50 protein-coding genes and 1 pseudogene (1 of these 51 cut by a window edge) are annotated in these 56056 nt (G+C 71.6%); 27 read left to right on the top strand and 24 right to left on the bottom strand.

The genetic code is table 11. From position 1 onward, the window contains the following. The 4 genes from IPV10_RS11945 to IPV10_RS11930 all read left to right on the top strand — a co-directional run. Window positions 1–4552 carry the 3' portion of an ATP-dependent helicase gene (locus IPV10_RS11945; RefSeq protein ID WP_207484137.1) on the top strand. Its footprint begins 158 nt before the window's first position, so 4552 of the gene's 4710 nt are visible here — the last part of the coding sequence; its start codon lies off the left edge, out of view; it ends in the stop codon at window positions 4550–4552. Between the two features lie 22 nt (window positions 4553–4574). Further along, a complete protein-coding gene (locus IPV10_RS11940) occupies window positions 4575–5369 on the top strand; it encodes an EI24 domain-containing protein (RefSeq protein ID WP_207484135.1) in 795 nt (264 codons plus the stop codon). Beyond that, entirely contained in the window at window positions 5369–6142 is a 774-nt protein-coding gene (locus IPV10_RS11935) for an Fpg/Nei family DNA glycosylase (protein ID WP_207484133.1), read from the top strand. The genes IPV10_RS11940 and IPV10_RS11935 overlap by 1 nt, the downstream gene beginning before the upstream one ends. 80 nt (window positions 6143–6222) lie before the next feature. Next, window positions 6223–6630, top strand: coding sequence for a transferase (locus IPV10_RS11930; protein WP_207484131.1), 408 nt, complete (start codon window positions 6223–6225; stop codon window positions 6628–6630). A 142-nt stretch (window positions 6631–6772) separates the two neighbouring features. Here the strand turns inward: IPV10_RS11930 and IPV10_RS11925 are convergent, their stop codons facing one another. Continuing rightward, the gene (locus IPV10_RS11925) at window positions 6773–7183 is read right to left on the bottom strand and encodes a hypothetical protein (RefSeq protein WP_207484129.1); all 411 of its coding nucleotides are present in this window, start codon (window positions 7181–7183) and stop codon (window positions 6773–6775) included. A gap of 78 nt (window positions 7184–7261) precedes the next feature. On the opposite strand from IPV10_RS11925, the gene IPV10_RS11920 reads away from it, so the two are divergent. The 3 genes from IPV10_RS11920 to IPV10_RS11910 are packed head-to-tail and all read left to right on the top strand — an operon-like array spanning window position 7262 to window position 9472. Beyond that, window positions 7262–7960, top strand: a complete 699-nt coding sequence (locus IPV10_RS11920) for a metalloregulator ArsR/SmtB family transcription factor (protein WP_207484127.1) — start codon at window positions 7262–7264, stop codon at window positions 7958–7960. Window positions 7961–7979: 19 nt separating this feature from the next. Further along, window positions 7980–8711 (top strand): LysR family transcriptional regulator substrate-binding protein, encoded by a 732-nt coding sequence (locus IPV10_RS11915; protein WP_207484125.1) that lies wholly within the window; start codon window positions 7980–7982, stop codon window positions 8709–8711. A 44-nt stretch (window positions 8712–8755) separates the two neighbouring features. After that, window positions 8756–9472: a GMP synthase gene (locus IPV10_RS11910; RefSeq protein WP_207484114.1), complete on the top strand. Its 717-nt coding sequence runs from the start codon at window positions 8756–8758 to the stop codon at window positions 9470–9472. A gap of 23 nt (window positions 9473–9495) precedes the next feature. Here IPV10_RS11910 and IPV10_RS11905 read toward each other — a convergent pair whose 3' ends face one another. Further along, the gene (locus IPV10_RS11905; protein WP_207484112.1) at window positions 9496–9954 is read right to left on the bottom strand and encodes a glutaminase; all 459 of its coding nucleotides are present in this window, start codon (window positions 9952–9954) and stop codon (window positions 9496–9498) included. Between the two features lie 74 nt (window positions 9955–10028). Between IPV10_RS11905 and purU the strand changes: the two genes are divergently transcribed. Continuing rightward, complete coding sequence (gene purU / locus IPV10_RS11900; protein ID WP_207484110.1) at window positions 10029–10880, top strand: formyltetrahydrofolate deformylase; 852 nt, start codon at window positions 10029–10031, stop codon at window positions 10878–10880. Window positions 10881–10904: 24 nt separating this feature from the next. Here purU and IPV10_RS11895 read toward each other — a convergent pair whose 3' ends face one another. Genes IPV10_RS11895 through IPV10_RS11885 form a run of 3 tightly spaced genes read right to left on the bottom strand, consistent with a single transcriptional unit; the run spans window position 10905 to window position 12632 of the window. Next, entirely contained in the window at window positions 10905–11300 is a 396-nt protein-coding gene (locus tag IPV10_RS11895; protein ID WP_207484108.1) for a PIN domain-containing protein, read from the bottom strand. Then, window positions 11297–11554, bottom strand: a complete 258-nt coding sequence (locus IPV10_RS11890) for a type II toxin-antitoxin system Phd/YefM family antitoxin (RefSeq protein ID WP_207484106.1) — start codon at window positions 11552–11554, stop codon at window positions 11297–11299. Before IPV10_RS11890 ends, IPV10_RS11895 begins: the two co-directional genes overlap by 4 nt. A gap of 31 nt (window positions 11555–11585) precedes the next feature. Next, entirely contained in the window at window positions 11586–12632 is a 1047-nt protein-coding gene (locus IPV10_RS11885; RefSeq protein ID WP_207484104.1) for a nitronate monooxygenase family protein, read from the bottom strand. Window positions 12633–12721: 89 nt separating this feature from the next. Between IPV10_RS11885 and IPV10_RS11880 the strand changes: the two genes are divergently transcribed. From IPV10_RS11880 to IPV10_RS17385, 3 genes and pseudogenes are all read left to right on the top strand, one after another. After that, window positions 12722–12994 carry a DUF6412 domain-containing protein gene (locus IPV10_RS11880; RefSeq protein WP_207484102.1) on the top strand — a complete coding sequence of 91 codons (273 nt, stop codon included), beginning with the start codon at window positions 12722–12724 and terminating at the stop codon, window positions 12992–12994. Window positions 12995–13053: 59 nt separating this feature from the next. Beyond that, window positions 13054–13368: pseudogene (locus IPV10_RS17390) on the top strand (YidC/Oxa1 family membrane protein insertase); the annotation flags it as partial. Window positions 13369–13486: 118 nt separating this feature from the next. Beyond that, a complete protein-coding gene (locus tag IPV10_RS17385) occupies window positions 13487–13639 on the top strand; it encodes a hypothetical protein (protein ID WP_374192233.1) in 153 nt (50 codons plus the stop codon). 7 nt (window positions 13640–13646) lie between these two features. On the opposite strand, the gene IPV10_RS17345 is transcribed toward IPV10_RS17385, so the two are convergent. From IPV10_RS17345 to IPV10_RS11850, 5 genes are read right to left on the bottom strand one after another with little or no spacing between them, the layout of a single operon-like run. After that, window positions 13647–14573 (bottom strand): DMT family transporter, encoded by a 927-nt coding sequence (locus IPV10_RS17345; protein ID WP_207484100.1) that lies wholly within the window; start codon window positions 14571–14573, stop codon window positions 13647–13649. A gap of 29 nt (window positions 14574–14602) precedes the next feature. Next, window positions 14603–15487, bottom strand: coding sequence for an SDR family oxidoreductase (locus IPV10_RS11865; protein ID WP_207484098.1), 885 nt, complete (start codon window positions 15485–15487; stop codon window positions 14603–14605). Then, window positions 15484–17130, bottom strand: coding sequence for an alpha-amylase family protein (locus IPV10_RS11860; RefSeq protein WP_207484096.1), 1647 nt, complete (start codon window positions 17128–17130; stop codon window positions 15484–15486). The genes IPV10_RS11865 and IPV10_RS11860 overlap by 4 nt, the downstream gene beginning before the upstream one ends. Further along, on the bottom strand, window positions 17127–18086 hold the full coding sequence (locus IPV10_RS11855; protein ID WP_207484094.1) for a TIGR03885 family FMN-dependent LLM class oxidoreductase: 960 nt from the start codon (window positions 18084–18086) through the stop codon (window positions 17127–17129). Before IPV10_RS11855 ends, IPV10_RS11860 begins: the two co-directional genes overlap by 4 nt. Next, window positions 18083–19594, bottom strand: a complete 1512-nt coding sequence (locus tag IPV10_RS11850; protein WP_207484092.1) for an FAD-dependent oxidoreductase — start codon at window positions 19592–19594, stop codon at window positions 18083–18085. Before IPV10_RS11850 ends, IPV10_RS11855 begins: the two co-directional genes overlap by 4 nt. 197 nt (window positions 19595–19791) lie before the next feature. On the opposite strand from IPV10_RS11850, the gene IPV10_RS11845 reads away from it, so the two are divergent. Both IPV10_RS11845 and surE read left to right on the top strand, forming a co-directional pair. Then, window positions 19792–20895, top strand: coding sequence for a PfkB family carbohydrate kinase (locus IPV10_RS11845; RefSeq protein ID WP_207484090.1), 1104 nt, complete (start codon window positions 19792–19794; stop codon window positions 20893–20895). Then, on the top strand, window positions 20892–21734 hold the full coding sequence (surE, locus tag IPV10_RS11840; protein ID WP_207484088.1) for a 5'/3'-nucleotidase SurE: 843 nt from the start codon (window positions 20892–20894) through the stop codon (window positions 21732–21734). Before IPV10_RS11845 ends, surE begins: the two co-directional genes overlap by 4 nt. On the opposite strand, the gene IPV10_RS11835 is transcribed toward surE, so the two are convergent. Continuing rightward, complete coding sequence (locus tag IPV10_RS11835; protein ID WP_207484086.1) at window positions 21659–22006, bottom strand: ATP-dependent DNA ligase; 348 nt, start codon at window positions 22004–22006, stop codon at window positions 21659–21661. The genes surE and IPV10_RS11835 overlap by 76 nt on opposite strands. 77 nt (window positions 22007–22083) lie before the next feature. Between IPV10_RS11835 and IPV10_RS11830 the strand changes: the two genes are divergently transcribed. Then, entirely contained in the window at window positions 22084–22410 is a 327-nt protein-coding gene (locus IPV10_RS11830) for a hypothetical protein (protein WP_207484085.1), read from the top strand. A 69-nt stretch (window positions 22411–22479) separates the two neighbouring features. Further along, the gene (locus IPV10_RS11825) at window positions 22480–23031 is read left to right on the top strand and encodes an FHA domain-containing protein (RefSeq protein ID WP_242684912.1); all 552 of its coding nucleotides are present in this window, start codon (window positions 22480–22482) and stop codon (window positions 23029–23031) included. On the opposite strand, the gene IPV10_RS11820 is transcribed toward IPV10_RS11825, so the two are convergent. After that, entirely contained in the window at window positions 23004–23681 is a 678-nt protein-coding gene (locus tag IPV10_RS11820; protein ID WP_207484083.1) for a DUF6766 family protein, read from the bottom strand. The two genes, IPV10_RS11825 and IPV10_RS11820, sit on opposite strands and share 28 nt — an antisense overlap. 280 nt (window positions 23682–23961) lie before the next feature. Here IPV10_RS11820 and IPV10_RS11815 point away from each other — a divergent pair, with 280 nt between their 5' ends. Together IPV10_RS11815 and IPV10_RS11810 are read left to right on the top strand one after the other, a co-directional pair. Then, complete coding sequence (locus IPV10_RS11815) at window positions 23962–24375, top strand: CBS domain-containing protein (protein WP_207484081.1); 414 nt, start codon at window positions 23962–23964, stop codon at window positions 24373–24375. Between the two features lie 25 nt (window positions 24376–24400). Beyond that, a complete protein-coding gene (locus IPV10_RS11810) occupies window positions 24401–24964 on the top strand; it encodes a CinA family protein (RefSeq protein ID WP_307861119.1) in 564 nt (187 codons plus the stop codon). On the opposite strand, the gene IPV10_RS11805 is transcribed toward IPV10_RS11810, so the two are convergent. From IPV10_RS11805 to phnD, 6 genes are all read right to left on the bottom strand, one after another. Further along, window positions 24880–25968 carry an alcohol dehydrogenase catalytic domain-containing protein gene (locus IPV10_RS11805; protein WP_207484077.1) on the bottom strand — a complete coding sequence of 363 codons (1089 nt, stop codon included), beginning with the start codon at window positions 25966–25968 and terminating at the stop codon, window positions 24880–24882. The two genes, IPV10_RS11810 and IPV10_RS11805, sit on opposite strands and share 85 nt — an antisense overlap. A 9-nt stretch (window positions 25969–25977) precedes the next feature. Further along, entirely contained in the window at window positions 25978–26685 is a 708-nt protein-coding gene (locus tag IPV10_RS11800; protein WP_207484075.1) for an HAD family hydrolase, read from the bottom strand. Further along, a complete protein-coding gene (locus IPV10_RS11795; protein WP_207484073.1) occupies window positions 26682–27812 on the bottom strand; it encodes a TIGR03364 family FAD-dependent oxidoreductase in 1131 nt (376 codons plus the stop codon). Before IPV10_RS11795 ends, IPV10_RS11800 begins: the two co-directional genes overlap by 4 nt. Further along, on the bottom strand, window positions 27809–29548 hold the full coding sequence (locus IPV10_RS11790; RefSeq protein ID WP_307861118.1) for an ABC transporter permease subunit: 1740 nt from the start codon (window positions 29546–29548) through the stop codon (window positions 27809–27811). Before IPV10_RS11790 ends, IPV10_RS11795 begins: the two co-directional genes overlap by 4 nt. Further along, window positions 29545–30393: a phosphonate ABC transporter ATP-binding protein gene (phnC, locus tag IPV10_RS11785; RefSeq protein WP_207484071.1), complete on the bottom strand. Its 849-nt coding sequence runs from the start codon at window positions 30391–30393 to the stop codon at window positions 29545–29547. Before phnC ends, IPV10_RS11790 begins: the two co-directional genes overlap by 4 nt. 145 nt (window positions 30394–30538) lie before the next feature. Continuing rightward, on the bottom strand, window positions 30539–31468 hold the full coding sequence (phnD, locus tag IPV10_RS11780; RefSeq protein WP_207484069.1) for a phosphate/phosphite/phosphonate ABC transporter substrate-binding protein: 930 nt from the start codon (window positions 31466–31468) through the stop codon (window positions 30539–30541). Between the two features lie 172 nt (window positions 31469–31640). Here phnD and IPV10_RS11775 point away from each other — a divergent pair, with 172 nt between their 5' ends. Beyond that, window positions 31641–32384, top strand: a complete 744-nt coding sequence (locus IPV10_RS11775; RefSeq protein WP_307861117.1) for a GntR family transcriptional regulator — start codon at window positions 31641–31643, stop codon at window positions 32382–32384. A 242-nt stretch (window positions 32385–32626) separates the two neighbouring features. Here IPV10_RS11775 and IPV10_RS11770 read toward each other — a convergent pair whose 3' ends face one another. Continuing rightward, window positions 32627–33784 (bottom strand): sensor histidine kinase, encoded by a 1158-nt coding sequence (locus IPV10_RS11770; protein ID WP_207484067.1) that lies wholly within the window; start codon window positions 33782–33784, stop codon window positions 32627–32629. A gap of 227 nt (window positions 33785–34011) precedes the next feature. On the opposite strand from IPV10_RS11770, the gene IPV10_RS11765 reads away from it, so the two are divergent. Next, complete coding sequence (locus IPV10_RS11765) at window positions 34012–34671, top strand: response regulator transcription factor (protein ID WP_207484066.1); 660 nt, start codon at window positions 34012–34014, stop codon at window positions 34669–34671. Window positions 34672–34692: 21 nt separating this feature from the next. On the opposite strand, the gene IPV10_RS11760 is transcribed toward IPV10_RS11765, so the two are convergent. Next, a complete protein-coding gene (locus IPV10_RS11760) occupies window positions 34693–37893 on the bottom strand; it encodes an MFS transporter (protein ID WP_207484064.1) in 3201 nt (1066 codons plus the stop codon). A 112-nt stretch (window positions 37894–38005) separates the two neighbouring features. On the opposite strand from IPV10_RS11760, the gene IPV10_RS11755 reads away from it, so the two are divergent. Further along, window positions 38006–38974, top strand: a complete 969-nt coding sequence (locus IPV10_RS11755; RefSeq protein WP_207484062.1) for a hypothetical protein — start codon at window positions 38006–38008, stop codon at window positions 38972–38974. 44 nt (window positions 38975–39018) lie between these two features. Here IPV10_RS11755 and IPV10_RS11750 read toward each other — a convergent pair whose 3' ends face one another. Beyond that, window positions 39019–42819, bottom strand: a complete 3801-nt coding sequence (locus IPV10_RS11750; RefSeq protein WP_207484060.1) for an AAA family ATPase — start codon at window positions 42817–42819, stop codon at window positions 39019–39021. A 61-nt stretch (window positions 42820–42880) separates the two neighbouring features. Between IPV10_RS11750 and IPV10_RS11745 the strand changes: the two genes are divergently transcribed. Together IPV10_RS11745 and IPV10_RS11740 are read left to right on the top strand one after the other, a co-directional pair. Next, on the top strand, window positions 42881–45763 hold the full coding sequence (locus IPV10_RS11745) for an AAA family ATPase (protein WP_207484058.1): 2883 nt from the start codon (window positions 42881–42883) through the stop codon (window positions 45761–45763). A gap of 173 nt (window positions 45764–45936) precedes the next feature. Next, the gene (locus IPV10_RS11740; protein ID WP_207484056.1) at window positions 45937–47238 is read left to right on the top strand and encodes a M18 family aminopeptidase; all 1302 of its coding nucleotides are present in this window, start codon (window positions 45937–45939) and stop codon (window positions 47236–47238) included. A 41-nt stretch (window positions 47239–47279) separates the two neighbouring features. On the opposite strand, the gene IPV10_RS11735 is transcribed toward IPV10_RS11740, so the two are convergent. Beyond that, the gene (locus tag IPV10_RS11735) at window positions 47280–47672 is read right to left on the bottom strand and encodes a GreA/GreB family elongation factor (RefSeq protein WP_207484054.1); all 393 of its coding nucleotides are present in this window, start codon (window positions 47670–47672) and stop codon (window positions 47280–47282) included. A gap of 331 nt (window positions 47673–48003) precedes the next feature. Here IPV10_RS11735 and IPV10_RS11730 point away from each other — a divergent pair, with 331 nt between their 5' ends. Genes IPV10_RS11730 through IPV10_RS11720 form a run of 3 tightly spaced genes read left to right on the top strand, consistent with a single transcriptional unit; the run spans window position 48004 to window position 51123 of the window. Next, window positions 48004–49455, top strand: coding sequence for a cytosine permease (locus IPV10_RS11730; protein WP_207484052.1), 1452 nt, complete (start codon window positions 48004–48006; stop codon window positions 49453–49455). Then, window positions 49452–50036 carry a cysteine hydrolase family protein gene (locus IPV10_RS11725; RefSeq protein ID WP_207484050.1) on the top strand — a complete coding sequence of 195 codons (585 nt, stop codon included), beginning with the start codon at window positions 49452–49454 and terminating at the stop codon, window positions 50034–50036. The genes IPV10_RS11730 and IPV10_RS11725 overlap by 4 nt, the downstream gene beginning before the upstream one ends. A gap of 19 nt (window positions 50037–50055) precedes the next feature. Continuing rightward, a complete protein-coding gene (locus tag IPV10_RS11720) occupies window positions 50056–51123 on the top strand; it encodes an alpha/beta hydrolase (RefSeq protein ID WP_207484048.1) in 1068 nt (355 codons plus the stop codon). A gap of 81 nt (window positions 51124–51204) precedes the next feature. Here IPV10_RS11720 and IPV10_RS11715 read toward each other — a convergent pair whose 3' ends face one another. Beyond that, window positions 51205–52581, bottom strand: coding sequence for a pyridoxal-dependent decarboxylase (locus tag IPV10_RS11715; protein WP_207484046.1), 1377 nt, complete (start codon window positions 52579–52581; stop codon window positions 51205–51207). Window positions 52582–52590: 9 nt separating this feature from the next. Next, entirely contained in the window at window positions 52591–53220 is a 630-nt protein-coding gene (locus IPV10_RS11710) for a TetR/AcrR family transcriptional regulator (protein WP_207484044.1), read from the bottom strand. 71 nt (window positions 53221–53291) lie between these two features. Between IPV10_RS11710 and IPV10_RS11705 the strand changes: the two genes are divergently transcribed. Further along, the gene (locus IPV10_RS11705; RefSeq protein ID WP_207484042.1) at window positions 53292–54314 is read left to right on the top strand and encodes an agmatine/peptidylarginine deiminase; all 1023 of its coding nucleotides are present in this window, start codon (window positions 53292–53294) and stop codon (window positions 54312–54314) included. A 91-nt stretch (window positions 54315–54405) separates the two neighbouring features. Then, on the top strand, window positions 54406–56056 hold a 1651-nt coding region (locus IPV10_RS11700), incomplete at its 3' end, for an amidase (RefSeq protein ID WP_207484040.1).

The following is a 56056-nucleotide window of genomic DNA, read 5'->3' as shown; positions in this document are numbered from 1 at the left end:
GGCCTTCCTCTGGGCGATCGACAGCGTGTTCCGCGAGCGGACAGCGGGCGATGCCCGCGAGCGGACGGCGATGGCGGATCCCGCCCCGAAGAAGGACACGTCGCGCACGCGCATCCTCTACATCTCCCCGCTGAAGGCGCTGGGCGTCGACGTGGAGCGGAACCTCCGCTCGCCCCTCATCGGCATCGGCCAGTCCGCCCGGCGGCTCGGTGTCCCCGCCCCGACAGTGACCGTCGGCGTGCGCTCGGGTGACACGACCTCGAGCGACCGGCGCAAGCTCGTCGCCGATCCGCCCGACATCCTCATCACGACCCCCGAATCCCTCTACCTGATGCTCACCAGCCGCGCCGGCGAGACGCTGCGCGACGTGCACACCGTGATCATCGACGAGGTGCACGCGGTCGCGGCGACCAAGCGCGGTGCGCACCTCGCGGTGAGCCTCGAACGCCTCGACGCGCTGCGCCGCACGCATGCCCTTCGACTGGCTCAGGAACCCAGCGAGTTCAAGGCTGCTCAGAGGATCGGCCTCTCCGCCACCGTCCGCCCGATCGACGAGGTCGCCCGCTTCCTCGGCGGTTCGGCACCTGTCGAGATCGTCGCCCCTCCCGCCTCGAAGACGTTCGAGCTCGCAGTCGTCGTCCCGATGGAGGACATGACCAATCCGCCCCCGCCGCCCGGCCCTTCGACCGGCTCAGGGACCCAGGCTCCGACGACTGATGCGGAATACACCGAGGTCACCGGCTCCGTCTGGCCGCACGTCGAGGAGGCGATCGTCGATCGCATCCTGCAGAACAACTCCACGATCGTGTTCGCGAACTCCCGGCGTCTGGCCGAGCGGCTCACGGGGCGATTGAACGAGATCTACGCGGAGCGCAACGGCATCCCGCTCCCGGAGACGACGGTCCCCGCCGCCATGATGGCGCAGGCCGGCGCGACGGCAGGTGCCGACCCCGTGCTCGCCAAGGCGCACCACGGATCGGTCTCCAAGGAGCAGCGCGCGCAGGTCGAGGAGGAGCTGAAGTCGGGCGTCCTGCGCTGCGTCGTCGCGACCAGCAGCCTCGAGCTGGGCATCGACATGGGCGCCGTCGACCTCGTCATCCAGGTCGAGGCGCCGCCGTCAGCGGCATCCGGCCTGCAGCGCGTCGGCCGCGCCGGCCACCAGGTCGGCGAGATCAGCCGCGCGGCCCTGTTCCCGAAGCACCGTGGCGACGTGCTGCACACCGCGATCGTCACCGAGCGGATGCTCGCGGGCAGGATCGAGGCGATCCAGGTGCCGCGGAACCCGCTCGACATCCTCGCCCAGCAGACGGTGGCGGCGAGCGCCCTCGGCGAGATCGGCGTCGAGGAGTGGTTCGAGACGGTCCGCCGCTCCGCACCGTTCCAGTCGCTGCCGCGCTCGGCGTACGAGGCGACGCTCGACCTGCTCGCCGGGCGGTTCCCGTCCGACGAGTTCGCCGAGCTCCGGCCCCGCCTCGTCTGGGATCGCGACGCCGGCACCCTCACCGGCCGCCCCGGCGCGCAGCGCATCGCGGTGACCAGCGGCGGCACGATCCCCGACCGCGGACTCTTCGGTGTCTTCGTCGCCGGCGAAGGGGCCGGACGCCGCGTCGGCGAGCTCGACGAGGAGATGGTCTACGAGTCGCGAGTCGGTGACGTCTTCACCCTCGGCACCACGAGCTGGCGGATCGCCGAGATCACGCACGACCGGGTCAACGTGATCCCGGCGTACGGACAGCCGGGCAAGGTGCCGTTCTGGCACGGCGACGGCATCGGCCGCCCGTACGAGCTCGGCGAGGCGCTCGGCCGGTTCTCGCGCGAGGTCGCCGCCGCGACGCCGGAGAAGGCGGCGCAGCGTCTGATCGAGGCCGGGCTCGACGAGCAGGCGAGGGCGAACCTGATCGCGCATCTCACGGAGCAGCGCGAGGCGACAGGGACGCTCCCCACCGACCGCACGCTGACCGTCGAGCGCGGGCGTGACGAGGTCGGCGACTGGCGGGTCATCCTGCATTCCCCATACGGCATGAAGGTGCACGCGCCATGGGCGCTGGCGATCAACGCGAGGATCCGCGAGCGCCTGGGCGTCGAGGGATCGGCGGTCGCCAGCGACGACGGGATCATCGTTCGGATCCCGGATGCCGAGGCGGAGCCGCCCGGCGCCGAGCTGTTCGTGTTCGAGCCCGAGGAGCTCGAGCACATCGTGACCGAGGAGGTCGGCGGGTCCGCGCTGTTCGCCTCCCGCTTCCGCGAGTGCGCTGCGCGCGCGCTGCTGATGCCGCGGACCAACCCGAACCGGCGCTCCCCGCTCTGGCAGCAGCGGCAGCGCTCGGCGCAGCTGCTCGAGGTGGCCCGCCGGCATCCGACCTTCCCGGTGATCCTGGAGACGCTGCGCGAGGTGCTGCAGGACGTCTACGACCTCCCGTCGCTGCGCACGCTCGCCACCTCGATCGCCGACCGCCGCGTCCGCCTCGTCGAGACCGAGCCGTCTCAGCCCTCTCCGTACGCGCGGGATCTCCTGTTCGGGTACGTGGGCGCCTTCATGTACGAGGGCGACTCGCCGCTCGCCGAACGGCGGGCCGCCGCACTGTCGGTCGACCCTGCGCTGCTCGGAGAGCTGCTCGGCACTGTCGAGCTGCGCGAGCTCCTCGACCCCGACGTGATCGCCCAGTTCGAGCGCGAGGCCCAGCGCCTCGACCCCGAGCGCCACGCCCGAGGCCTGGAGGGGGTCGCCGACCTGCTGCGGATGCTCGGGCCGCTCGACGCGACAGAGGTCGCCGCGCGCCTGGAAACGGCCGAATCACCGGTTCCCGCGGCAGGCGCACGCGCCGCACAGGCCCACCTCGACACCCTGATCACCTCTCGCCGCGCCATCCCGGTGACCATCGCCGGCGTGCAACGCGTCGCCGCGATCGAAGACGCCGGGCGCCTGCGAGACGCGCTGGGAGTCGCCCTGCCCACCGGCATCCCCGTGGCGTTCCTCGAGCCGGTGGCCGACCCGCTCGGCGACCTCGTCGCCCGCCATGCACGAACGCACGGTCCCTTCACGACGGATGCCGTCGCCATCCGCTTCGGCATCGGCGGCGCCGTCGCGCGGCACACTCTCCAGCGGCTCGAGACCGCCGGACGGATCACCAGCGGATACTTCCTGCCGACCGCCGCCGGCCCTTCGACAGGCTCAGGGACCCAGGATCAGAGCGAATGGTGCGACACCGAGGTGCTGCGCCGGCTGCGGATGCGGTCGCTCGCCGCGATCCGCGGCAGCGTCGAGCCCGTCTCGCCCGAGGCCTACGCACGATTCCTGCCCGACTGGCAGCACTTGAACCGGCCTCTCGAGGGGCTCGACGGAGTGCTCACCGTCATCGAGCAGTTCGCGGGCGTGCCGATCCCCGCGAGCGCGTGGGAGTCGCTTGTGCTGCCCGCGCGCGTGCACGACTACACCCCGGCCATGCTCGACGAGCTCACCACGGCAGGCGAGGTCGTGTGGGCCGGCAACGGCACGCTCCCCGGCCGCGACGGCTGGGTGTCGCTGTATCCGGCCGACCTCGCCCCGTTCACGCTCCCTGACGCCGTGCTCGCCGATTCCCTGCAGGACGACACCGAGACCGAGATCGCGGCGGACTCGCTGGAGGCGCGCGTGCTCGCCGCCCTCGGCGCAGGAGGCGCCTACTTCGCCGCGCAGCTCAAGGACATGGCCGGCGCCGAGAACGAGCAGTCGGTGCTCGAGGCGCTGTGGGCGCTCACGTGGTCCGGGCGCGTCACGAACGACACCTTCGCGCCGATCCGGTCGCTGCTGGCCGGCGGATCCCAGGCGCACAAGACCACCCGGCGTGCACCGCGTGCACGCACCTATCGCGGCATGTCGCTGGCGCGCACGACGCCGAGGCCGACCTCGGTCGGGGGCCGCTGGTCGCTGCTCCCGGCCGTCGAGACCGATCCGGCTCGGCGGGCGACGGTCACCGCCGGGCTGCTCCTCGACCGCTACGGCGTGGTCACCCGCGGCGCCGTGCAGGCCGAGGGCGTGCCAGGCGGCTTCGCCCAGGCCTACCGCGTCCTCGCCGGGTTCGAAGAGGCAGGGCACTGCCGTCGCGGGTATGTGATCGAGCAGCTCGGCGCCGCGCAGTTCGCGGCATCCGCGACGGTCGACCGCCTGCGCACCTTCGCCGGGCTCGCCGATCCTCCGCCGCGGAAGGCGGTGACGCTCGCCGCGACCGACCCGGCGAACCCCTACGGGGCTGCGCTCGGCTGGCCGCGTCGCGAGGGGGTCTCGCACCGGCCGGGCCGCAAGGCGGGAGGGCTGGTCGTCCTGGTCGACGGAGCCCTGGCCCTCTACCTCGAGCGCGGGGGCCGCACCGTGCTGTCCTTCGCAGACGACGCCGAGACGCTGCGGGCCGCCGCCGCCGACCTCGCGGCGACGTCCCGCGCCCGGCGCCTCGAGACCCTCACCGTCGAGAAGGTCAACGGCGAGGGCGTCTACGGCACCGATTTCGCCCTCGCGCTGCAGGAGGCCGGCTTCGTCGTGACGCCTCGCGGCTACACCCTCCGCAAGGCCGTCTGAGCGACCGTTTACGCTGAGACGCATGATCAAGGAGTTCAGCACCGGCGTCCGGATCCTGCTCCGCGGGTTCGGGCTCTGGCGCACGCGTCCCGGGCTGATGAACCTGGGCCTCATCCCCGCGCTGATCGCGTTCGCGCTCCTCGCCGCAGCGCTCCTCCCGCTCTTCTTCGGGCTCTCCGCCCTCACCGCGTGGATGACCCCGTTCGCCGAGGAATGGCCGGCGCCGTGGCAGGGCCTGCTGCGCGGCGCGGTCGGGTTCGTGCTCGTCGCCGCCGCCGTCGCCCTCGCCGGAACCGTGTTCAGCGCGCTGACTCTGACCATCGGCGACCCGTTCTACCAGCGGATCTGGCGAGCCGTGGAGGCCGACCTCGGCGACGCACCGCCGGCGGACGGCGGCGGCTTCTGGTCGGCCATGGCGGAGGGGCTCCGGCTCGTCGTGCTCGGCATCCTGATCGCCCTGCTCGTGCTGCTGGTCGGCCTCATCCCGCTGGTCGGTGGATTCCTCGGACCGATCGCGGGCGTGGTGCTGTCGGGGCGGCTGCTGGCACGCGAGCTCACCGGCCGGGCCTTCGACGCCCGCGATCTCAGCCCTGCCGAGCGGGCGACGCTGTTCTCCGGCAGCAGGGCGAGGGTGCTCGGCTTCGGCGTCGCGACCCAGCTGTGCTTCCTGATCCCCGGCGGCGCCGTCGTCGTGATGCCGGCGGCGGTCGCCGCCTCCACGATGCTGGCGCGGGACATGATGACCCGCACCCCGCTCACGCCCGCGGCACAGTCCCCGGCGGCGCCGCCGCCTCCAGCCGCTCCCGGACTCGCCTGATGCCGGAGGGCGACACCGTCTTCCGCACGGCCAGGCGCCTCGATGAGGCCCTCGCCGGCGCCGACGTCACGCGGTTCGACATCCGCGTGCCGCGAGCCGCGACTCTCGATCTGACCGGCCGGCCGGTGCACGCGGCCGTCTCCCGCGGCAAGCATCTGCTGCTGCGGATCGGCGACAGCACGCTCCATTCGCATCTGCGCATGGAGGGCGCGTGGTTCGTGTACCGGCCGGGCGAGAGGTGGCGGCATCCGGCCTTCAAGGTGCGCGCGATCGTCGGGACAGCGCATCACGAGGCAGTGGGCGTCGATCTCGCCGAGGTGGAGGTCGTGCCGACTCGCGAGGAGTCGCGGCTGGTCGGTCATCTCGGCCCCGATCCGCTCGCCGACGACTGGGATGCCGCCGAGGCGGCGCGGCGTCTCGGCGCCGACACGCGCAGCATCCATGTCGCCCTCCTCGACCAGCGCAACGTCGCGGGCTTCGGCAACGAGTACGCGGCGGAGCTCCTCTTCCTGCGCGGAATCCTGCCGACGACGCCGACCCCCGAGGCCGACGTCGCGGCGCTCATCGATCTCGGCGTCCGCACGATCCGCGCCAACCGCGACCGGGCCGACCGCACCTTCACCGGCGTCAACCGGCCGGGCAGCACCACCTGGGTGTACGGTCGCGCCGGACGACCCTGCCGGCGATGCGGAACCCTCATCCGCCGGGGCGAGCAGGGCGCGGATCCCACCCGCGAGCGCGTCACGTTCTGGTGCCCCTCGTGCCAGCGATGAGGGACATCCCCGGGCGGGAATGAATCATGACCTTCCGTGGTTGTTGCTATATCCGGAGAACTCCGGGCACGGGAGGAATCGTGGGCAAGAACTACGTCGACATCGAGAACGACCAGGGAGCGACGCTGCGTTACCGCAAGCACGCCAACGGCCGTGGTCTCGTCGCGCATGGCGCGAAGGTGCATCCGAAGGCGCACATCGAAGCAGGCGCCTACATCGAACCCGGCGCGCGCGTCGGCGCCGGGGCGACTGTCGCCCGCGGCGCATGGGTCGACGCGGATGCCGTGATCGGCGAGGGAGCGCACATCGACGCGCATGCGCACATCGGCCAGGGCGCTGCGATCGGCGACGGCGCGCACATCGGCGTCCGCACCGAGGTCGGACCCGGCGCGCGCATCGTCCGCGGAGCACGCATCGGCGACGACGAGACGGTGGCTGCCGGGCTGACCGTGGCCACCGACCGGAAGGGCCTCTGGCTGGCCGCCTGAGCGCAGACCCCCGGCAGAGACGACCTTCTGCGGCCCTGGCCCCCAGCGGAGCCGCAGAAGCGGTCCGGCCGCAGAGTCGCAGGCCGGCCACCGGCGGCGCGTCGCATCCCCGGCGGCGCGCCGTCATCGCGTGCGCCTGGCGTCAGCGCCTCGGCTGCGCCGACGCCAGCCGCGCGAGCGCCAGCGCTCCCACCAGCAGACCGAAGTCGCGGAGCGCGACGTCGAGGTACCCCCCGACGCTCACCAGGCTGATGATGATGCCGAAGAGCCACGCGGCGACCAGGTAGCCGCCGAATCGCGGCAGGAACGCCACGACGATGCCTGCGACGATCTCGACGCCACCGACGATGAGCATCGCGGTGCGCGCATCTCCCGGGATGATGGCGTCCATCCACGGGGCGAGGTAGCGCTCCCAGTCGGGCGTGAGGAGCCGCAGGAACTTGTCCAGTCCGAACAGGATCGGCGCGACGGTGAACACGCCGCGCAGCAGCAGGAATGCCTGCCGGCTCCCGTCCTGCATCAGCGGAAGGCGGGTCTCGGTTCGAGTGCTCATGACTCTTCCTTTCTAAAAGAGGTTTTTATATACGCTAGAAGCGCTTGACTCTAAAAACAAGAGGATTATCATTTAGACGTGACTGCTGACATCACGACGGATGCCTCCCGCATCGGCGCCCTCGCGGATCCGACCCGCGAGGCCCTGTACGCCTGCGTCTCGGCGCAGGACGACGCGATCGGCCGGGACGACGCGGCCTCCGCGATCGGAGTGCCGGCGCACGTCGCGAAGTTCCACCTCGACAAGCTCGTCGACGCCGGCCTGCTCGACGTCGAGTTCCGCCGTCTCAGCGGACGCAGCGGCCCAGGCGCAGGACGCCCCTCGAAGCTCTACCGCCGCGCGAGCGGCACCGTCTCGGTGTCCCTGCCCCCGCGGCGATACGATCTGGCCGGCCACCTCCTCGCCCGCGCGATCGAGCGGTCGGGCACCGGGCTTCCGCTCGATGAGGCGATCGAGCAGGTCGCGCGCGAGGAGGGCGACCGCGTCGGAGCCGCGGGGGCCGCAGACCACGACGCCCCCGAGCTCGACCGGCTCGGCGGCGTCCTGGCGGTGCACGGATACGAGCCGAGGATCGCGGACGAGCGGATGCTGCTCGCGAACTGCCCCTTCGACACCCTCGCCCGGGAGCACACCGGGCTCGTCTGCTCGATGAACCACGCCTACGTGAAGGGGGTCGCCGAGGGTCTCGGCTGCGCGCACCTGCAGGCCGACCTCGACCCCGGCGAGAACCGCTGCTGCGTGACGGTGCGGCGCTCGGACACCGCGCAGGAGCGCTAGCGCCCGATACTCTGGGCCTATGGCAGGACAGGGACGCAAGCCGCTGCGCGGCAAGGGCCGCGGCACGCCCGTGCGCCGGAACAGGGCCGAGCGCGTCCCGGCGCCGCGATCCGCGAAGAAGACCGCGAAGGTCGTCTTCGATGCGCCGGCAGAGTCGCCCGACGAGCCGCGCACCTTCCGGCTCGGAGCAGTCCCCGGCGCCACGCCGGGCAAGTGGATCGACGCCTGGAAGCAGCGCATGCCGGGAGTGCCGCTGGAACTCGTCCCGATCGAGGTCGCCGCGCAGCGCGCGGCGATCGACGGCGTCGACGCCGCGCTCATCCGCCTGCCGCTGGACGACGCCGGCCTGAACGTCATCGCGCTCTACGATGAGACCCCCGTGGTCGTCGCGGCGATCGAGTCCCATCTCCTCGCCGTCGACGAGCTGACTGTCGCCGATCTGGCTGGTGAGGTGGTGATCCCGCTGTCGGACGATGCACTCGGCGCGATCGAGGTCCCTGGCGCCGTGCCGGCGAAGTTCGCCCCGCTCCCCGCCTCCGACGCGATCGAGACCGCGGCATCCGGAGCGGGAATCGTGATCGTGCCGATGTCGCTCGCGCGCCTGCACCACCGCAAGGACGTCGATCACCGCCCGCTCGTCGACGGGCCGTCCTCGACCGTGGCGCTGGCCTGGCCGCGGGAGCGCACCACGACGGACGTCGAGACGTTCGTCGGCATCGTGCGCGGACGCACCGCGAATTCCTCCCGATGACCCCGGCGGCATCGCCGTCGCCCGGCGCTCGTTAGAATTTCCGGATGGCCTCGCTTCTGTACGTCTGCGTGCGCCCGGAGACCGGGGCGGCGGATGCCGAGCACGACTCGTTCCGGCGGGCGCTCGGCGTGGACGTCGTCGACCGCCTGGACCTGCTCGAGGAGCGGGTCGACCCCGCGCGGCTGGCGCGCTACCGCGGCGTGGTCGTCGGCGGGTCCCCGTACAACGTGAGCGACGCGAGCAAGTCGGCTCTGCAGCAGCACGTGGAGACCGACCTGCAGCGCATCGCCCGGCACGCGATCGACGGCGGGATCGCCGCCTTCTTCACGTGCTTCAGCATCGGAGTCGTGACGAGGATGCTCGGCGGCGAGGTCACGCTCGACACTCCGGAGTCCGCCAGCGCGACGGTCATCGAGACCACCGCCGATGGCGCGGCCGATCCGGTCTTCGGGCCCAGCGCCCCGGCGCTCACGGTCTTCACGGCCCACAAGGAGAGCTCGATCGCCGTTCCGGACGGCGGCGTGCTGCTCGCCACGAACCCGATCTGCCCCGTGCAGGCGTACCGGGTGGGCACGCACCTGTACGCGGCGCAGTTCCACCCCGAGCCGACCCCGCGCGACTTCGCCGACCGGATGACGTTCTACCGCACCACCGGCTACTTCGATCCGGACGAGTTCGACGTCGTGCAGGGGCAGGTGCTCTCGGCATCCGTCACCGAGGGAGCGGCCCTGCTCCGCCGCTTCGCCGAGCACTTCGCCTGACCTCCGCCGCGCGCGTCGATCGTTCAGCCGCGCAGCAGCTCCACCCGCTCCCGCAGGTAGCCGGCCAGCGGCATGTACCCGCCCGCCGCGCTCCAGCGGACAGACGGAACCCCGTCGATCCTCGCCAGCGGCCCGGACGAGCCGCCGGCATCCACTGCGTACGCGTCGATGACGCTCCAGCCGACGTGGACGACCTCGCCCTCGCGGAATCCGCCGCGCAGCGCCTCGGCCCGCCGCGCCGCTCGCTCCCGCGCCGACTCCGCGGTGTAGCCCCGGCGGCCCGGCTCCGCCGCACGGAGCACTTCGGCCGTCGCGAGCACGTGGTCGTCGGTGAGCAGCAGCACGCCGAGATGCCAGGCTTCCCCGACCCGCACGATCCGACGCCCGCGCCAGCGGGAGTCGCGGTCCTCGCCGAGCCCCTCCTTCGGAGCGCCGGCCAGCGCCTCACGCGCGGAGGCGAGGAGCTGCACGACTGTGTCCACGACTCCAGGGTAGGAGCCGATTCGCCCGGTCGCCGCATCCACGGCAGAATCGATGCACACCCCGAGGAGCTTCCATGTCTCAGCCAGACACCGCCCGCCTGCTCATCGCCTGCGACGATCAGCCCGGCATCGTCGCCGCCGTCGCGGGCGTGCTCGCCGAGCACGGAGCGAACATCATCTCGCTCGACCAGCACTCCACCGACTCGGAGGGCGGCCGGTTCTTCCAGCGCACCGTCATCCACCTCCCCGGTCTGTCGGCTGCGCGCCCCGCGCTCGAGGCCGACCTGGCGGCGGTCGCGGAGCGCTTCGGCATGGAGTGGTCGCTGCACGACACCGCGCGACGCAAGCGCGTCGCGATCTTCGTCTCGAAGTACGACCACTGCCTGATGGAGCTGCTCTGGCGCACGCAGCGCGGTCAGCTCGACATCGACGTCACGATGGTCGTCTCCAACCACCCCGACCTCGCCGAGGCCGTGCGCGGATTCGGCGTGCCGTTCGTGCACATCCCCTCGGGCGACAAGGAGTCGATGGAGGCGCGGCAGCTCGAGCTGCTGCAGGGCAACGTCGACCTGGTCGTGCTCGCCCGCTACATGCAGATCCTCACGGACGACTTCATCGAGCGGGTCGGTGCGCCGGTGATCAACATCCACCACTCGTTCCTCCCCGCGTTCATCGGCGCGAACCCCTACGCGCGGGCGAAGGATCGCGGCGTGAAGCTGATCGGCGCGACCGCGCACTACGCGACGGCCGACCTCGACGAGGGCCCGATCATCGAGCAGGACGTCACCCGCGTCACGCACTCCGAGTCGGCTGCGGAGCTGCAGCGCCGAGGCGCCGACGTCGAGCGCCTGGTGCTCGCTCGCGCCGTGCAGTGGCATGCGGAGGACCGCGTGATCGTGCACGGCCGGTCCACCGTCATCCTCTAGGCGCTTCGGACGCGCGCGCCGGAATCAGACGTCCTCGCCGATCACGTCGACCGCAAGCCCGCGGGATGCTGCGGCAAGCCGCCTGTCATTCGTCCAGAGCTCCTCGCAACCCGCCAGCTGAGCCGCCGCCAGGTGCAGTGCGTCCGGAGTCCTCAACCCGAATTCGGCACGTAACTCGGCGGCGCGCACGAAGACCTCCGGTCCGAGGTCGATGTGCTCCACCCGCTCGTAGAGCGCCAGGTGGCGGTCCCGCAATTCCATATCCCCCGCGCGGAGCGGACCGACCAGGCACTCCGGGAGTACCAGCGGGCTGGTCGCGACCAGCGAGCGCACCGATGCCAGCGCCCGCCGCACGCGATCGCCTCTGATTCCGCGATCCTCGAGTGCGTAGATGAGGATGCAGGCGTCGAGGTAGATCACTCCCAGCCCTCTCGCGCCTCGGCGATCTGCGCGTCGATCTCGGCGGCGGAGCGCACGAGCCGCGCCGGAAGCGGATGAGCTTCGATCCACTCGGCGAGCGCCGCGCCTGTCAGAGGCGCATCGACCGAGGCGACGGACGTGATCTGCGCCACGGGTACTCCTCTGTTCGTGATGACCACCTCGAGCCCGGACTGCGCGTCGGCGATCAGGCGGGACAGATTGTTCCGCGCATCGAGCACGCTGTAGGTCGACATGACGCCATGTTAGCCAGAGATCTGGCTAACATCAATGCTCGGCCGGCACCCCCGCGAGCAGTTCGGCGAAAACCTCGGCCGCAGCCTCCCTGGTCGCGAGCGGCGCGGCCTGCCCCATCCACAGGGACTGCAGCTCGCCGAGGTTCTGCTCCCCGGCGGCGGCGCGGAACCTCCCGGTGAGCCAGTTCTGCATCGGGAACGGCGCGACCGTGCCGCCGGCCTCGATCGCGCGCACGGCGCGGTTGCGCGCGCCGCGGGCCAGTCGTCCGCTCATGGCCCTGGTGAGCACGGTGTCGTCGGCCGAGGTCGCGCGGATCGCGTCGCGGTGCGCCTGCGTCGCGGCGGACTCGGCGGTCGCGAGGAACGCCGTGCCCACCTGCACTCCCGAGGCGCCGAGCGCGAACGCGGCCGCGACGCCCCGGCGGTCGGCGATCCCGCCGGCGGCGATCACCGGCACGTCCACCGCGTCGACCACCTGCGGCACGAGCGCGAAGGTGCCGACCAGGGACTCCTCGGCCGGCCGCAGGAACGACACTCGATGCCCGGCGGCCTCGGCTCCGGTCGCGACGATCGCGTCGACCCCGCCGTCCGCCAGCGCCACCGCCTCGCCGACCGTCGTGGCTGTGCCCACCACGCGGATGCCGCGCCGGCGCGCCTCATCCACGACCTCGCCCGACGGCACGCCGAACACGACGCTGAGCACGGCGGGAGCGGCATCCCAGATCGCCTCGAGCTGCTCTTCCAGCGCCGGCAGGTAGCGCTCCGGCCGTGGCGGCACTTCGACGCCGACCGCGTCGTAGAACGGCTGCAGCGCCTGCGCGAAGATCGCGTGCTGCGCGTTCGGCTCGGCCTCGTCCCCCATGGGCAGCCAGATGTTCACGCCGACCGGGCGCGCTGTGGCCTCGCGCAGCGCCGCCACAGCCGAGCGGATCCGGTCGCCGTCGTACCCGTACAGACCGTACGAGCCGAGCCCTCCCGCGTCGCTCACGGCGGCGGTGAGCGCCACGGAGGACAGCCCGCCGAACGGGCCGAGGAAGATCGGATGCTCGATGCCGAGCAGCGCGCGCAGATCACTCATGGTCCGAGGCTACGCCCGGTGGCGACCCCTCAGACGGAGTGTGACCTCCCAGCCGCCGGTGTTACTCTCGCCCCGGAAGAGGAGAGCGCATGGGCGAGTGGTTCGGGCAGATGCTCGGCTTCGTCGCGGCCGCGCTCGGGCTCGTCGCCCTGCCGGATGCCGCCGCTCTCGGGGTCGCCATCGCCCTCGTCGCACTGACGACCCTCACCATCGCGGTCGCCCTGTCCGTCCGCGAGGCGCCCGGTCGCAGCACCGCGCACCCTCAGCGTGCGATCGACGCGGGTGCCCTTCTGACCCAGAGCCATCCGGACGCCGCAGGCCACCCGCGTCCTCGTGCACCGGGAGTAGCCGAACCCGCGTAGTCCGTCCTCGTACGGGACTGCGCGGCTCTCGCCGACCACTCCCGACACACGAACGGACAATGATGGACCTCTTCGCCTTCCCTCCCCTCGCCGCCCTCCTCGACGCCGCCTACGGTGCCCTCGCCGGGCTCGCCGCCCTCCTCGAACCTCTCGCCGGAGCATCCGCCGCCGCCTTGGCCGTGGTGCTCGTCACCCTGATGGTGCGTGCCCTGCTGATCCCGGTCGGCATCTCCCAGGCGAAGGCGGAGCAGACCAGGGCGCGACTCGCCCCGAAGCTGCGCGAGCTGCAGCGCCGCCACAAGAAGAACCCGGAGCGACTGCAGAAGGAGATTCTCGAGCTCTACCGCACCGAGAACACCTCCCCCTTCGCCGGCATGCTCCCGGTGCTCGCGCAGACGCCGGTCGTCGGCATCCTGTACACGCTGTTCATCCGGCCCGACATCGCGGGGCACCCCAACGACCTGCTCGCGCACGACCTGTTCGGCGCGGCTCATGGACGCTCTGCACTACCTGACCGCGGTCTTCGCGGTGTTCGTGCCGCTCGCCGCGGCGCTCTACCTCACGGTGACGGTGATGTGGACCCTGGTGCAGCGCGCGGTGCTGCGCCGGCGGTACCCGCTGCCGGTCGCCGCAGCCGCCCGTTGAGGCGGGGTCAGTCGGGCAGCGGGATCGGCGCAGTGAAGGGTCCGCCCTCCGCGTGCTCCCGGCGCTCCCTGCGCTCCCGCCGGACGCCGAGGGTCGCGCCGGCGCTGGCGGCGATCACCAGGGCGATCGCGAGCATCCGCAGCGGCGTCGCCTCCTGCCCGAGGACGAGCCACCCGGCGAGCGTCGCGAACGCGGGCTCGAGGCTCAGCAGCACCCCGAACACGCGCTGCGGCAGCCGGCGCAGCGCCGCCAGCTCGAAGCTGTACGGGATCACCGAGGCGAGCACCGCGGTGAGCAGCGCCAGCAGGAGCAGGTGCAGGTCGCCAGCGACCACGATCGCCCCCGGCACCCCGACCGGCAGCAGCAGGATCGCGGCGACGGCGAGCCCGACCGCGAGTCCGCTGTTGCCGGGGATCAGCGCTCCGACCCGCGCGCTCATCCGGATGTAGCCCGCCCAGCAGACGGCGGCTATGAGGATGAACACCGTGCCCAGCGGGTCGAGCGGATCCGCGCCGATCATGCCGTCGAGGCCCAGCAGCCCCACGCCGACGACGGCGACCCCCACCCAGACGGCATCCGCGAGCCGTCTGGTGAGCACCGCGGCGAGGACGAGCGGCCCGAGGAACTCGATCGCGACAGCTGGTCCCAGCGGGATGCGGTCGATCGCGGCGTAGAAGAAGCCGTTCATCCCTGCGAGCGTCACCCCGAACAGGATCGCCGCCGTCCACTGCCTGCGGTCCCACGCGAACGGTCGCGGCCGCACGATCACGAGCAGCAGCAGGGCGGCGATCGCGACCCGAAGGGCCGTGACGCCCCACGGCCCGAGCACCGGGAAGAGCTGGGCGGCGACGGCCGCGCCGAACGGCAGGGAGGCGCAGGATGCGACGACGAGCGCGACCCCGACGAGGGGGCGGGGCGACGCTGACTGAGGCACCCCACCAGCCTAGGGCCGACGCCCGGTGGTCAGAGGTGCTTGCCCCCGGTCACGGCGAGCACCGCTCCCGACGTGTACGACGACTCCGCCGATGCGAGGTAGACGTATGCGCCGGCGAGCTCCGCGGGCTGGCCCGCCCGCCCGAGCGGGGTGTCGGCGCCGAACGACTTCAGCTTCTCGGCGCCCCATCCGGTCGCCGGGATCAGCGGCGTCCAGATCGGACCGGGCGCCACGGCGTTCACCCGGATGCCTCGCTTGCCGCCCTCCTGCGCGAGCGCCTTGACGAACGCCACCTGAGCCGCCTTCGTCATGGCGTAGTCGATGAGCCCCGGTGACGGGTTGGACGCCTGGATGGACGCGGTGACGATGATGCTCGAGCCCGGCTCGAGGTCGGGGAAGGCGGCCCTCGCGGAGTACAGGAGCCCGGCCAGGTTCGTGTCGAACACCCGCCGCATGTCTTCGGTGCGGAGGTTCTCGAAGCCCTCGATGTCGTGCTGGAAAGCCGCATTCAGCACGAGGACGTCGAGCCCGCCGAGCACCCGTCTGGTCTCCGACACGATCTCGGTCGCGAAGCCCTCCTCGCGGATGTCGCCCGGAAGGCTCAGCGCCTTGCGCCCGGCTTCACGGACGGACCGCAGGGTCTCGTCGGCATCCGCCTGCTCCTCCGGCATGTGCGCGATCGCGACATCCGCTCCTTCCCGCGCGAAGGCGATCGCGACCGCCCTGCCGATGCCGGAGTCGCCTCCGGTGATGAGGGCACGGCGGCCCTCCAGCCGGCCGCTGCCGGCGTAGCTCGTCTCGCCGTGGTCCGGCTCCGGGCGGGTCTCGTCGGTCTGGCCGGGCTGGTCCTGCTGCTGCTGAGGGAAGCCCTCCTCGCGGTGCGCGTTCCGGGGATCGGGGGTGTTGTCGGTCATGACCTCTCCATTTCTGTGATCCGCAGCCAGCGCTGCGCGTACGCCGCCAGATCGAACACGAACCTGCCGTCCTCCGCCTGCTCCGCTCCGCCGGCGAGGAGGTCGTGCAGCCGGTCTCCCCCGACGTCCGCCGTCTTCAGCTCGACGTGACGCGGCTCGTCGCTGAAGTTGTGCAGGAACAGCACGGCACGATCGTCCGCACGGCAGCGGTGCGCGAGGACGGCGTGCTCGCCGGCATCCAGAACGGTGAACTCACCCCAGGCGATCTCCGGAGCCGCGCGGTAGCGCGAGATGAGCACCTGGACGAAGGAGAGCAGGGAATCCGGATCGCGCAGCTGATCGTGCACGTTGACATGGTCGGGGCCGTAGCCGCTGTCGGGGATGCCGGTGATGCTCCGCGAAGGGCGGGTGGCCGAGAAGCCGCCGTACGCACCCCGGTCCCATTGCATCGGCGAGCGCACGGCGGCCCTATCGCCGAGCTCCGGCTGTTCGCCCATGCCGATCTCCTCGCCATAGAACAGTACGGGGGCTCCCGGCAGGGAGAACAGCAGGCTGTACGCCAGCCGCAGGCGCCGGGGGTCGCCGCCGAGCATCGGCGCGAGCCGGCGGACGATGCCCCGCCCGTACACCCGCTGCTTCTCATCCGGCGCCAGCGCGGCGAAGACCGCGGCCCGCTCGTCCTTCTCGAGCAGCTCCAGCGAGAGCTCGTCATGATTGCGCAGGAACGTCGCCCAGCCCTGCCTGACGTCGATCGTCGGCCGCCGGCGCAGCACCTTCGCGAGCGGGCGCGCATCACCGCGGACGAACGCGAGGAACGCGGTCTGCGCCGTGACGAAGTCGAACTGCAGGTCGAGCTCGGTCTCGCTGCCGCCGAAGTAGTCGAGCTGGTCGCGGTGCGGCAGCCCGACCTCGCCGAGCAGCACGGCGTGCCCCGCCCGGCGTCCGGCGAAGCGCCGCAGTTCACGCAGGAACGCATGCGGATCAGTCTCGTCCGCCGCCCCCGGCGGCTGGATCAGGAACGGCACGGCGTCGATGCGGAAGCCGTCGACGCCGAGCTTGGTCCAGAAGCCGACGATCCTCGCGATCTCGGCCCTGACGTCGGGGTTCTCCAAGTTGAGGTCGGGCTGATGACGGTAGAAGCTGTGCAGGTAGTACTGGCCGCTGCGCTCGTCTTTCTCCCAGACGCTCTGCTCCTCTCCCGGGAAGACCGGGTGCTTCGGCCTGCCGCGCGGCGGGCGGTCGCGCCAGACGTAGTAGTCGCGATAGCGCGAGCGGGTCGAGCGGCGGGCCGCCACGAACCACGGATGCCGGTCGGAGGTGTGGTTCACGACGAGGTCGATGATCACGCGCATGCCCCGGCCGTGCGCGATGCGCAGCAGCTCGACCACGTGCCCGAGGTCTCCGAGCCGCGGATCGACCCCGTAGAAGTCGGTGATGTCGTACCCGTCGTCGAGGTCGCGCGTCGGCTGGAACGGCATCAGCCACAGGCACGTGATGCCGAGCTCGGCGAGGTACTCGATCCGGTTGGCGAGGCCTTCCAGGTCGCCGACGCCGTCGCCGTCCGAGTCCTGGAACGTCTCGATGTCCAGGCAGTAGATGACGGCGGTCCGCCACCAGAGGTCGCTCGTGTCTGCCGGCCTCACAGCGCGCTCCGCAGCATCGGGAGCAGCTCGGTCTCGCAGCGCCGGAGGAATGCGGCCTGATCGGTTCCGACGTGATGCAGGTACACCTGGTCGTATCCGGCCGCGGCGCTGCCGATCCGCTCCGCCATGCGATCGACCGCCGGCTCGACGATCACCGCCTGCCGAAGCCTGTCGTCTGTCGGGTCGGCCAGCACCTCGAAGTCCTCCGGCTGCTCGAGATCCCACATCCGGTCGGCGGGGGCGGTGGAGTGCAGCCACTGCTCGCGCGCGACCTCCAGCGCCAGCTCCGCAGTCTCCTCCAGGCTCACGTGCACCTGCAGCGCCGCGGGCCCCCTGCCTCCGGCCGAGCGGAACGACGAGAGCACCTCACCGGTCGCCGACGGGTCGGATCCGACCGTGATGAGCCCGTCCGCCCATTCCGCGACCCACTGCGCGGTGTCAGGGCTCACCGCGGCGCCGAGGAGCGGAGGCGGCGACGCCGGCAGGCTCCAGATCCTCGCCTCGTGCACCCGGATGCCGCCATCCACGTCGACCTGCTCCCCGGCGAACAGCCGTCGGAAGACGTCGACGCACTCGCGCAGGCGCTCCTCGCGCTCCGCCTTGCGCGGCCACGGGTCGCCAGTGACGTGCTCGTTCAGCGCCTCTCCGCTGCCGAGCGCCGCCCAGAAGCGGCCGGGGAACATCTCCTCGAGCGTCGCCATCGCCTGCGCGTGGATCACCGGGTGATAACGCTGCCCCGGGGCGGTGACCAGCCCGATCGGGAAGTCCGTCCGCGCGAGAGCAGCCCCGATCCAGCTCCAGGCGAAGCCGGACTCCCCCTGTGCACGGCTCCACGGGGAGAGGTGGTCGGAGCACATGGCGGCGTCGAAGCCGACGGCCTCGGCGAGCCGGACCGCAGTCAGCAGCATCCCCGGTGGCAGCTGCTCATGCGAGGCGTGGTAGCCGATCACTGTCATGAAGCCCCGCCCTTCGGCTTCAGATCGTGCTTCGCCGGCCCTTCGAGCACGCGTCCGTCCGGAGCGAAGCGCGAGCCGTGCAGCGGGCAGTCCCAGCTCCGTTCCGCGCTGTTCCAGCGCAGCACTCCGCCGAGGTGCGTGCACACGGCCGACACGGCGCAGTGCGTGCCGTCGACCACGCTCTCAGCGACCGACAGCACACCGCGGCGGATCACCCTCGCGCGGGCCGAGCCGTCGGCATCCCGATACGACTCCTGCGGGCGCGTCCACCCGGTGACCACCCGCCCTGCGACCTCGGCGTTCGACTTCAGCATCTCCCCCGCACCGCGCCTGCCCACTGCGCGGTCCGCGAAGGGGGCGGCCCACTCCGGCGGCGACCCCTCCGCGTGGCCGGCCAGCGCGATCGCCGCAGCCACCGCGTTCGTCATGCCCCACTTGGCGAAGCCCATGGCCGCGAGCACGCGTCCGTCGTGGCCGGAGATCGGCCCCATGAAAGGCCGGCCGTTCGCCATCCGGTAGTCCTGCGCGGCCCACCAGTGCGTGCGCACCGCACCGGGGAACGCGATCGACGTCCATCGGTCCAGTGCGTCCAGCCGCTGCGATGTGTCGGGGTCCCGCCCGGGGAAGTACGAGTTCCCCCCGACGACGAGCAGCGTCTCGCCGCCCTCCCCCCGCGCTGTGCGCAGCGACCGGGAGATCCGGTCGACGGAGAGGTAGATCCCGTCCGGCGCCGCCATGCCGGCAGGGAGCCGGTAGGCCCCGACGAACTGCCGCGAAGGCGTGAGCCGGGCGAAGAAGGCGTCGCGGTCGAGCGCGGGGAACCCGGTGGCGAGGATGAGCCGCCGCGCCCGCACACGACCGCGCGCGGTCTCGACCACCAGCCCCTCGGCCTCGTCGTGCACGGCGCGGAGACGGCAGTGCTCCACCACGACCGTCCCGTGCCGGCGGGCATCGCGGACCAGCTGGGCGAGCACGGCCATCGGATGCAGCTGCGACTGGTCCTCGAGCTCCAGAGAGCTCGAGACCGGGAACGGCAGGCCGATGTCGCCGCGCCCGTGGACCCGGACGTCGAGACCGGCGAGCACGCACGCCTCGGCCTCGCGACGGACCGCCTCATCGCCCTCGACGCCGGTGGCGTACGTGTAGGCCGTCCGGCGCTCCTCGGCGCCCGTGCCGTGCAGCCGGTCGCGCAGCCAGACCTGCGCGTGGGAGTTCGCCTCGGCGTACGCGCGCAGTGCCGCGGGACCCGGTCGCTCGAGCAGAGTGCTCAATGTCCTTCCCTGCAGCAGGCTCAGCTTCGCCGTGCTGTCACCCGTCGTCCTGGCGCCGACCGCCGCCGCATCCAGGAGCACCACCCGATGGCCTCGGCTGCTCAGCATCAGTGCGGCGGCGGCGCCGGCGAGGCCGGCACCCGCCACGACGACGTCCGATTCCGCCGGCAGCTCCGCGTCCGCCTCGATGCGGGGGGACGTGGCACGCCAGATCGAGCGCTCAGCGTTCTCGATCATGTCCCGGCCTCCTCGTGTCGTCCTGGCCCGCCTCCGGCGGCTGTCCTTCGCGATCCTCGCCCCGCGCGCCGACTCCGTGCACGGGGGTTGACAAGCCGCACTACGTCGGCGGCTGCGCCAGGTCAATCCCCTTCGTCCGCGCCGCGCCGCGGGCTAGCCTGCGACGGACGGACACCCGGGAGACAGGAGGCCCGCCGATGAGCGACGTGACGATCTTCGCGCCGTCACCGACACTGACCGTCACGGTCGAAGACCACCCGCAGGGCTCCGAGATCCACGTCCACGCGGGCGGTCAGGGAGTCTGGCAGGCGCGGATGCTGCGCCGCCTCGACACGACGGTGACGATCTGCTGCGCCCTCACCGGCGAGGTCGGGGTAGTGCTTCGCCATCTCCTGGAGGACGAGGAGGTCTCGGTGGTCGCAGTCGAGCGCGCAGGACGCGGCTCCGCGTATCTGCACGATCGGCGCGGCGGCGAGCGCGTGGTGATCGCGGAGGAGGACGGCGATCCGATCGGGCGCCACGATCTCGACGATCTCTACGGAGCGGTGCTGCGCAGCGCGGCGGATTCGCCCGTCGTCATCCTGAGCGGGCCGTCCGGCGACTCGACCCTGCCCGCCGACCTGTACCGGCGGCTCGCGATCGACCTTCGGGGCGACGGACGGACGATCGTCGCCGACCTCTCCGGAGAGCGTCTCGGCGCGGTGATCGAAGGGCGCGTCGACGTCGTCAAGGTGAGCCACGAGGAGCTCATCGCCGACGGACTCGCCGCCGACGCGTCGGTGCACGAGGTCTCTTCGGCCATGCGCGCGATCCGCGACCGGGGCGTCGGGGCCGTGATCGCGACGAGGGCGTCGGAGCCGCTGCTGCTGCTCGACGAGCGGGGCGTGGTCGAGGTGTCCCTGCGGAAGATGGCCGAGAACGAGACCAGGGGCGCCGGCGACTCGCTGACGGCCGGCGTCGCCGCGGCATTGGCGCGGGGCGGCACGATCCGCGAGGCCGTCGCGCTGGGCGCCGCGGCCGGTGCGCTCAACGTCACGCGTCACGGGCTGGGCACCGGCGACTCGACGACGATCCTGCAGCTGCGCGAGAGCGTCGTGCTGCGCGAACTCGAGCACGGCGACGACGCGGATGCCGAGGGGAGGGTGAGCCCGGACGGGCTGGCCGCCCTCGCCGGGCCGTCGCCGCGCAGCGGGCACGACCAGGACGCCGGCGAGGACCCTCCGGGCAGGGACGAGCCCGCGGCATCCGACGAACCGCACCCGACGACGCCGGCCGCCGCCCCGAGGGAGGAGGGCTCATGACCCGCGCGCTGATCACGAACGACGACGGCATCGACGCACCGGGCCTCGCGGCACTCGCCCGCGCCGCCCTGACGGCAGGGCTCGACCCGGTGATCGCCGCGCCCGTGCGGCAGTCCAGCGGCTCCAGCGCCTCGATCGTGGCCGCCGAGGAGGGCGGCAGGGTCGCGGTCGACGAGCGCACGCTCGAGGGACTCGAAGGCGTGCCGGCGTACGCCGTGCACGGCGGACCGGGGCTGATCGCCCTGATCGCGGCGCGCGGCGCCTTCGGCGAACCCGTCGGCCTCGTGCTCTCCGGCGTCAACCACGGCGCCAACGTGGGCCGTGCGATCCTGCACTCGGGCACGGTCGGCGCCGCCCTGACCGGAGGCCTCAACGGCGCGAGGGCCGTCGCGATCTCACTCGACGTCGGAATGCACCCTGACGTGTTCCACTGGGACGCTGCGGCCGGGGCGGCCCTCTCGCTGCTCCCGCAGCTGCTGCGGCGCCCCGTGGGCGCGGTGATCAACGTGAACGTGCCCAACCGCGCCGAGCACCGCGGCATCCGCGAGGCGGCGCTCGCCCCGTTCGGCATCGTGCAGACGACGATGGCCGAAGCGGAGTCGCACTACATCCGGCTCGCCGTCGAGGAGCTGCCGAACACGCCCGAGGAGGGCACCGATGCGGCGCTCCTCGCGGAGGGCTGGATCACCGTCACCGGCATCGATTCGGTGGCGGCGTGCCCGTTCCCCCTCGATGCCTCGCCGGACGACAGGGACCGGGAGGGTCAGAGCGGCGGCGTGACCGAGATCTCTCCGGTGCCGGGGGACTCCCCCGCCTCCGGCGGCTCGGGGACGAGGTAGAGCCCGCTCGGCGCGTTCGCCGTGAACGCGAGCGCCTCGATCCACGCGCGGTTGATCGCCGGCTGCCTGCTGCCGAAGTACTTGAAGACCAGGGAGCTCGCGGGCTGGATCCAGACCGTTGTCCGGCCGCCGCCGACGCTCGCGTCCTCCCGCCAGCTGAAGGGGAAGGGCTCGCCGCGTCGGAGCTTGGCTGTGATGACGAGCTGGAGGTGCGTCAGGGCGCGGTCCTCGATCTCGGTCTTCACGTCACCTTCGTAGATGAATTTGCCCATTCAGATGGCTCCTCTCTCGGTTCTGCACGGTCCACTCGGCCTGTCGGAATCATCCCTCTCTGCGTAGCCTATGACGTATGGGCACCCTCTATTACGACGACCATGAGGAACCGATCTCGATCGATGATCGAACGCTCGCCCACCTCAAAGTCGTGATCGCGACCAAACTGCGCCGCCACGAGAGCTTCACGCTGTCGTGGAAGCATCCGGTGGGCGAGCACCAGGGGCGCTCGACCATCTGGCTGCATCCGTCGATCCCCCTGCGCTTCGTGTTCGACGAGCCGGATCCGCCCCCGCTCAACAGTCACTGGATCGCGACGATGGCGAACTCGGCGAGCTCCTCCGGCGGCATCGTGATCAGTGCCGAGGAGATCGCGCACGCTCCTGAGCCGCAGGCCTCCTGAAGTCAAGCCCCTCGGCCTCAGGCAGGACTTCGCCTAGCGTCGTGTTCTCGAGACCGAGGAGGCCAGCTCATGCACGCACGGCACATCGACGACCGACCGGACAAGGGGAACACCCCGGGGACGACGCACGCCGCCTGGGGCTCCGGCGACCCGCATCTGCGGATCACCCGCGAAGACGAGCGGGCCGAGTACCGGATCGGATCGGATGTCGTGCGCATCGGATCGGCCGAGGGCAGCGATCTGCGCCTCGCCGGCACCGATCCGGTGCACGCGACGATCACGCACGACGAGCGCGACGAGTACGTGCTGGAGATGCACGGCGCCGGAGAGATGAGCGCGAGCTCCGGCGTCGACGGCACGCACCCCGGCGAACGCACCGAGACGCTCCGGACGGGCGCCCGCTTCACGATGGGCCCATGGACCCTGGTGTTCGCGCGTGACGAGTACGCCGACCACGGGCGCCCCTACGGCGGCCGGCTCGGAGGCGAGTACTCCGATCAGCCGCTGCAGCCGCCGCGGCCGGACTACTCGGGCGACGGCGACATCGCGGCCGACCCCCGCTCCGGCACGCCCTCCGCTGCCGGCGCGGCTGCTCAGTCGGACTCCGTCGACGAGACGTGATGGGCGATCCCGACCGGCTTCGACTCGTGCGAGCCACGCTGGCGGAGGTAGATCGAGAACGCCACCATGGTGCCCACCGCGAGGAACTCCGACTGCCAGTTCTGCAGCGTGCGATCCCAGAACTCCGGTGACGCGACGTAGTCGAGCCAGGTGATCGCGGGGGCCGCATGCATCGCGTTCTCCTCGTTGATCACGACGAGACCGGCGAGCGACTGCGCGAACCAGGAGAGCACGAAGAGCGCGCCCATCACGATCAGGAGCGAGTTGCCGAGGAGCGCAGTCCGCCATCCGCCTGCCCGCGCCCACTTCGGGGAGTCGGCATCCGCGTGGCGGCCGACGTGCTGATCGGCGTCATCGCCAGGTCCCTGATCACCCGGCTTCTTGGATTCGGGCGATCCGCGCTGCACGAACCAGATCGTCGCCGCGATGAACAGGAAGAACTGCAGGAACTCGGACTGCCAGTTCTCGGCCACGTCCACCACGAAGTCGGACGAGGTCACGAAGGATCCGAAACCGATCTGCGGCCTGCCGTGGTCGGCCAGCTCGGAGTTGGTGCGGAGGAAGCCCGCGACCGACTGGCCGGCGAGCGCGACCAGGAACAGCGCGAGGAAGAACACGCTGAGACCGTTGTCACGAAGCGCCCTGCGCATGATCACCGCCCTCCGAGCGGGGTGGCGATCATCGCAGCGAGCCCCACCCACACGATGGCCATCCACGTCCAGAACACGACCCGCATGCCGGCGGTCTCCTTCTCCTGCTCGGGCATCTGCCTCCTCCGTTCCTCGCGTCTTCACCTTCCCGGTCCGCCGCACGGCGCGCCAGGGGCTTGACGCCGACCCCCTCGTTGTCAATCCCCCTGCCTGTCGCAAGGCCTGCGCCTATCGTCGGCCGGAGAGATCAGACCACCCACGAGACGAGAGAGAAGAGATGATGACCACCGCAAGCGAGATCATGACGCCGAGCCCCCGGTGCATCGGCGTGAACGACTCCCTGCGCATCGCCGCCGCGGTGATGGCCGAGCTCGACGTCGGCGCCCTTCCCATCTGCGGCGAGGACAGCAAGCTGAAGGGGATGCTCACCGACCGCGACATCGTGGTCCGCGCGATCGCCGCCGGGATGGATCCGGAGACGACGCCGGCCGGCGTCCTCGCGAAGGGGAAGCCCGTCACGGTCGATGCGAAAGACGACGTCACGGTCGCGCTGGAGCTGATGCAGGAGCATCAGGTGCGGCGCCTGCCCGTGCTCGAGGATCACCTCCTCGTCGGGATCGTGAGCCAGGCGGACGTCGCGCTCTCGCTCTCGGCCGACGCCACCGGCAAGACCGTCGAGAGCATCTCCCGCTGAGGCGGCCATGGACGAGCCGGCGAGAGTGAGCGAGATCGCACGGGAGCGGCACCTCCGCGTGTGCGTGGCGGAATCGCTCACCTCGGGCCGGCTGGCGAACACGGTCGGAGCCGGTGAGGGCGCCTCCGAATGGTTCGCCGGCGGGATCGTCGCGTATCTCACCGACGTCAAGGAGCGGCTGCTCGGACTCCCGCCGGGCACGGATCCCTGCTCGGGCGCCTGCGCCGAGCAGCTCGCCGCCGGCGCGCTGCGGCTGTTCGACGCCGACATCTGCGTGTCGACGACCGGAGTCGGCGGCCCCGGCCCCGAAGGCGGGCATCCCGCGGGGACCGTGTACGTCGGCTGGGCGACCGCGAGCGCCCGCGGGCACAGGGCTCTCAGCCTCGTCGGAGACCCGCAGCAGGTCCTCGACGACGCGACGGCGGCCGCCGTCCGGCTGCTCGCCTTCCATCTCGAGGGCATCCGGCCGGCGGGTCCGCGGCGCCGCAACGACGACGCGGAGCCTCAGCGACGGGGTACGAGCCCGATCCTGAGCGGTGCGCCGGGAGCGGATGCCGCGGCGAGCGCCTCGTCGACGTCCTCCAGCTGACGCACTTCGCCGACCGCCTCGGCGAACGGGTACGCGCGACCGCGTCCCGCGAGGAACGCCACCGCCTCTGCGAGCTCGGGCCCGGTGTAGTTGTGCACTCCCGCGATCGTGACCAGACGCCGCACGAGGCTCTCCGCATCCACGGGAACGGGATCCGCGGCGAAGACGCTGCCGACGAGGATGACGGCGCCGCCGACGGCGACGCCCTCGATCGCCTCGGCGACGGCATGGCCGGACGCCTCGATCACGATGTCCGGCTCGCGCTCCAGAGTCGTCGCGCCGAAGCGCTCGGCGAGACGGGCGCGCTGCGGGTTCGGATCGAGCACCTCGACGGCGGCGCCGAACTCGACGGCGATCGCAGCTGCGGAGAGCCCGACGAGTCCTGCACCGTGGATCCGCACGGCCGCCCCCTCGAGATCCAGGTCGCGCGCCGCGCGCGCCACTGCTGCCCACGCCGTGGCCGTCGCGCAAGACGCCGGCGCGAGGACCGCGGCGGGGAGGGACTCGGTGGCGCGGACGATCGCCGTCCCCGCGCGCAGCTGCACGTGGCTGCCGAACGCACCGGTGAGGTCGCCGTGCACGCCGATCCGGTCGTGGCCGTACTTCCCGAGCGTGCGGCACTTCTGCGGCAGGCCGCGAAGGCACCTGTCGCAGGTTCCGCAGGAGACCGTGACCGACCAGACCACGCGGTCGCCGATGCGCAGCGGCGTGCCGTCGACGGCATGCGCATCGGAGTCCCCGGTGGCGATGATCCGTCCGACGCTCTCGTGCCCGAGCACGAGCGGTGCAGGGGACAGTCGTCGCCCCTGGACCGTGTGCACGTCGGAGCCGCAGATGGTCGACAGCTCGACCGCGACCAGCGCGTCGTGCTCGGCGAGCGCCACCCCTGGCACGGCGATCATCTCGTGCGGGTGCCCCTCGCCGATCCACACCATGGCCGTGGCCGGTGGCCGCAGCGCGACGTCTCTTCGCCGGCCAGGCGGTCTGATCAGAATCGTGCCCATCGACCGGCCTCAGTCGGTGGCGACGAGGCGGAGGAGGTCGCGCTCGGCGAGAGCGGCGCGCAGGCCCGTGACGTCGGCGAGCACCGCGTCGGCACCCGCCGCGAGGAGCGCGTCGGCGTCGTGAGCGCCGCTGAGGACTCCGGCGACGAAGCCCGCACCGGCACGGCGGCCGGAATCGACGTCGCTCGCGGTGTCGCCGGCGACGGCGACGGCCTGGACCGAGGTCGTCCCCGTGCGGAGGAGGGCGGTGAGCACCAGATCGGGCGCGGGCCGACCGCGGCCGGCGTCGACCGGGGAGAGGGCGAGGTCGACCAGGCCGTTCCAGCCGAGCCCGGCGAGCAGGACATCGCGGGTGACCGGCGCGAAGCCGGTGGTGAGCACGACCTTGAGACCGGCGTCCTTCAGACCCTGGATCGCGGCGGCGGCCCCGGGGATCTCGGAGACGCCCTGCTCGTCGACGATCTCGGCATACGCGCCCTCGAACGCGGCGGTGGCCTGCTCGGCCGCGGCGCGGTCGCCGCCGGAGAGGTGCGTGAACACGTCGATCTTGGACTGCCCCATGCTCGCCCTGACGTAGTCCAGGGCTTCCGACCACGGCATCCGCTCGGCGACGCCGGTGCGCGCTGCGGCGCGTGCGAACGCCTGCTCCACGACGCCGTCGTCGAGCACCGTCGTGCCGGCCATGTCGAGGACGATGAGTTCGAGAGGAGTGGTCATGCTGTTCCTTCCATTGCGGGTGCCCACCCGAAGGCGGCGGTGAGATTCTCTTCAGCGAGCCCCAGACCCGTCGTCATTCCGATGCCGGTGGTCGCGGCGAGCACCAGCACCCCCTCGTCGGGAGTCTCGACGAGGAACTCCTGCGGCCCCTTGGCGTAGACGCCCTGCCACCGCTCGATCACGCGAGGCGCCGGCATGTCGAACAGCTCCTCCGCCTCGGCGAGGAACGCCGCGAACGCGGCCTCCGGCTGGAACGGCGGCGGCGCCGCATCCGTCGCGTGCGAGTCGCCGATGATGAGCGTGCCATCGGGGAGCTGCGTGTACATCTGGTTCAGGTCGAGGGCCGCGAGGTCGGGGCGCTCGGCGTGCAGCCGCTCGCGCAGGGCCGCGGCCTCCCGGCCGCCGGTGAACCGCCCGTACCGGATCAGCGACCAGCCGGTGAGCAGGGGGGCTGCGAGCGGATGCCGCAGCGTCACCGCCGCCCGCATCATGTCGAGGGCGCAGCGCTCGATGCCGGCCTCCTCGGCCACCTCGGGGAGCAGCTGGTCGATGTCGTGGTTCACGGCGACGACGATCCGGCCGGCGTCGATCGGCCCGCGGGTCGTGTCGACCCTGCCACCGCGCACGCCCGTCGCCGCGGTGCGGAACCGGAACTCGACGCCGAGGCCCGCGAGGTGGCGGACGATCGAGGAGGCGGCAGTGCGCGGGTCGGTCTGCAGATCGGTCCGGATGTGCGCGCCCCCGAGGAGCCCGTCCCGGCGGATCGGGGCGAGGCGGAGGAGCTCATCCGTCTCCAGCATCCTCACTCCGTCGTCTTCGCGCGCGGCGGCCTCGAGCACGGCGATCTCGTCGTCATGCCGTGCCGCGACCAGGGTGCCCGACTCGCGCACCCAGAAACCCGCTTCGCGCGCGAGCCGCAGCCACAGTCCACGGGAGACGTCGGCGTAGCGCCGCGCCTCTCCCTCCTGCGCTCCGATGCAGAGGTGCCCGAAGTTGCGGACCGTCGCGCCGAGCGGCGCGGCCGCCCGGTCGACGACGATCACGCTGTGACCGCGGCGTACCGCGGCGTACGCGGCGCCGAGTCCGACGATCCCCGAGCCGATCACGACCAGGTCGGCGCGGCTCATCGGAACACCTTCCGCATCCACATGGCGAGGCCCTCCACGACGAGGACCGTGGCGAGGATCATCAGCACGATCGCCGTGACCGTCTCGTAGCGGGAGCCCTGGCTGGCGTTCAGCAGGTAATAGCCGACACCGCCGCCGCCGACGATCCCGAGGATCGTCGCCGCACGGATGTTCGTGTCGAGCATGTAGAAGCCGTGTCCGATGAGGGCCTGCATGCCCTGCGGGACCGTGGCGGACGCGTACGTCTGCAGCCGGGTGGCGCCGACCGCGCGGAGGGCCTGCTCCGGACCGCGGTCGACCTCCTCGAGCGAGTCGGCGACGAGCTTGCCGAGCAGGCCGATGCCGCCGATCGCGAGGGCGATGACGCCGGCCTGCGCACCGAGGCCGGTGATCACGACCAGGACGATCGCGAGGATCAGCTCGGGGATGCCGCGGATGCCGACGAGGAGGAGTCGCGCGGTGGCGCGCGCCCCGCCGCTAGGGGCGACGTTGCTCGCCGCGAGCGAGCCGAGCAGGAGGGAGGGCAGCAGGGTGAGCACGGTCGCCGCGAGAGCGATCGCGACCGTGTCGCGCATCGCCTGCACCATCGCAGCCGTCTCGTAGTTGCCGAAGGACGGCGGCCAGAACCTCGCGGCGACCTCAGGGACACGACCCCAGAAGGTGAGGAGGTCGCCCCAGTTGATGTCGCTGATCACGACGCCGCCGATCACGACGAGGGCGGCGACGGCCCCGGCGATCGTGTGCCGGCCCCTGGGCGCCGTCCACGGACGGCGGACGGCGGTCTGCGGCGAGGCCGCCCAGGCCGGCCGAGGCTGCTGCCGCGCGGTGGCCGGCGACGCGAGCCGCGGGTGGATGATGCGGTCGATCCACGAGCGGGTCTGCCGCTGCCGGCCGAGCATGGCACCGCGCACCAGGCTGGAGACGATCTCCATCGCCACGCACAGGAGGAAGATCACGAGGGCGATGCCGAGTCCCTTGCCGTAGCTGAGGGACTTGAACGCGTACGACATCTCCAGACCGAGGCCGGCGACGCCGACGTAGCCGAGCACGACGCTGCCGCGGAGGTTGATGTCGTTGCGGTGCAGCACCGTCGCGACCCAGCTCGGGAGCACCTGCGGGAGGATGCCGGAGGCGAACTCCTGCATCCTGGTGCCGCCGGCGGCGCGGACCGCAAGTCGGGGCCCCTCGTCGATCTGCTCGATCGCGTCGGCGAACATCTTCGAGATCATGCCGATCGAGTGGATGCCGATGGCGAGGATGCCGGGGAGCGTGCCGAGGGAGAACATCAGCACGAACGCCATCGCGAGGACGACGTCGGGGAGGGCGCGCGTGAGCACGCCGATGAAGCGGGCTGCGGCGCGCCAGCCGCTGCCCGGCGTGGTGTTGGAGGCCGCGAGGTACGCGATCGGCACCGACAGGACCGCCGCCAGCAGCGTGCCGGTGAGGACGAGGCCGACGGTGAGCGCGATCAGCCAGGCCAGGTCGCCGGGAGCGGGGAAGGACAGTCCGCCGACGCGGGCCATGAAGTTCTCGGCGTTGCCCCAGCTCTCCACCATCGCGGGGATCGAGATCCCGACCTCGTTCACGGCGACGACGCCGAGCACCACGAGGGCGAGCAGCGTCAGCGCCGCCGCGATCCGCTCCGGGGAGATCGGGCGCCTCGGCGCTCTCTCCGCGACGGAGCCGGCGCCGCGAGGCGACGCCGACTCCGTCGACGCGTCGATGACCAGACTCACGTGACCGGCTCCTTCGCCGCGTCCGCCGAGACGGCGGCGGCCAGTGCCGTCAGCTCCGTCTGGACGACGCTGAGCTCGGCCGTCGTGGTCGCGACGCGGCCGTAGATCTCCATGACCTCGGACTTGGTGAGACCTGTGGTCGGGGTGTCGAGGACGACCTCGCCGTGCCGGAGGCCGACGATGCGGTCGGCCCACGAGATGGCCAGGTCGACCTGGTGCAGGCTGCACACCACCGTCAGGCCCTCGTCCGCCGCGATCTGGCGGATCAGCGCCATCACCTGGTCGCTCGACTCAGGATCGAGCGACGCGACCGGCTCGTCCGCGAGCAGGATGTCGGGCTTCTGCATGAGCGCGCGGGCGATGGCCACGCGCTGCTGCTGGCCACCGGAGAGGGTGTCGCTGCGCTGGTACGCGCGATCGAGGAGCCCGACGCGGTCGAGGTGGCCGAGCGCCTGCAGCTTCGCCGCCTTCGAGTACCCCCACAGGCCCAGCCGCGGTCCGCGGACGGTCGAGAGCGAGCCGGTCAGCACATTCTCCAGGACCGTCAGCGACGGAACCAGCTCGAACTGCTGGAAGATGAAGCCGACACGGCTGCGCAGGGCCCTCAGGGCCCGCCCGCGGAGGGAGTGCACCCGGGTGCCGAGCACCTCGACGGAGCCGGAGGTCGGAACCTCCAGCCCGTCGAGGTGTCGCAGCAGGGTCGACTTCCCCGAGCCGGACAGACCCAGCAGGACGACGATCTCGCCCCGGGAGACCTCGAGCGAGGCATCTTTGAGCGCCGTCGTCGACCCGAAGGTCTTCGTCACGCCGTCGAGGCGGATCAGGGCATCGGATGCCGCGTTCATGGTTTCTCCCTGTCAGGTTTCATTACCCGGTCGTCGAGCGAGCGAGGCGAGACGAAACGCGGCCACACGCATATCACCCGCGTTTCGTCTCGGTCGCTCCGCTCCTTCGCTCAACCACCGAGCGAATTGCGGAAGCAAGGGCCGATCAGCTCTGGCACTGCTCCGCTTCGGTCTCCTTGCAGATGTCGCGGATCAGGTCGTAGTACTCGTCATCGACCGGCTTCGTCGCGAAGAAGACGCTGCGGAAAGCGTCGGTGTCTGCGCTCTCGATGCCGGCGGCGATGATGTCGTCGATCGTGATCTCGGACAGGGCGTCCACGAGCTGCTTCGCGACGTCGGCGGGCAGCGACGAGGCGTGGACCAGGGGGGCGCCGGGGACCATCGTCTCGTCGACGACCTTCACGGCATCCGACTTCTCGACCTCGGAGTCCTCGGCGAACCCGACCTCGCACTCGACGGCTTCGCCGACCTTCTGCACGCTGACGTCGTGCTTGCCTGCGAACACGGGGGTGATGTCGGTCTTCGGGTCGATGCCGGCCTTGAGCAGGTTGTACGACGGGAAGAGGTAGCCGGAGGTCGAGGACGGGTCGACGAAGCAGACCTTCTTGCCCTTGAAGTCGGCGAGGCTCGCGATGTCGCTGCCCTTGGGGACGATCGCCTGCGAGTAGTAGCCGGGCTCCTGGCCCTCCTCGGTGACGATCGAGGAGATCGGGGTGAGCTCCGCGCCGTTGTTCGTGGCGGTGACGTAGGTGAAGCCGGAGAAGGACGCGACGTCGACCTTGCCGGCGACGGCGGCCTCGATCAGGGCCGCGTAGTCGGTGGACTCGTGGTACTCGACGGTCTTGCCGGTGACCTCGGCGATGTAGTCCATCAGCGGCTGGTAGTTGGTCTCGGTGTCGACCGAGTCGGGGACGACGCCGAAGACGAGAGTGTTCTCGTCGACCGCGTAGCCGGTGGCGGACGTCTCTTCGGTGCCGGCGCCGTCGGTGGCACCAGCGGTGCCGCCGGAGCAGGCCGCGAGACCGAGACCGATGACCGCGAGACCTGCGAGTGCGGGGAGAGCACGGAGCTTCATGAGGACCTTTCGAGGGTGTGAGGGGGTTGATCCACGGAAGACTCTCTCAGGACAGCGGGAGAGAAATATACCTAACTCGTAAGAGTTCAACCCGCGTTCACCAAAGATTCCCGGGGATTAACATCGACGGAACGAGCGGCCCTGACGCGCAGTGACCAACTAGTATGCCTATGTGGCCGAAGCTGTGTACACCCAGATCGCGGACGACCTCCGCGCGCAGATCGCAGGCGGCGCGCTGCGACCAGGAGACGACGTGCCCACCGAGGCCGAGCTCGCCGAGCGGTGGCGGACGTCACGCGGACCGATCCGCAACGCGCTGGCCGCACTCCGCGGCGAGGGGCTGATCGAGACCAGCCGGGGACGACCGGCGCGCGTGGTGGCGCGAAAGGCGAACCAGGCCGTGGACGTCTCGGTGCCGTTCACGCGCTGGGCGCGGGGCCTCGGTGTCACGCCCGGCGCGCAGACCCAGGAGCTGAGCCTCCGGCGAGCGGGGGCGAAGGCGGAGATGCTGGGCGTCTCCCCCGAAGACACGATCGTCAGCGTCGTCCGGCTGCGGTCGCTGGATGGACGGCCGACGATGCTGGAGCGGCTGTGCTACACCGAGGAGGTCGGGCGCAGGCTGTTCGCCGTCGACCTCGACGCGGTGTCCATCACGGAGTACCTGTCCTCCGTCGGTCACCCGATCGTCGGACTGCAGCACGAGATCGACGCGGTCGCCGCGGACGAGCAGGATGCCGCTCTGCTGAGGGTCTCGCAGGGCACGCCGATCCTTCGACTGAGCCGTACATCGCGCGATGCCGACGGCAGGATCTTCGAGGCCTCGGAGGACAGGTACCTCAGCGAGGTGGTGCGGTTCACGGTGTCGGCATCCGGGATATCCACCGACGGCCACTTCATGCGCGCCGTCGGCGGCTGAGGCGGGCGCGAGACTCCCTGCGATCAAGCCGATCCGGAGGGATGGCGATCGCGAGCGCGATGGGGATTCAGAAGCCAAAGGTCGCGCTCGCGATCGCAAGAAGCGCTGGGGACGCTTCAAGCCAAGACGCTGGGGACGTCTCTTAGTGGCTCGTTTCCACGGTAGTCAGGGGCATACAGGACCAGAAGTACCAAAGGTCGATCCGGTATTGGACCTTTGGCCAGGATTGTAATACCGGTATATCAGACCGAGCGCTCCCACGCGATGGGAAGCCGGGCCGAGACGAGCCACCTTCCGTCGGACTCGCCCGCGCTGAACTCGCCGCTGACGCCGAGCACCCGCTCGGCCATCCGGCCGAGCCCGGTGCCGCTGGACGGCAGATCCCTCCGCGGCGTGTTCGGGAGCGGACTGACGATCTCCATCGCGATGGATTCGTCTTCGACGTCCAGCCTCATCGTCACCTCGCCGGCGCCGGAGTGCTTCAGGATGTTGGTCGCGGACTCGCGGACGATGCGCGCGAGGATGATCTCGGCCGCGCGCGGGATGCGCTCGTCGCGCGGGTCGCCTTGGCGGAGCACGCGATGCCCGGCGGCCTCGATCTCGCCCTGCGCCTCTTCGATGGCTGCGGCGAGATCGCCTGTCTGCATTCCCGCCGAGCGGGGTCCGTCGTCTGCCAGCTCGATCACGAAGCGCAGATCCGCCATCGCCTTTCTGGCGGCGACCCGGATCGCGTCCTGCGAGGTGCGGCTGGCGCTCGCGTCGTCGAGCATCTGGACATGGAGCGCCACGACCGTGAGGTGGTGCGCGATGCTGTCGTGCAGTTCACCGGCGATCCAGCGCCGCTCGGCGAGCACGGCTTCGCGCTCCTGCTGCGCCTGCTCCACGAGCCGCTGCTCGAGCGTGCGACCGCGTGCCCGCGCCATGCGCAGCGCGAAGCCGATCGCGCCGGCCACGGTGGCGACGATCAGGTAGATGCCGACGTTCACGGGGACCTTCAGGTCGCCGTACGCGATGACGCCGGCGGCGAGGAGGAATACGCCCACGTAGGACAGGATCAGCGCCGTCCAGCCCAGACGCATGATGAGGCCGGCGGCGACTGCCGCGGCCAGCAGCGTCTCCGGCTCGCTGCCCGTGAAGAACGAGAGTGCCAGCATGACGCCCAGAGCGCAGGTGGCGATCAGGGGTGACCACAGGTAGAGGGAGAATGCCGCGGTGGCGGCGATGCTGAGAAGGGACGCGATGAGATCTGCGTCGGGGGCCAGGATCAGCCCAGCCACGTCGAGTGCGACGACGATGCCGATGATCACGAGGATGACGACCCGCTCAGGGGTGGTCAGGGATTCGCCCCGGCTCAATCGGTGGAGCCCGGGGTCATGTCGCGTAGAAAGAGCGAACGCCATGGTTCACTATCTCCTATTGGCCAGAGTAATCTAGCGAGTGATGCCGAGGATCCAGCAGAGCTGCTGCCAAAAAGTCATAGTGATTCACCTCCGGTGCTGGTCTTTCGTCGAGTGATGTATTCATCTTCTCGGTGATCGCCAGCCAGCACATCCGACTCCTCGCCAGACCTTTTTGGCCAAAGGTCTACATGCTCATCGACCCACGCCTTCACGGTTAGGCTTCCTGCATGCCGGCAATCCGCGTCCTCATCGTCGACGACGACCCCCTCGTCCGCTCCGCACTGTCGCATTTCGTCTCACGGGACCCCGAGATCGAGGTGATCGGCGAGGCCATCACGGGCCTCGAGGCGATCGACACGGTGGAGCGCGAGCGCCCGGACGTCGTGATGATGGACGTGCAGATGCCCGAGATGAACGGCATCGAGGCGACCGGGGTCATCGCGGAGCGCTGGCCCGACGTGCGCGTGCTCGCCGTGACCACCCTCGACGGCAGCGACACGGTCCTGCCGATGCTGAACGCCGGGGCATCCGGGTACATGCTCAAGGACTCGAGCGCTGACGAGATCGTCACGGCCGTGCGCGAGGTGCACAACGGGGCGAGCTCGCTCTCGCCGCGGATCGCATCGATGCTGATCAAGCACGTCCGCGACAGCGAGCCGGCCGACTCCGAGCTGGCGCGCGATCTCGAGCAGCTCACCGAGCGCGAGAGGGAGGTGCTCGCCCTCCTCTCCCAGGGCATGTCGAACGCCGAGATCGCGCGCTCCCTCATCGTCTCGGAGGGCACGGTCAAGGCTCACCTGGGGCGGATCATGTCCAAGTGGCAGGTGCGCGACCGGGTGCAGATCCTCGTGGCCGCGGCGCGGGCGGGGCTCGTCGACTTCCGCTGACCGGGCGCCCTGCGGGCGGATTCAGTCCGTGGCGCCGAACAGCTCCCCGCCGGTCTGATCGAGCAGCATCCGCGCGGCCGATCTCCCTGCCTCGACCATCCGGTCGTACTGGTCGAACTCGAGCAGCCCGACGCCCATCGAATGCGGCGTGATCACCCAGGCGCCGCGCTCGCGCGCCTCGGCCGCTCCCCCGCCGCCGATCATCAGCGTCCGCAGCATGGTCTCCCCGAGCGGCGGCACACGGACGGGCCGCGGGGCGCCCCCGGCGTCTGTGCGGCGAGGCCCTCCGCCGCCCATCGAGATGTTCACGGCGATGATCGGCCCCTCGTCCCGCTCGGTCAGCGCGTCGACCGGCAGGTTGTCGAGCACGCTGCCGTCCACCAGCAGCCGCCCTTCGCTGGGCATCGGCGGGAACAGGACCGGCAGCCGTGCGGAGGCGCTGAGCGCGTCGACCATGGGCCCCGACCTATGGAACACCGGGACCCGGGAGAGCAGGTCAGTGCTGACGCAGCGGAAGCCGCGCGGCAGCTCCTCGATCACCAGGTCCCCGAACGTCCGCTCGAGCGCGCGCCGCACTCTTCGTCCGCGAGCGAGCGAAGTCCGAGGCAGGCCGAAATCGCCCAGCACGTTCTCCCGCACGAACTCCCGGTAGGAGACCTCGGCGACCTCCGCCGCCGAGGCGCCGGTGGCATAGAGGCCGCTGATCACGGCTCCCATGCTGGCGCCGGCGATCCGGTCGACCCGGAATCCCGCCTCGTCGAGCTCGAGCATGACGCCGACGTGCGTGAGCGCACGCGCGCCGCCCCCGCCGAAGACCATCGCGATCGAGCGTCCGGCGAGACGATCGACCAGGCCGCGCAGTCCGCTCGGGAGAGCCCCGGGGGCGCCGGCCTCGGCGAAGGTGACCTGGCTGCACCGCCACGGATCGATCGCCCGCAGCCAGGCGTGCAGGTCGGAGCGGGATCGATCGTCACTCACCAGCACGAGCTCGGGGCGGACGGTCGTCGGAGGGATCGTGCCGATCGGAGCCGCCCCAGCGACTCCGACCAGCACGACGGTGTCGGCCTCCCGCGCGGCGCGGGCGGACCATCCCTCGTCGCTCCCCGTCGCGACGAGCAGCACGAGCTGGTTCGCCGCTTCCGCGCGATCCACCTGCTCGGGGGTATGGGCGCCGTCCAGCATCTCGACCCGGAGATGCTGCGACAGGCCGCGGAACAGCTGGTCGGCGATCGCCACGACCGGCGCCCCCGCCCCCGCCCCGACCACTGCGACGAGGCTCGGCCTCGCCGGGACCGGCGCGACCGGAGGGCTGGCGTCGGCCAGCTGATGCGCGAGGGCGGTCACCAGCGCCGACAGCGAGACGGGATCCTCGCCGATCGTGCGGTCGAGCAGGGCGCGCGACACCTCGAGGAACTGGCAGTCGCGGCGTGCGCGGATCGACGCGGAGCGCAGCCCCCCGGTGAACAGCGCGAGTTCGCCGAGCACGGCTCCCGGTCCGAGTTCGCGGACCACCTGGTCGCCGATGACGACCTCGGCCCGCCCGGAGAGCAGCACGAACATCGACTCCGCGGCATCCCCCCGCCGCAGCAGCCAGTCGCCGGCCGCGACGAACCGGCGGGGCGCAGCCGACCGGATCCGCTCCCTGGCATCGGGCGGGAGCCTCCGGAACAGCGACTCCTCCTCCGGGGGCAGGGCCCTGCGCTGCAGCACCGAGCGCGAGCCCTCCGGTTCCCGCAGCTCGGACATGTCTCCCGACTCGGCCGCTGCGGCGTCGTCGTCGGCGTGGGCGATCCGCCCCATGAACAGCACGATCGCGGCGCCGACCGCGAACGACACGATGCTGACCGTCCAGCCATCGCGCAGGTCCTGCACGATTGTGGCCGGCGTCGGCGACCCGATGATCACCACGAGCAGCGCGACGCCCACGGTGCCGCCGATCTGGCGGGCACTCGATATCACCGCGGATGCCGTGGCGTAGCGCCCCCCAGGCTGGGAGGCCAGCGTCGACGACGCCAGCAGCGGCAGGGTCGCCCCGACGCCGACCCCGCTGATGATCTGCCCTGGGAGCCACTGGGTCCAGAACTCCGGCGAGGTGCCGACGACCCCGACGTACCAGACATACCCGAGCGCCCACACGACGAACCCGGCGGCGATGATCCAGCGGTAGCCGATGCGCGCCGCGAGCGGCTCGAGCGCCGCGGCGGAGACCGCGGCGACGAGCGCACCTGGTACGAGGGCGAGCCCCGCCTCGATCACGCTGTACTGCCACACGTACTGCAGCCACAGCACGTTGGTGAGCATGTAACTGAAGAATCCGACCCCGGCGACGAGCGTCGCGATGTTCGCGACCAGGAACGACCGGTTGCGCATCATCGCCAGATCCAGCACCGGCACCGGATGCCGTGCGGAGCTGAGGATGAAGCCGGCGAGGAGCACGACGGCCCCGCCCACGACGATCCACAGCGTGACGCTGCCCGCCCCCCACTCGGACCCCTTGATGATCGCGAGCGTGACCAGGCTGAGGCATCCCGCCAGCAGCAGCGCGCCGCGCAGGTCCGGCATCCGCCGCCGTCCCGGCGCCCTGCTGTTCACCAGATGCCGGCTGCCGAGCCACCAGGCGAGCGCGCCGAGCGGCAGGTTCACCCAGAATGCCCAGGTCCAGTCGCCCGCTTCGACGAGCAGCCCGCCGATCGGGGGACCGAGGCCGGCGGCGACGGCCGCGGCGGCGGCCCAGAGCCCGACGGCCCGCGCCCGCCTCGCCACGGGGAAGCCCGCGATCACGAGCGCGAGGGATGCCGGGACGATCATGGCGGCCCCCATCGCCTGCGCGATCCTGCCCGCCACCAGCACGCCCACCGACGGGGAGAGGGCGCAGACCGCCGACGCCGCCGTGAACACCACGATCCCTGCGAGGTAGAGGCGGCGGCGTCCGACGACGTCGCCGAGGCGGCCGAACACGATCATGAACGCGGCGAAGACGATGTTGAAGGCGTTCAGCACCCACGAGATCGTGCCGATCGAGTCGTCAGGGAACGAGTCCCGGATGCTCGGGAAGGCGATGTTGACGATCGTGGCGTCCAGGAACGCGAGCACCGCGCCGAAGGATGACACCAGCAGCACGGTGCGACCAGGGATCCGCCCCCGCTGCGTCGCCTGGGCCTTCGGACGCGGTGCCGCGACGGCCGAGCCGGACGGCACGCGCGCCGATGATTGGATCGCCATCCCCTCAGGATGGGCACACCGCTGGCGCGAAACCTCAGTGATCTCACGGATCTTTCCCGCCGGGTCGCGCGAGAGGCTGGGAGCAGAGTCGATCTCGTGAGGAGTCTGCGCCATGTCCCATCGCCGGAGTCGGTCGGGGCGATCGTTCATCGCCGCCGTCGCACTGTCGCTGTTCGCGCTCGCAAGCCCTGTCGCGCTCGCCCCGGCCGCCTCGGCGGACCCTCCTCCGCCCGAGACCATGACGGTGGTGGCACGCACCTCCCCCGACATCGCTGCCGCGCTCGGCGGAGTGCCGGCGCAGGCGCTTCCGGACGTGCTGACCGCGGCCGGAGTGCCGTTCGAGATCGAGATCTCGCTCTCCAGCGGATCGGCCCCCGACTCCTTCGCGACGGACACCGTGATCGCCCTCTCCGCCGGCGGCCCTGGGCAGCTCAGCACGGTTCAGGTGACGATGCCTGCGGGGCAGAGCAGCATGACGACCGAGCTGTCGTACTCCGCGGCGACGGCCGGAATCCAGGTGACCGCCGTGTCGGCGAGCTCTCCGCCGCTCAGCGCGACGACGGCATCCTTCCCGGTCGATCTCAGCCTGACCCTTCTCGACGGCGGCGCGGCCGCGCTGCGCAACGGCACGGCCGGAGCGGATGCCGCGGGCTGCACGACCGTCGACGCGGCCCATCCGATGTGCGGCGTCATCAGCCTGCCACGCGGGGCTGAGGGCACGGTCGCGCTGTCGCTCGGGGTGTGCCCTGCCGGTCAGACGTGCGCACCGGGCGCCCTCGTCACCCAGCTGATCGCGGACCTCTCCGCCGCAGACGGCGATATCTACACGCGGACGAGTCCCGCCCGCATGACGATCGTCTGCGACAAGTCGATCTGCGCGCAGAACGGCGTACGGCACTATCGCGCGCTGTGGTCGGAGTCGGCGACGGGTGCGCTGCTGACCGCACCGGCCTGCCCCGCGAAGGGTGTGATCGGCGCCGATCAGGACTTCTGCACCGACTGGGTGTCGAGCTCCAGGGATCGCGCCGGTGACCTGCGTCTGGTCGTCCTGTTCCTGCGGGACGTCCGCGGCACGATCTGACCGCGGGCTCGCCGCCCGGCCGAGCCGCTGGGTTCGAGAGCCGCTCAGCCGACGACTCCGAGTGCGGCCAGCACCTCCTGCTGGTGCGCGCGCAGGTCGCGATCGCCGGTCGCGTCGGCGATCGCGAGCCGCAGCAGCGCCGGCTCGTAGCCGCCGTAGCCTCCGGTCGCGCACGCGAGACCCGCCTCGGCCGCGGCGACCGCCTGTTCGTTGCGGCCCTGCGCGACCAGCGCCTGCGCGCGGATCCGGTGAAGACGCGCGAGCGCGTCCGAGGCCTTCGTCTCGGCGACCCGGATCGTCTCGTCGATGAGCGCGAGCGCCTGCGGGATGGCACCCGCGGCGGCGAGCGCCTCGGCTCTCGCCGCGTCGAGCAGAGCGACCTCCGATGCCAGGTCGAGCCCGGCCAGCACTGCGCGCGCCTTGTCGAAGAGCGTGGTGGCCTCGCCTCGGTCCCCCGCTCCGGCCTCGGCACGTGCCTGCTCGCGGAGGACGAGCCCGACGAGCTCCTCGTCGTCGACCCGGCGCGCCAGCCGCAGGGTGACGCGGAGCACCGGCGACGCCTCGGCGTGCCGGCGCTGGGCGACGAGCACGTCGGCGCGGTTGTACAGCGCGGTCGCCTCGTTGGCGTCGTCGCCGAGCCGGTGGAAGCTGTCGGCCGCCCGGCCGAACTCGTCGATCGCCTCGTTCCAGCGCCCGGCGTCGTACGCGTCGATCGCGAGGTTGTTGAGGGTCAGCGCCTGTCCGCTCAGATCTCCCGACTGCACGTAGAGGTCGAGGGCGATCTTCCCGTACGGGCGGTCCTCGGCGAGCGCGGACGCCCCGTAGGCGAGGTGCAGGGCGTTGCAGGCGTGCGCGAGCACGCCGTCGTCACCCGATGCCTCGGCCCATCTCACTCCGAGCCTCCCCCAGCGCACGGCATCCGCCCCCCGTCGCTGCAGGTGGAGGCAGAAACCGTACCGGGTCGCGAGTCGCGCGCGCACGGCGTCGGCGGCGGGCCCCTCGACCGCGTCGAGGAGCCGCATAGCCCTGGTCAGCTGCGCGAGGGCTGCTCGGTAGCGTCCGAGGCGCAGGCGGATCCTCGCCTCCTTGTAGAGGACGTCGGCCGTCGCGATGGCATCCGCCTGCAGGCCGGCGCGCGCCTGACGCAGCGCCGCCAGCGCGCCGTTCGCGTCACCGGACATGTCGAGGCAGTCGCCGAGCGCGAGACGCGCCTGCGCCCGCGCCTCCGCCGTGACCTGCGGGAGGTGCGCCGCGCTGTCCAGCGCACGCTCGAAGAACACCGCTGCCTGTCCGTAGGCGTATTTCGACCTGGCCTCCTCCGCCGCCTCCAGCGAGTGGGATCGCGCCTTGTCATGGATGCCGGCGGCGTGGAAGTGCAGGCTCAGCAGGTCGGGGGCGGCGAGGCCGCCGGAGGACTCCAGCGCGATCGCGACGCGTTCGTGGAGATCACGGCGCAGGCGGAACGGCAGTCCGGCGTAGGCGACATCGCGGACCAGCGCGTGGCGGAACTCCAGCAGCCCGCCCTCGACCGGGCGGATGAACTCGCCGAGCCGGGCGACGACCTCGTCGGCGTGCGCGGCCGCCTCGTCCAGCTCGGCGAGGAAGCCGGCGTCGAATCGGGCTCCGAGCACCGCCGCGAGGCGGAGCAGGGCGCGATCGCCCGTCCCCAGCCGGTCGATGTCGGCGATGAGCAGGCCCTCGATGGATCCCGGCAGATCGTCATCCGCACTCGGCGAATGCATGCCGGCGGCGAGAGCGGTCAGGAACAGCGGATTGCCGCGCGCCCGCTCGGCCATCGCATCCAGCGCGTGCCTGCTCGGGAGGGCGCCTCCTGCGGCCGACTCCAGGAGCTCGAGCGCCCGCTCCGGCGGTATCGCGTCGAGCGCGATCCGGCGGTCGTGCGGACCGGCGCGCAGGGGCAGGTACCCGCCCTCGGTCTCCCTGCGCGTCACGACGACGCACCAGCGATGATCCGGCAGCTCGCGCTCCAGCCGATGCAGGAGCGAACCGGACGCCTCGTCCATCAGGTGCACGTCCTCCAGGAGGAACAGGGTGGGCGCGGCCAGCAGCGCGTCGAGCAGGGCGACCGTCGCGTCTTCGATCCTGCCGCGCCGGAATCGCTCCTCCAGCTCCTCGACATCGCGGGTGGTGGCGAGCTCGACATCGAGCGGCACCCCGAGCAGCGGCAGCCAGGGCAGGAGATCCGGGGCGACCGCACGCACCCGCTCCTCCAGAACGGTCGCGACGACCTCGGGGCCGTCTCTCATCCCGATGTCCAGAACCGACCGCAGCAGCGCGCCGACCGCGGCGTACGGGGTGCCGGCCTCGTAGTTGCCGACCGTGACGACCAGCGCCCGCATCCCCTCCGGAACGCCGGTCTCGGCGACGAGCCTGGACTTGCCGATTCCCGGCTCGCCGGCGATCTCGATCACCGCCCCCCGGCCGTCGACGGCGGCCGCGAGGGCTGCGCGCAGCTGCCGGAGCTCGTCGTCACGGCCGACGAAGCGGATCTCCCCGAACCGGGTGGCATGCGCATCGCGGACCCGCCGGACGACCACGGCGTGGACGGGGTGCCGCTTGCCCTTGACCGCGAACGGCGCCAGCTGCTCCGACTCGACGTCGGCGCGAGACCCTGCGACGACGGCGGCGGTCGCCACCACCTGCCCCGACGCCGCCCTGCCCAGCAGCCGGGCCGCCAGGTTCACCGCATCGCCCTTCACGGAGTAGGTCCGCCGGAACGCGGGGCCGAGCTCGCCGGCGAAGACGTGCCCGGCGTTGACGCCGACGCGCACGCCGAGGGCGCCGCCGTGCGCGGCGACATCGCATGCGACGCGCAGCATCCGCTCGGCATCGCGTCCGGTGCTCCGCGGCGCCCCGGCGGTGAGCATGACCTTGCCGCCGTCCGCCGCGATGTCGGACTCGAAGAAGGTCACGCCGTGCCGCCCGCAGGCGTGCTGCACCGCGGACACCACCTCGTGCACGGCGCGCGCCGCGGCATCCGCCCCCTGTTGCTCGAGCAGCGCGTCGATCCCGGTGAACTGGACGAATGCGACGGCGACGGGACGATGCTCGGGTGCGCCGCCGCCGGAGCGGATCCGGGACAGGATCTCCGGAGGCAGGATGCCGGAGACGTCACCGCCTTCGTGCCCGGCCTCGGCGCCGTCAGGCGGATCGAGGGAGGCGTCGGGGCGGGAGCGCAGCAGCCGCGCTGCGCCGCCGTCGACGTCGACGCGGTCGCCGAGCAGCCGCGCCGGCAGCAGTGCCGCGGTCGCGGGCGAGAGCAGGATCTGACCGGCGCCGCAGACCTGCTCCACCGCGACCAGGCGGCTGATGTCCGGGCCCGCCACGATCAGCTCGCGGTGGATCGCCTGATCGCCCACGAGGAACGCGTCGAAGCCGCCGTCGCCGTTTCCGCCCGCGCTGTGCACGCCGATCGACATGCGCAGCGGCACCTCGATCGGCAGCGTCCCGGAGCGGACGAGGTCGCGCAGGCCCGCCCGCATCCGGTACGCGGCGCTGCTCGCGCGCGAGGCGTGCCCCTCGCCTCGGAAGAGCAGCAGCACGGCATCCCCACCCCACTTGAGCAGGTCGGCGCCCTCCGCGAACGCCGGTGCGAGAAGCGCCGCGAACGTCAGATCGAGCGTGTCGCTCATGACCTCGGCGCCGACCTTTCCACGCCGCGCGAGCCGCTCGGTCAGCTTCGTGAAGCCCGAGATGTCGGCGAACAGCATCGTGCCCGGGATACGACGGTGACGCAGGCTCGGAGAGTCGCGCAGCCACCCGGCCGCGAGGCGCGACACGAACGGCTGCTCGACCACGCCGCCGGAGACGGAATCACCCCCCACGAGAGGATGCTCCTTCACTAGAATCAGCCTCGGGGGACTGGGGAGAGGCGGTATCCGCAGCATGGTTCCGACCGCGCACGCCCTGCCCACCTCGGCGCACCGCGTCGTCATCGGCAGGGATGCGGAGATCGAGCTGCTGCGCGCCGGATTGCGCACCGGCACCGCCACGACCGGTCGGTTCATATCGGTGCACGGAGAACTCGGCATCGGCAAGACGTCGATCATCGAGGAGGCGCTCCGGCACGCGCCGGCGGGACGTGCCGTCCTCCGCGGAGCGGCGGATGCCATGAATCAGCGCCGGCCCTACGGTCTCCTGCTCGACGCGTTCGCGTCCAGGCTGACCGACGACGAGCGCCGCAGTGCCTCGGCGCTGAACGAGGTCGCGCTCGGCGAGCGCCTGCTGGCGCTGATCGATGCGCTGTCCGTGGATCCGGCCGTGATCGTGCTGGAGGACCTGCAGTGGGCGGATACGGCCTCGCTCACGCTGCTCGCGCGCCTGTGCAGGACCCTCGCGCAGATCCCCCTGCTGATCATCGCCTCGCAGCGCACTCAGGCCAGCCACGAGATCTCGCCGGAGCTGGATCACCTGCTCGGCACGCTCGACGAGCGGGGACTGCTGATCTCGGTAGCGCTCGGCCCGCTCGCGCTCGCCGACTGCACGCTGCTCGCGGAACGGCTCACCGGCGGGCGGCCGGCGACGACGCTGGAGCGGTACCTGGCCGCGGCCGGAGGCAATCCGCTCTTCCTCACCGAGATGATCAGGGCGCTCCAGAGCGATGGCGCCGTGACGATCGACCAGCGGGGCGACGTGCTGCTGGATGCCCCGGTCGGCCCCTCGCCGTCCCTGGCGATGGTCATGATGCGCCATCTGAGCCACCTCAGTCCCGCGACCCGCGAGCTGCTCACCACGGCCGCGCTGCTGGGATCGCGCTTCGACGCGGCACAGCTGCGGGTGGCGGCCGGCCGGCCGATGGGCGCCCTGCTGCCCTCTCTGCGCGAGGCGTTCGCGGCGGGTTTCCTCGAGGGCGGCGATCAGGGCGAGCTCGGCTTCCGGCATGGGCTGATCCAGGAGGTGCTGCTGCAGGACCTCCCTCCTGCCGTGCACGCCGAGCTCCACCGCGAGGTGGCCGTCCGGCTCCACGAGGCCTCCGCGCCTGCCGCCGTCGTGGCCGTGCATCTGCTTCAGGCTCCGACCTCGCCTGCCGACCTCGCGTGGATGCAGCGGCTCGCGGCCGCGAGCGCGATCGCGTCGCCCGCGATCGCCGTCGAGCTCTGGGAGCGGATCGTCGCCGCGAGCACCGCTGAGGATCCGCTCAACGTGCGCGCCACCGCGGGGCTCGCCCGCGCCGCGCTGAGCGCGGGCCGCGCCGCCGAGGCCGGGGAGCTCGCCGCGCGCGCCCTCCGGCATGCGGTGCCCTCCGACACGATCGCCGCGCTCAGCGCGACGGCGACCCACGCGCTGATGCTGCAGCGGCACCACGTCGAGGCGAAGGACGCGTCCGCCCGATACGCCGAGATCGAGATCCTCGAACCCGTCGATCGCGCCGCGCACCTCGCGTTCGCCGGCTGGCCGCTGCTCATGCTCGGCGATCTCGCCGGAGCGCAGCACCTGGCGGTAGAGGGAGCCGCGATGGCCGCCGCGGTGGGGAATCCGGCGGCGGAGGTCCTGGCACTCACGCTGCACGGGCAGATCTCCGACTGCAGGGGCGACCTGGACGAGGCGATCGCGCTGCTGTCGAAGGCCGCGGAACGCGCGGATCAGCATCCGTCGCTGGCCTCCACAGAGGTCTTCCCGCACGTGCAGCTCGCGCTGGCGCTCACCGACGCCGACCGCACGCAGGACGTCGACGTGCTGCTGCACCGCGGCCTGAGCCTCTCCGACGAGCTCGGGTACCGCATGGGCTCGCTCGCCGCGCACGCGTTCGGCGCGCAGGTGCGCAGCCGCACCGGCATCCTGTCGGATCTGGTCGCCGAGCTCGACGCGCATGCGTCGCTGGTCGGCTCGATGGACGTGCGCATGAGTCCGCCGGTGACGGGCATGCGCGCGCAGGTCGCCGCCCACCAGCACGGGGCGGAGGCCGCTCTGGTGTGGGCCGCGCTGCTCGAGCCGGTGCCCGATCGCGGATTCTGGGCCGGGCGCGGGCGCTCCTGGATCTGGCGGGGGCTCAGCCGACGGCATCGCCCTGAGCACGACGACCTCGGTGCGCTGGAGACGCTGTGGACCGGCTGGCAGGAGCTGCGCGGGTCGGAGATGCTGATGGACTGCGCGGAGCTCGGGCTCGACCTGGTCGTCGTGGGCCGCCGGGTGGCGGCGGACCGCCCCGCACGACACGCCGCCACGATGGACCGCCTCCGTGAAGTGGTCGAGGTCGTGGGCGCGCTCGCGGATCGGAACCCCGACGTCGCGAGCCTGAGGGCGACCGCGCTGGCGGTGCAGGGAGTCGCCGACGCGCGTCCGGACGATCTCGTCGAAGCCGCCCGGCTGATGGCCGGGACCGGCCGCCGTCTCGAGCAGGCGCGGATCGCGGAGCTCGCGGCTCTGGCGCCGCACGGGCGCGCGGACGAGGCGAGGAGGCTGGCCGAATCGGCGCTGCGACTGTACGCGGAGGTCGGAGCCGATCACGACGTGATCAGGGCGCGGGCCTCGTTCAGCCGCGCCGGCATGCCAGTGCGCGTCGTCGCGCGCACGCGGGCGACGTTCGGCTGGGATGCGCTCACGCGCACCGAGGAGCGCATCGCGCTGCACGTCGCGGACGGCCAGAGCAACCCGGAGATCGCCCAGAGCCTGTTCGTGTCGCGGCGGACGGTCGAGTCGCATGTCTCACACGTCCTCGCCAAGCTCGCGCTGAGGTCCAGGACCGAGCTCGCCGTCTTCGTCGCGCGCCGACTCGAGGACCCGCGACAGCACGGCCAGCAGATCGATCCATCCGCGGAACGGCGCTGACTCGCCACGGCAGCCGACCCGGCCGGCCGGCGGGTCGGTTGCATCCAGCAGTATCTCGATGCGCACGCTGCCAGCGTCGCAGTGCCGGCGCCGCAGAGAATCCGTGAGTTCACGGATCTTCGCCGTGCATCTCCGCACGAAAGCATCGGACCGCGCCGGATACGATCGAGGACATGCCCGCACGCGCCCAGTCCCTCGCTCACGCCGACGACCTCGCGGACTTCATCGCCGCGTCGCCCTCGAGCTACCACGCGGCCGCAGAGGTCGCACGCCGCCTGGAGGCAGCCGGATTCACGCGGCTGCACGAGGAGGACGCCTGGACAGTGAGCCCCGGCGGCCGGTACGTCGTGGTGCGCGACGGCGCGGCGATCGCGTGGACGGTGCCGGCGGATGCCGCGGCCACGACACCCGCGCACATCCTGGGCGCCCACACCGACTCCCCCGGCTTCAAGCTCAAGCCGCAGCCGACGACCGGCTCCCGCGGCTGGCTGCAGGCGGCGGTGGAGGTGTACGGCGGGCCGCTGCTGAACTCCTGGCTCGACCGGGAGCTGCGCCTCGCCGGCCGGCTCGCGCTCGCCGACGGCCGCGTGGTGCTCGCCGACACCGGCGCCCTGCTGCGGCTGCCGCAGCTCGCGATCCACCTCGACCGCGAGGCGAACACCGGGCTCGCGCTCGACAAGCAGCTCCAGACCCAGCCGGTGTGGGGCCTCGGCGACCCGACCCAGGCCGACATCCTCGGCGAGCTCGCGGCGTCCGCCGGCGTCTCCGCCGCCGAGATCCGCGGCTACGACGTCGTGATCGCCGACTCGGCGCGCGGAGCGGTGTTCGGCAAGGACGACGCCTTCTTCGCCTCCGGACGCCTCGACGATCTCGCATCCGTGCACGCGGGACTGGTCGCGCTGATCGAGGGCGGCCCTTCGACCAGCTCAGGGACCCGGTCCGGCGGCCCGATCGCCGTGCTCGCCGCGTTCGACCACGAGGAGCTCGGCTCCCACTCCCGCTCCGGCGCCGCCGGCCCCCTGCTCGAGGACATCCTGGAGCGCGTGTACGCGGACCTCGGCGCCGACGCGTCGCAGCGCCGCCAGGCCTACGCGTCCTCGTGGTGCCTCTCCAGCGACGTCGGCCACTCGGTGCATCCGAACTACGCCCACAAGCACGACCCCGTGGTGCAGCCGGTGCTCGGCTCCGGCCCGATCCTCAAGATCAACGCCAACCAGCGCTACGCGACGGATGCCGTCGGCTCGGCCGCCTGGCGCGGATGGTGCGAGAGCGCCGGCATCCGCACCCAGGAGTTCGTGTCGAACAACACCGTCCCCTGCGGGTCGACGATCGGCCCGATCACGGCGACGCGCCTCGGCATCCGCACCGTCGACGTCGGCATCCCGATCCTGTCGATGCACTCCGCGCGCGAGCTCGCCGGCGTCTCCGACCTGCACGACCTCGCGCGCGTCGCCGGAGCCTTCTTCTCGGCCTGAATCCGCGCCAGGCCGCGCTGACCGCGCGGCGGCCGCGCGGGTCAGACCGCTGAGGCGGACGGGCTGTACGGGGTGGCCGCGGTGATCGTCGCGCGCAGTCGCGCACCGCTCGGAGTGGAGTAGTCGACGACGTCGCCGGCACGACGGCCGGCGAGTGCGCGCCCGATGGGCGAGCTCACCGACACGGTGCGGATGCCGCCGCCGAGCTCGCGTTCGACGAGCACGAACGTCTCGGACTCGCCGTCGTCGAACTCGACCGTGACGAGCATGCCGTCCTCCACCAGGCCGTCATTCGGCTTGGGCGTCGTGTCGGCCTCCTGGATGGCGCGACGCACGTCGAGGAGTCGCGCGAGCTGCGACTGCGAGAGCGCGCTCTCGTTCGCCTCGAGCGTCGCACGCTCGGCTTCGAGAGCGACCAGTGTGTCGGCGGTCATCCACATGTGGCACTTCCTTCATGAGATCCAGGTGCGGGGCGCGCTCGTGCGCGCCGAGCCGAACGGCCCGGTTGCGGCGAGGCGCCCCGCCTGCTGCTGCTACTTCTTGCGAGCGCGAGGCGTGACTTCGGCCTTCTCGCGCTTCTGCGCCCTCTTCTCCTTGAGAGTGAGCTGCGGCTTCTTCTTCTCCATCGACATGTCGATACTCGCTTCCCTCTGTTCCAGCTGGCGGGTATCCGACCGACCATAGCCCGTCCCGCAGGGAAAGGCCATTCCCCTCCTCCGCCGAGGAAAGCGGGACAGCGCGGCCGTGCAGTGCCAGGATGATGGCATGAGCGAGAAGATCGCGGCAGCACCCGCCCTGGTGGAGCGCGCCGGCATCGAGATCATCCCCGAGTCCGACCGGACCGCGAAGCCCAGCGACCTGTTCTGGCCCTGGTTCGCGGCCAACGTGTCGGTGTTCGGCATGTCGTACGGCGCGTTCGTGCTGGGCTTCGGGATCTCGTTCTGGCAGGCGACGCTGGTGTCGATCGTCGGCATCGTGGCGTCGTTCCTGCTGTGCGGGCTGATCGCGATCGCCGGCAAGCGCGGCTCCGCGCCGACCATGGTGCTCTCCCGCGCCGCGTTCGGCGTGCACGGCCAGAAGATCCCCGGCATCGTCTCGTGGCTGACCTCGATCGGCTGGGAGACGTTCCTCGCGATCATGGCGGTGCTCGCGACCGCGACCGTGATCACCCAGCTCGGCGGCGACGGCGGGAACATCGGCCTGCTGATCGCCGCGACCGTGATCGTCGCCGCGCTGATCGTCACGGCATCCGTTCTCGGCTATCACACGATCATGAAGCTGCAGTCGGTGCTCACCTGGGTGACCGGCGTCGTGACCGTCGTGTACATCGTGCTCACGATCCCGCAGATCGACATCGCCGCCGTGATGGCGCTGCCCGCCGGCGGCATCGGCCAGGTGATCGGCGCACTCGTGATGGTCATGACCGGCTTCGGGCTCGGCTGGATCAACATCGCCGCGGATTGGTCGCGCTACCAGAAGCGCACGGCATCCGATGGCGCGATCGTGTTCTGGAACACCTTCGGCGGCGCGATCGCCCCCGTGCTGCTGGTGATCTTCGGGCTCCTGCTCGCAGGGTCCGATGAGGATCTCTTCGCCCTCGTCAGCGCCGACCCGATCGGCGCGCTGGCCGCGCTGCTGCCGGTGTGGGTGCTGGTGCCGTTCCTGCTCACCGCCGTGCTCGCGCTCGTGTCGGGCGCGGTGCTCGGCATCTACTCCTCCGGGCTGACGCTGATCAGCCTCGGCATCCGCATCCCCCGCCCGTCCGCGGCCGCGATCGACGGCGTGATCCTCACCATCGGCACGATCTACGTGGTGTTCTTCGCGAACGACTTCCTGGGCCCGTTCCAGAGCTTCCTGATCACCCTCGGCGTGCCCCTGGCGTCGTGGGCCGGCATCCTCATCGCCGACATCCTGCGGCGCAGGAAGGACTACGACGAGGCCGCGCTGTTCGACGAGTCCGGGCGCTACGGCGCCTGGGACTGGACCTCGATCGGCACGATGGTCGTCGCGTGCGTGATCGGCTGGGGGTTCGTGATCAACGGATTCGCGGCGGCCGCACCCTGGAACAACTGGCAGGGGTACCTGCTGTTCCTGATCGGCGGCAGGGACGGCGAGTGGGCGTACGCGAACCTCGGCGTCTTCTTCGCGCTGGTGCTGTCGTTCGTGTTCACCTGGTTCGCGAGGGCCGGGAGGATCCGGCGTCAGGAGGAGGCATGACCGACGAGGCCTGGCTGGTCGTCATCGACCCGCAGAACATCTTCGCGTCCCCCGACAGCGCCTGGGGATCCCCGTTCTTCGCCGACGCGATGCCGCGCATCCGCGCACTCGCCGCGGCATTCGGCGAGCGCGTGCTCGTGACCAGATGGATGCCGACAGCCGACCGCTCCACGTCGTGGGGCGAGTACTTCGCGGCCTGGCCCTTCGCCGACAAGCCGGCGACCGATGCGCTCTTCGCCCTCGTGCCCGAGGCGGCCGGCCTCTCCCCCGTGCCCACGCTCGACCTGCCGACGTTCGGCAAGTGGGGGCGGGAGATCGAGGAGATCATCGGCCGGGGCGCGCACGTCGTGCTGGCCGGGGTCTCCACGGACTGCTGCGTGATCTCGACCGCTCTGGCAGCGGCGGATGCCGGGGCGCGCGTCACGGTCGCGGCCGACGCGTGCGCCGGGTCGACCACCGAGAACCACGCTGCCGCCATCCACGTGATGGGGCTCTACCCGCCCCAGATCACGATCAGCGACACGGCCGCGGTGCTCGCAGGGCGAAACCGCGCATCGGAAGCGGGTTCACTGCCAGACTGAGCCGAGGAGGGGGGCTTCCATGAGCGAGGATCCACAGGGCGGCACAGGCGGAGCGGTCGACGAGCAGGGCGGCAGGCACCGGCCGCGGAGGCACCGCACGAGACTCGTCCTCGGCATCGTCGCCGTCGTGGTCGTGGTGCTCGCGGTCGTCGCGTCGATCACGCCGTGGCCGTCGGCGATGCTGATCCGCTCGGTGTTCGAGAAGGGCGGCGACGAGACGGCCGCCGAGATGGACAGGCACGCCCCCGACGCGGAGCTCACCGAGAAGCTCGACGTGGCATACGGCGATGACGGCGCCGACACCACGATGGACGTCTTCTCCCCGGCATCCGCCACCGGCCCCCTGCCGACGGTCGTGTGGATCCACGGCGGCGCCTGGGTCTCCGGCTCGAAGGAGAACGTCGACCCCTACATGCGGATCCTCGCGGCCGAGGGCTACACCGCGATCGCCGTCAACTACACGATCGGCCCGGAGGGCGTGTACCCGACCGCAGTGACGCAGCTCAATGAGGCCCTCGCCTACATCGACGAGCACGCCGACGATCTCGGCGTCGACCCCGGGCAGATCGTACTCGCCGGCGACTCGGCCGGCGGCCAGCTCGCCAGCCAGATGGCGACGCTCGTCACGAATCCCGACTATGCCGACATCATGGGCATCGAGCCGGCGATCGCGCCTGCGCAGCTGGTCGCCACGGTGCTGAACTGCGGCGTGTACGACCTGAGCGCGCTCGCCGCCCTCGACGGCCTGATCGGATGGGGCTTCAAGTCGTCGATGTGGGCGTACTCGGGCACCCGCACCTGGGCGGAGGACTCCACCGGCGCCACGATGTCGACCATCGACTGGGTCACGAAGGACTTCCCGGCGACGTACATCTCGGGTGGCAACGGCGACGGCCTCACCTGGACCCAGTCGATCCCGATGGCGCAGCGCCTCGACGAGCTGGGCGTCGAGGTCACGACGCTGTTCTGGCCCGCACGGCACGAGCCCGAGCTGCCGCACGAGTATCAGTTCCACCTCGACCTCGACGACGCGCAGACCGCGCTCGAGCGGACGATCGAGTTCCTGAACGCGCACACCACCCGCTGACGCCAAGCCCGTCTGTTTGCGTCATATGCAGGTTCCCGAGGTCCGGGAACATGCGTTCGGCGCAAACAGACGGGCTTTCGGTCACTTCATGGTGTCGAGGATCGCCACCAGGTCTTCGACGGTCGTGAGCGGGTTGAGGATCGCGAACCGGGTGTTCGGGCGGCCGGCGTGCGAGCTCGGCACCACGAACGCGTGCTGCGAGTCGAGCAGCTCGGCGGACCAGCGGTCGTAGTCCGCGCGCTCCCAGCCGTTGCGCTCGAACACGACGACCGACAGCTGCGGGTCGCGCACGAGCGTGAGCTCCGGCCGGCTCGCGATCTCCTCGGCGATGCGCTTGGTCAGCTCGATCGTCTCGCCGACCGCGGTGCGATACGCCTCGACGCCGTAGGTCGCGAGCGAGAACCACAGCGGAAGGCCACGCGGGCGGCGGGTCAGCTGGATCGAGTAGTCCGAGGGGCTGAAGTCATCGCCCTCGGTGAGCGTGTCGAGGTACTCGGCGTGCTGGGTGTGCGCGCGACGCCCGTTCTCGGGGTCGCGGTAGATCAGCGCGCAGCAGTCGAACGGCGCGAACAGCCACTTGTGCGGGTCGACGATCACCGAGTCGGCGCGGCCGACGCCGTCGAAGAGCGGGCGGGTGGCCGGCGCCAGCATCGCGGTGAGGCCGTAGGCGCCGTCGATGTGCAGCCAGAAGTCGAACTCGTCCTTGAGCGCCGCGATGCCGGCGATGTCGTCGACGATGCCGAAGTTGGTCGAACCGCCGGTCGCGACGACCGCGCAGATCTCGTCGCCGTGCTCGCGCAGCGCCTCGCGCACGCCGTCGGCGCGGAGAGCGCCGTCCGGACCCGCCGGAACCAGGAGCACGTCGGCATCCATCACCTTGGCGGCCGACTTGTTCGAGGAGTGCGCCTCGACGCTGCACACGATCTTCCAGCGCGCGGGCAGCTCCTGGCCCGCGGCGAGCCGCTTCGCCTTCGCGGTCTCGCGCGCGGCGACGAGCGCCGACAGGTTGCCGATCGTGCCGCCCTGCACGAACACGCCGCCCGCCGTCTCGGGCAGCCCGAACTCGGCGGCGAGGAAGGAGAGCACCTCGTTCTCGGCGTGCACGGCGCCCGCGCCTTCCAGCCAGCTGCCGCCGTAGAGGCCGGATGCCGAGACCACGAGGTCGAACGCCATCGCAGCCATGGTCGGCGCTGCCGGGATGAACGAGAGGTATTGCGGATGACTCGTGGTCAGGCACGCCGGGGCGAGGATGTGCTCGAACACGCTGAGCGCGCGCGAGGCGCCGAGCCCGCCGTCGGTGATCGTCGCGCCGCCGAGCAGACGCTTCAGCTCCGCCGGCGTCTGCGGCTTGTCGAGCGGCACATCGGTCGCGAGCATCCGCCGGCGCGAATAGTCGAGGACGGCATCGACGATCGCGGTCGACTCGGGCGAGGCCGCGTGCATGCGCACAGCATCCATGGGCGTTTCCTAACTTTCGGTGGTCTGTCGGGGTTCGGGTCGCTCCAGCACCGCGGAGAGTATGCGGCGCGCGAGGTCAGCGCGGTCGTGCGGCGCCCACTTCACCAGGGAGTGGGCGCTCATGCCGTCGACCATGGCGAGCAGCAGCCACGCGGCGGAGCCGGGATCGACGGAGGCGTCGCCCTCAGCCGCGGCGGCGCGGACGATGACGTCCTCGAGACCGCCCTGCCACAGGTCCATCTCCTGGCGCACCCGTTCGCCGAGCACCTCGTTGCGCGACCCGAGCGACCACGACTGCACCCACACCAGGGTGACCTCCTCGCGGGCGGCATCCAGCAGGGTCTCGATGAGCCGCTGCAGGTTCTGGCGCAGCCCGTCGGCGGGGTCGAAGCCGGCGAGCACCTCGTCGCGCTCCGCGGCCACGATCGCACTGAAGACCTCGGCGACGAAGGATTCCATGACCGGCCGGTAGTGCGCCACGAGCGCGGGCGTCACCCCGACTCTTGCGGCGACCGCGCGTACGGTCAGGCTCTCGAGGCCGCTCTCGCAAGCGAGCGCGATCGCGCCGTGGAGGATCGCCCGTTCGCGCTCTTCGGGGGGCATCCGCTTCGGCCGTGCCGCTCTTGACGTGGTGTTCATCACCGGATACCGTAGCACCAGTTGATCACGTGTTCAATAAGATCGACGCACTTCCCAGCGAGGAGATCACCATGAACTGGCGCATGCCCGCCGAGACCGCACGCCACGACCGCATCTGGATGGCGTTCCCCGCCGAGGGGCAGACGCTCGGCGAGAGCGCCGCGCAGCGCGACGAGGGCTATGGCACCTGGACCGCCGTCGCGCATGCGGTCGCCGAGTTCACCCCGGTCACGATGCTCGTCGACCCGAGTGAGATCGCCCGCGCCCGGCGGATGCTGAGCGGCTCGATCGAGATCCTCGAGGCCCCCGTCGACGAGTTCTGGATGCGCGACTCGGGTCCCACGTTCGTGGTCTCCGACGACGGCCGCCTGGGTGCGGTCGACTGGATCTTCAACGGCTGGGGCGCTCCGGAGTGGGCGCAGTGGCAGAAGGCCGGCCAGCACGCCCGGATCATCGCCGAGGCCACCGGAGCCGAGCTCGTCAGCTCGACCCTCGTGAACGAGGGGGGCGGCATCCACGTCGACGGCGAGGGCACCGTCCTGCTCACCGCCACCGTGCAGCTCGACCCCCGCCGCAACCCGTTCGCCGACCGGCAGCGCGTCGAGGCCGAGATGCTCCGCACCATCGGCGCGACCAAGGCCGTCTGGCTGCCGCGCGGACTCACCCGCGACTACGACGACTTCGGCACGAACGGCCACGTCGACATCGTCGCCACGATCGTCTCGCCCGGCCGCCTGCTTCTGCACGAGCAGCAGAACCCCGAGCACCCCGACTTCGAGGTCAGCCGCCAGCTCCGCGCGCACCTCGAGCAGCAGACGGATGCCGCGGGCCGCTCGTTCGAGATCATCGGCCTGCCCGCGCCCGCGACGCTCAGCGATGAGGAGGGCCCGGTCGACTGGAGCTACGTCAACCACCTCGTCACCGACGACGGCGTGATCGCCTGCGGCTTCGACGACGAGCAGGCGGATGCCGCGGCCCGTGAGATCCTCGCCGACGCCTACCCGGGGCGCCGCGTCGTGACAGTCGACGCCCGCCCGCTGTTCGACCGCGGCGGCGGCATCCACTGCATCACCCAGCAGCAGCCGACCCTCTGATTCCCAGCTCGCGAGACTTCACGAATGTCACGTTCTGGGGCGAAAAACGTGACATTCGTGAAGTCTCGCGGGCCGTGTCGAAAGGACTCCCATGTTCGACGTCCACGAAGCATCCATCGCCGACCTCCGTCAGGCACTCGACAGCGGCACGACCACCGCGGTCGAGCTGGTCGACGCGTACCGGGCGCGCATCGCCGCGTACGACGGCGCCGGCACCGAGACGGCCCTGAACGCCGTCGTCGTGCCGAACCCGGCGGCGCGGGACGAGGCCGCGGCCTCCGACGCCCGCCGCGCGTCCGGCGAGACGCTCGGGCCGCTCGACGGCATCCCTTACACCGCCAAGGACAGCTACCTGGTCAAGGGGCTGACCGCGGCATCCGGCAGCCCGGCCTTCAAGGACCTCGTCGCCCAGCGCGACGCGTTCGCCATCGAGCGGCTGCGGGGCGGCGGGGCGATCTGCCTCGGGCTCACGAACATGCCGCCGATGGCCAACGGCGGCATGCAGCGCGGCGTCTACGGCCGCGCCGAGAGCCCGTACAGCGCCGGCTTCCTCACGGCCCCCTTCGCGTCCGGCTCGTCGAACGGGTCCGGCACCGCGACCGCGGCGAGCTTCGGCGCCTTCGGCATGGGCGAGGAGACCTGGTCGAGCGGTCGCGGACCCGCGACCAACAACGCCCTGTGCGCCTACACGCCGTCGCGCGGCGTGATCTCGACCCGCGGCAACTGGCCGCTCGTGCCGACCATGGACGTCGTGGTGCCGCACGCCCGCACCATGGCCGACCTCCTCGAGGTGCTCGACGTGATCGTCGCCGACGACGCCGAGACCCGCGGCGACTTCTGGCGGGCCCAGCCGTGGGTGCCGCTGCCCGCGGCGTCTTCCGTGCGCCCGTCGTCCTACCCGGCACTGGCCGGCGCCGCCTCGCTGGCCGGCACCCGCATCGGCATCCCGCGCATGTACATCAATGCCGATCCGGATGCCGGCACGGCCGAGAACCCGGGCATCGGCGGCCCCACGGGGCAGCGCATCGAGACCCGATCATCCGTCATCGAGCGCTGGGACGCCGCACGCCGCGATCTCGAGGCCGCGGGCGCGACCGTGGTCGAGGTCGAGTTCCCCGTCGTCTCGAACTACGAGGGCGACCGGCCGGGAGCGCCGACCATCATGACCCGTGGGCTCGTCAGCCCGGAGTACCTCAGGCGCGAGATCGTCGACCTGTCGGCGTGGGGCTGGGAGGACTTCCTGCGGGCGAACGGCGACCCGGCGCTGTCGACACTCGCCGACGTCGACGGCGCGATGATCTTCCCACACCCGGAGGGCGCACTGCCCGACCGCTACACCGGCTTCGACGACGACATCGCCGAGTACCCGGACTGGGTGCGCGACAACCCCGGCGTCGACTTCCAGGACATGCCGGAGCTGGAGTCGGGCCTGCGCGGACTCGAGGAGACGCGACGCGTCGATCTCGAGGAGTGGATGGATGCGCTCGAACTGGACGCCGTGGTGTTCCCGGCCGTCGCCGACGTGGGTCCCGCCGACATGGATGTGAACGAGGCGTCCGCCGACCTCGGCTGGCGCAACGGCACCTGGATCGCGAACGGCAACCTCATGGTCCGTCACCTCGGCGTGCCCACGGTCACGGTGCCGATGGGCCTGATGAGCGACATCGGGATGCCGATCGGCCTCACGTTCGCGGGCCGCGCCTATGACGACACCCGGCTGCTGCGTCTCGCCGCCGCGTTCG

This window comes from Microbacterium sp. SD291, from assembly GCF_017355365.1.
Lineage (GTDB): Bacteria > Actinomycetota > Actinomycetes > Actinomycetales > Microbacteriaceae > Microbacterium.
The sequence above is the reverse complement of the archived record's forward strand: the minus strand, read 5'-3'. Positions and strand labels throughout refer to the sequence as shown.

What these genes read in the sequence shown, in the direction of transcription:
- IPV10_RS11885 (WP_207484104.1), bottom strand. Translation starts at nt 12,632, where the DNA reads ATGAGTGATCTGCGCGCGCTGCTCGGCATCGAGCATCCGATCTTCCTC.
- IPV10_RS11805 (WP_207484077.1), bottom strand. Translation starts at nt 25,968, where the DNA reads ATGGGCACGATTCTGATCAGACCGCCTGGCCGGCGAAGAGACGTCGCG.
- purU (WP_207484110.1), top strand. Translation starts at nt 10,029, where the DNA reads ATGTCTCAGCCAGACACCGCCCGCCTGCTCATCGCCTGCGACGATCAG.
- surE (WP_207484088.1), top strand. Translation starts at nt 20,892, where the DNA reads ATGACCCGCGCGCTGATCACGAACGACGACGGCATCGACGCACCGGGC.
- IPV10_RS11835 (WP_207484086.1), bottom strand. Translation starts at nt 22,006, where the DNA reads ATGGGCAAATTCATCTACGAAGGTGACGTGAAGACCGAGATCGAGGAC.
- IPV10_RS11770 (WP_207484067.1), bottom strand. Translation starts at nt 33,784, where the DNA reads ATGGCGTTCGCTCTTTCTACGCGACATGACCCCGGGCTCCACCGATTG.
- IPV10_RS11890 (WP_207484106.1), bottom strand. Translation starts at nt 11,554, where the DNA reads ATGTCGACCTACAGCGTGCTCGATGCGCGGAACAATCTGTCCCGCCTG.
- IPV10_RS11740 (WP_207484056.1), top strand. Translation starts at nt 45,937, where the DNA reads ATGCCCGCACGCGCCCAGTCCCTCGCTCACGCCGACGACCTCGCGGAC.
- IPV10_RS11845 (WP_207484090.1), top strand. Translation starts at nt 19,792, where the DNA reads ATGAGCGACGTGACGATCTTCGCGCCGTCACCGACACTGACCGTCACG.
- IPV10_RS11820 (WP_207484083.1), bottom strand. Translation starts at nt 23,681, where the DNA reads ATGCGCAGGGCGCTTCGTGACAACGGTCTCAGCGTGTTCTTCCTCGCG.
- IPV10_RS11880 (WP_207484102.1), top strand. Translation starts at nt 12,722, where the DNA reads ATGGGCGAGTGGTTCGGGCAGATGCTCGGCTTCGTCGCGGCCGCGCTC.
- phnC (WP_207484071.1), bottom strand. Translation starts at nt 30,393, where the DNA reads ATGAACGCGGCATCCGATGCCCTGATCCGCCTCGACGGCGTGACGAAG.
- IPV10_RS11745 (WP_207484058.1), top strand. Translation starts at nt 42,881, where the DNA reads ATGGTTCCGACCGCGCACGCCCTGCCCACCTCGGCGCACCGCGTCGTC.
- IPV10_RS11815 (WP_207484081.1), top strand. Translation starts at nt 23,962, where the DNA reads ATGACCACCGCAAGCGAGATCATGACGCCGAGCCCCCGGTGCATCGGC.
- IPV10_RS11710 (WP_207484044.1), bottom strand. Translation starts at nt 53,220, where the DNA reads ATGAACACCACGTCAAGAGCGGCACGGCCGAAGCGGATGCCCCCCGAA.
- IPV10_RS11765 (WP_207484066.1), top strand. Translation starts at nt 34,012, where the DNA reads ATGCCGGCAATCCGCGTCCTCATCGTCGACGACGACCCCCTCGTCCGC.
- IPV10_RS17385 (WP_374192233.1), top strand. Translation starts at nt 13,487, where the DNA reads ATGGACGCTCTGCACTACCTGACCGCGGTCTTCGCGGTGTTCGTGCCG.
- IPV10_RS11800 (WP_207484075.1), bottom strand. Translation starts at nt 26,685, where the DNA reads ATGACCACTCCTCTCGAACTCATCGTCCTCGACATGGCCGGCACGACG.
- IPV10_RS11865 (WP_207484098.1), bottom strand. Translation starts at nt 15,487, where the DNA reads ATGACCGACAACACCCCCGATCCCCGGAACGCGCACCGCGAGGAGGGC.
- IPV10_RS11940 (WP_207484135.1), top strand. Translation starts at nt 4,575, where the DNA reads ATGATCAAGGAGTTCAGCACCGGCGTCCGGATCCTGCTCCGCGGGTTC.
- IPV10_RS11760 (WP_207484064.1), bottom strand. Translation starts at nt 37,893, where the DNA reads ATGGCGATCCAATCATCGGCGCGCGTGCCGTCCGGCTCGGCCGTCGCG.
- IPV10_RS11715 (WP_207484046.1), bottom strand. Translation starts at nt 52,581, where the DNA reads ATGGATGCTGTGCGCATGCACGCGGCCTCGCCCGAGTCGACCGCGATC.
- IPV10_RS11850 (WP_207484092.1), bottom strand. Translation starts at nt 19,594, where the DNA reads ATGATCGAGAACGCTGAGCGCTCGATCTGGCGTGCCACGTCCCCCCGC.
- IPV10_RS11910 (WP_207484114.1), top strand. Translation starts at nt 8,756, where the DNA reads ATGGCCTCGCTTCTGTACGTCTGCGTGCGCCCGGAGACCGGGGCGGCG.
- IPV10_RS11735 (WP_207484054.1), bottom strand. Translation starts at nt 47,672, where the DNA reads ATGACCGCCGACACACTGGTCGCTCTCGAAGCCGAGCGTGCGACGCTC.
- IPV10_RS11855 (WP_207484094.1), bottom strand. Translation starts at nt 18,086, where the DNA reads ATGACAGTGATCGGCTACCACGCCTCGCATGAGCAGCTGCCACCGGGG.
- IPV10_RS11755 (WP_207484062.1), top strand. Translation starts at nt 38,006, where the DNA reads ATGTCCCATCGCCGGAGTCGGTCGGGGCGATCGTTCATCGCCGCCGTC.
- IPV10_RS11935 (WP_207484133.1), top strand. Translation starts at nt 5,369, where the DNA reads ATGCCGGAGGGCGACACCGTCTTCCGCACGGCCAGGCGCCTCGATGAG.
- IPV10_RS11795 (WP_207484073.1), bottom strand. Translation starts at nt 27,812, where the DNA reads ATGAGCCGCGCCGACCTGGTCGTGATCGGCTCGGGGATCGTCGGACTC.
- IPV10_RS11925 (WP_207484129.1), bottom strand. Translation starts at nt 7,183, where the DNA reads ATGAGCACTCGAACCGAGACCCGCCTTCCGCTGATGCAGGACGGGAGC.
- IPV10_RS11705 (WP_207484042.1), top strand. Translation starts at nt 53,292, where the DNA reads ATGAACTGGCGCATGCCCGCCGAGACCGCACGCCACGACCGCATCTGG.
- IPV10_RS11830 (WP_207484085.1), top strand. Translation starts at nt 22,084, where the DNA reads ATGGGCACCCTCTATTACGACGACCATGAGGAACCGATCTCGATCGAT.
- IPV10_RS11725 (WP_207484050.1), top strand. Translation starts at nt 49,452, where the DNA reads ATGACCGACGAGGCCTGGCTGGTCGTCATCGACCCGCAGAACATCTTC.
- phnD (WP_207484069.1), bottom strand. Translation starts at nt 31,468, where the DNA reads ATGAAGCTCCGTGCTCTCCCCGCACTCGCAGGTCTCGCGGTCATCGGT.
- IPV10_RS11730 (WP_207484052.1), top strand. Translation starts at nt 48,004, where the DNA reads ATGAGCGAGAAGATCGCGGCAGCACCCGCCCTGGTGGAGCGCGCCGGC.
- IPV10_RS11720 (WP_207484048.1), top strand. Translation starts at nt 50,056, where the DNA reads ATGAGCGAGGATCCACAGGGCGGCACAGGCGGAGCGGTCGACGAGCAG.
- IPV10_RS11825 (WP_242684912.1), top strand. Translation starts at nt 22,480, where the DNA reads ATGCACGCACGGCACATCGACGACCGACCGGACAAGGGGAACACCCCG.
- IPV10_RS11915 (WP_207484125.1), top strand. Translation starts at nt 7,980, where the DNA reads ATGGCAGGACAGGGACGCAAGCCGCTGCGCGGCAAGGGCCGCGGCACG.